Source organism: Bradyrhizobium sp. CIR18 (genome assembly GCF_014198295.1).
Classification (GTDB): Bacteria; Pseudomonadota; Alphaproteobacteria; order Rhizobiales; family Xanthobacteraceae; genus Bradyrhizobium.
Window position 1 is genome coordinate 57,672 of sequence record NZ_JACIHF010000020.1, and the last position, 56,166, is coordinate 113,837.

Below are 56,166 nucleotides of genomic sequence, written 5' to 3' on the forward strand. Positions count from 1 at the left end.
CCGCCGCCCTTGTAGGGGATGTAGGTGAACTTCGCGTCGATTGCCTTCTCGATGCCGACCGTAATGATCTGGTCTTCCTGCTTCGAGCCGGTGCCGCCCATCTTGAACGAGCCGCTTGGTGCCTTCTTCGCGGCGTCGACATAATCCTTGACGCTGGTGTACGGCTTTTCGGCATTCACCCAGAGCACGAATTCATCCAGCGCCAGCATCGCGACCGGAGTCAAATCCTTCCAGTTGAACGGAATCCCCGTCGCCAGCGGCGTCGTGAACAAGTTCGAGAGCGTGATGATGATCTTGTGCGGATTGCCCGACGACGTCTTCACGTCGAGAAAGCCTTCGCCGCCTGCACCGCCGGCCTTGTTGATGACGACCAGCGGCTGCTTCATGAGATTATGCTTGGTGACGATGCCCTGGATGGTTCGTGCCATCTGATCGGCGCCGCCGCCGGTGCCCGCGGGCACGATGAACTCGACCGGACGAACCGGCTCCCAAGCCGCAAAACTTGCGGTGCTGCCTGCGCACGACATCGCCATTGCCGCCAAAGCGACATTCAGAACGAATGACTTCATCTCGTTTCACTCCCTGTCGAAACGCGGCCGTTCTTTGCCGGCTCGCGTCAGCCCATCCGGATTCACACGCTTGGGGTCACCTTTGCGGTCGATCTCCCATTGCAGCCTCACCAACCAGAAGTTTATGAGCGGGGACAAGGCGCGACATCCGCTCCTTTGGGCTAAGGCTCCGCCATGATTGGCAAACGTGCCATGTCCTTGGCCGTTCCTGTCCCGCGCTCTGCATCCCCATCTAGCACCTTGGTCGTGCAATCGTTTTTGGTTGTCGAATGGTATGCGAGATACCAGCTGGCTCACAATTGGACAGCTGGCCAGATCGGCGGACCAATCGTCGCAGTTGTGTTCGCGGGCGAAGCGGGACGAAAAGAAAATGGCCCCGACGAGGGGGCCATTATCAAACGTAGCGCCTGCGATTGCCGGCCGCGCGCCGTTTCGGCTGCGCGAGAAAGGCCTTTCTTACAGGCCGAAACGCGGCAGGTCGCCGTTGTGGTTCGAGATCGCGGCGCTCGCCATCAGGAAACGATCGACCGCAGCCATAAAGCGGCTGAACAGCGAGGAGGAGGGGGCGAAAGCGACGGAAGCGGTCTTGGACATTGGAATTCCCTTTCTTGAGACGATCAGTCTTGGCGTCTCGTCTGGGGATGAAACTATGTATACCAGATGCCACTGTCTATGCGCTTGTTTGCATAGCAGCATACAAAGTCCCGCATTGCAGCATAATGCCGGGTTAATCCGGCCGGTTCGGGCTTAAAAGGCCCACCAAAAGAGGCTTTTCCGTCTTAGACGCCATCTTCGGACGCCGAAAGCACACCGATCAGAGGCAAATTCATACGATTGAAGCGGAAAACGGTGCCCTCCGGCGCGAACCTGACGCGAGCCTCAATGGCCGAGGGCTTTGCAGGGCAAGGGCTTTCTTGGCGGGGCAAGGCTTGGCAGGGCAGGTCAAAGTCGCTAGTGGTCTGCCCCCTTCCAATCATCTGTCAGAGTGGTTCATGTCGAGCGCCTCGCCCGCCGTCTCGATCGGCATCGATTTTGGGACCAGCAATACGGTCGTCGCCCTTGCCGCGGACGACCGCCGGGTCGAGGCCATCCGCTTCGACCACGGCGGACAGCGCCATAGCGTCTATGTATCGGCTTTGTGCTTCTGGGAGGACCGGCCGGGCGCCGGTGCCCAGGCCGAAGGCGGCCCCTGGGCGATCGAGCAATTCCTCGAAGGACGCCACGTCTACCGCTTCCTGCAATCGTTCAAGACGTTTGCGGCGAGCAGCAGCTTCAACACCACGCAAGTGTTCCGGCAGCGCTTCAAGTTCGAGGATATTCTGGCGGCGTTCCTGCGGACGTTGGCGCGCCATGGCGGCGACAGGTTCGGCTTCGAGACCTCGACCATCACGGTCGGCCGCCCGGTGCGCTTCGCCGGCGGCAATCCCGATGAAGAGCTGGCGATGCAGCGCTACCGCGCCGCGTTCGAGCGCCTGGGCGCCGGCCATGCGCGCTACGTCTACGAGCCCGTGGGCGCGGCGTTCTCCTTTGCCCGAAGGCTGGAGCGCGATGCCACCGTGCTGGTGGCGGATTTTGGCGGCGGCACCAGCGATTTCTCCGTGATGCGCTTCTCGCGCGCGGGCGGCAGCCTTCGCGCCGAGCCACTCGGCCACGCCGGCGTCGGCATCGCCGGCGACACGTTCGATTACCGGATCGTCGACCACGTCGTCTCGCCGCGGCTCGGCAAGGGCTCCAGCTTCCGCTCCTTCGACAAGGTGCTGCCGATCCCCAGCGGCCATTACACCAACCTCGCGCGCTGGCATCAACTGGCGATGATGAAGAGCAACGGCGATCTGCGCGAGCTCAGAGAGCTTGCGCGCACCGCGCTGAAGCCGAAACTGCTCGAGGATTTCATCACCATCGTCGATCTCGACCTCGGCTTTTCGCTGTACCGTGCAGTGTCAAATGCCAAGGTCGCGCTGTCGGCCCAAGACGAGGTGGATTTCCGCTTCAAGGGCGGCGGCGTCGACATCGGCGCGGCCATCACGCGGAAGAATTTCGAATCCTGGATTGCCGACGACATCGCCCGGCTCGGGGCCACCGTCGACAAGGTGCTGGCCGAAGCCGGCATCACCGCGCGCGAGATCGAGAAGGTGTTCTTGACCGGCGGCACGTCCTTCGTACCGGCGGTCCGAAAACTGTTCGCCGAGCGGTTCGGCAACGAACGGCTGATGTCGGGCGACCAGTTCGAGTCGATCGCCTATGGGCTCGCCTTGATCGGACACAGCCCCAACCCGGACCGCTGGACTGCCGGCGGCGGGCTCGAGGCGAAGGCGGGGGCTTAACGATTCTCCGTCATTGCGAGCGCAGCAAAGCAATCCAGAATCCCTCCGCGGAAAGTCTCTGGATTGTCGCTACGCTCGCAATGACGGCGTGGGTAGAACGGCGCATCGGCTCGACCAGTGCCGTAGGGTGGGCAAAGCGAAGCGTGCCCACGCGTCTGTCGCCGTATCGGAAAGAGCGTGGGCACGGCGCAGTTGCGCCTTTGCCCACCCTACGGCACCAACGCCGTCGCTACTGATTGATCTCCGGCTCGACGAGCTTCGCCAGATTGCGCAGCGATTCCTGCCACCCGAGATAGCAGGCCTCCGGCGGGATCACGTCGGGGATGCCGGCCTGCGTGATGTCGATCTCGGTGCCAACCGAGACCTTCTTCAGGATCACGGTGACCTGAATTTCGCCGGGCAGGTTGGGATCGTCGAACCTGTCGGTGTAGCGGAGACGTTCGCCGGGCACGAGCTCGACATATTCGCCGCCGAACGAATGGCTGTTGCCCGTCGTGAAATTCCGGAACGACATCTTGAACGTGCCGCCGACCTTGGGCTCGAAATGATGCACGGTGCAGGTGAAGCCGTTCGGCGGCAGCCATTTCGCCATCGCATCGGCCTCCAGGAAAGCGCGATAGACTTTTTGCGGGCTGGTGGCGAGAACGCGGTGCAGGCGGATCGTGCTGGGCATGGTTGTTATCCTCAGTGATTGATGGGCCCGAGATTGGCGTCTATGGCCCATTCATGTCACGAGGACGACCGGGAAGGCGCCGATCCGACATGGCATCTCGTTTTTTTGTCGACGGTCCTTCTGGCCGGGTTGCTAGGTCGCTGCGACATCCTGTGGCGTCATCGTGAATGCCAGCCTGTAGCGGCCGATCGTCGCATTGTTCTGTGCGCCGAGATCGCCAAGCTTTCCTGGCGAAAGCGGGCTGGCGATCACAGCCTCAACCACATCGGCATCGTAGCCTGAGAGCAGCACGATCCAGTCGGCAGCGCCGTCCTTGCCGCGGATCTGTTGTTCAGTCGTGGGCGCGCTGGTGCGAGGCGTGTCGGTGAAGAGGAGGTGGGCGCCTGTCAGCCCCGGCTGCAGCGCCAATGCGCTGAGCGTTTCCGACAGGCGCGTCTGCAATTGCGCATCCCGTCCGGCTTCCGGCGACAGCCTGATGGTGGCAAGCGAGGTCGCCACACCTCCGCCAAAGCTCGCGACGATCCGGCTTTGGCTGCGGACCATGCCGAGATGATGCGGCATCATCCTGGTCGACCACGGCGTTGGCGCGTTGAGCCGGTCGAGATATCCCTTCGACGTGAGGACCTCGTATTGTTCGAGCTCGTAGAGCACGAAGAAACCTTCGGCGTCCGTCGTGCTGGTCCAGCGCGACCCGCGCCGGAAGCCGGGAATGCTCATCCGCTCCTGGAAGTGTTCATGCGAATGCCAGTCGCCGAACTCGGTGCGCTGCTCGGGGCGAACGCTCCACCACATCGCGACGGCGGCCTTGCCCAGTAGTGACATGGTGACCTCCCATCCTGAGCAGCAAGATCAGCCCGAATGTCTACGCCTCGTCAACGGAAGCCACGATTCCGCTGCCGTTCCTCGTTCAGACCTAATCCGTTTCGCCAGAGGGAGGCTCCGCGTAGTCGCCTCAAACCTGGGACTGTTCCGCCGAGGTCCCTGGTGCAATTAAGCTTGGCCAAGCCTTGCAAGTGGGGATGGTGGGGTATACCCTGAATTCGTTCGTTCAGCCGCTGTGCCTTGTTGAATGCGCCCGCGGGCTCCTTTTCCATAGACATCGACGAATTGAATTGGTTCTGCGTGAGCGTCACGCGGAATGTGCGCTTGCGCGCTTTGGAGAAGAAAATGACGACAGGTACCGTGAAGTGGTTCAACGGCCAGAAGGGCTTTGGATTCATTCAGCCCGACGACGGCGGCAACGATGTGTTCGTTCACATCAGCGCGGTCGAGCGGGCTGGTCTTGCGGGTCTCGCTGAAGGCCAAAAGGTCAACTTCGAGGCCAAGACCGACAAGATGCGGGGCAAAGTCAGCGCTGAGAATCTCTCGCTGGCTTGAGCTCGCTAAAGCATGATCCGGAAAACTGCGCAGCGGTTTTCCGAAGGGATCATGCTTAGACAACAATCTAGAAGCGCGATGACGGTTCATCGTGATCGCATCGCGCTTTGGTACCGTTTCACGGATGTACTGAAACGGTTACGCTGCCCGCTCGATCGTAAGGATTGAGCGGGTTTTGTCTATTCGGAGCAGGGTGAAGGATGAGCGCCAGGAAATCGGCAGAACCGTCACCCGAAGGCATCGCGCGTTCCAACCGCCAGCGCCTGGCGGCCGAGGAAGGAGCACGCGCGATGGCGGATGCCGAAAAGCAGGCGGTGGACGTTCGCAAGAACATGGCAAGGCTTCGCGAACTGCGCGAAGCCAAGGAAGCGGCCGATGCAACTCTTCGCGCATCGTTACCGGCACCAACCCCGACGAAGCGCAAGAAGAAGCCGCCGCAATAGTCGACTTCAGCAGCGCCGCCGACGAAATCTGGAGAGGACCGGTCACATGCCGAAGAGTGCGGGTCGTGCCTAGAGCCAAGTCGGACGGCGGTGGCACAATCACCTTTTTCCTGGCGCTTGGCGCAGGCCGGCAGATGTGCCGGCTCGCGACCACGTTCCAAACGCAGAAACAGGCTTTCAGCTATCTTCAGAAGCACCGCACCGAGTTCGAGCGCATCGCGCGAACCCGGCTGGCGTCCGGGGAACTCGAAGACGGCATCGTCGTTCTCTCGATGCTCTAGGTGGCTATCCGGCGCCGATTTCGGCGGCTTTCAACCGGCCGGATGTCAGATCGTAACCAGCGACGGGGCGCTTCCTATTCGGGCAAGCCTTTTTCGAGCAGCTCTTTCGACTTTGCCTCGCGGGCCAATCGCTCTGCTTTGAGCCGCTCGCGGTTCTCGTTGAGGGAGTGCTGGTGCTTCGCATAGTCAGTCATGGGCTTCTGCGTCTTGACAGGCTTGAACGCCTTGTTGGCTTCACGCCTGGCCCGATCAGAGGATTGATCTCTCAACATTTCGACCTCACTTCGATCAATGGGCGTGGCCCGCGAGCGCCGAACGCGACGCCACCCGCTTGCGAGCGGATTAGTCACCCTCTGAACGGGAGGGTGGACAATCCTTCAGTGTTGGGCGGTTTGGCGCGAGGTTTGGTCACTCGCCGTGGAGGCGGCACGTTCGCACTTCTGAGAGCATGCCGGTCGAAGGAGTAACGGCCGGCGCGTGGTTCAGTTCCTTCGGTCCGAAACAAAAAGGCCGCCGAAACCGGCGGCCTTTCGTCGTTCACTGATAGGTCCGCTTACTCCGCGGCCTGCTTCTGCGGCGGGTCGAGCGCGCCGGACTTGTGGATGTCGGCGACCTGGTGGTCGCTGAAGCCGAGCACGGAGCGCAGGATCTCGTCGGTGTGCTCGCCGAGCAGCGGGGAGCGCTCGACGTCGCTCGGGCTATCCGACAGCTTGATCGGGTTGCCGACCGAAATGTACTTGCCGCGGGTGGGGTGGTCGACTTCGACCAAGGTACCGGTGGCGCGCAGCGACTGGTCCTCGATGATCTCCTTCATCGACAGGATCGGGCCGCAGGGGATGTCGTCCTTGTTGAGGATTTCCATCGCCTCGAACTTGGTCTTGGTCATCGTCCACTGCTCGATGCGCGCAAAAATCTCGTTGAGGCGCGACAGCCGGGCCGGCGGCTTGGCGTAGTCGGGATGGGTCTTCCAGCCGGGTTCGCCGATCACGTCGCAGATCTTCTCCCAGACCGGCGCCTGGGTGATGAAATAGAGGTAGGCGTTGGGATCGGTCTCCCAGCCTTTGCACTTGACGATGCGGCCGGGCTGGCCGCCGCCGGAATCATTGCCGGCGCGCGGCACGGCGTCGCCGAACGGAATGCCTTCGCCGTACTGGCTGTATTCCTTCAGCGGGCCATGGGCGAGGCGCTGCTGGTCGCGCAGCTTGACGCGGGCGAGGTTGAGCACGCCGTCCTGCATCGCAGCCGTAACCTTCTGGCCCTTGCCGGTGACGGTGCGCTGGTAGAGCGCGGTGACGATGCCGAGCGCGAGGTGGAGGCCGGTGCCGCTGTCGCCGATCTGCGCGCCGGTGACGAGCGGAAGACCGTCGCGGAAGCCGGTGGTGGAAGCGGCGCCGCCGGTGCACTGCGCGACGTTCTCATAGACCTTGCAGTCTTCGTACGGTCCGGGGCCGAAGCCCTTGATCGAGGCGACGATCATCTTCGGGTTGATGGCCTGGATCTTCTCCCAGGGGAAGCCCATGCGGTCGAGCACGCCGGGGCCGAAGTTTTCCACCAGCACGTCGCACTTCTTGATCAGCTCGGTGAGGACTTCCTTGCCCTTGGGGTTCTTGGTGTCGAGCGTGATCGAGCGCTTGTTGTGGTTGAGCATGGTGAAATACAGGCTGTCCACGTTCGGGATGTCCTGCAGCTGGCCGCGGGTGATGTCACCCACGCCCGGACGTTCCACCTTGATCACGTCGGCGCCGAACCAGGCGAGCAGCTGCGTGCAGGTCGGTCCTGATTGAACGTGGGTGAAGTCGAGAATGCGAACGCCCGTAAGCGCTTTGGTCATCGTGTTGCTCCGTACTCTGTGTCTGCCCCCGCCAACCGCAGGGAATTAAGGGTTGAGGGGTGGACTTACTTCTTCTTCTGCAGAACGCTCTGCGGATTGAGATTGCCGATGCGGCCGCTCTCCGAGCCCGCGGCCGGATCGATCACCGCGTTGATGAGCGTCGGCTTGCCGGACTTCATGGCCTCGTTGACGGCTCGCTTGAGCTCGTCCGGCGAGGTGGCATTCACGCCGACGCCGCCGAAGGCTTCCATCATCTTGTCGTAGCGCGCGCCCTTGACGAATACCGTCGTTGCCGGATCGGCGTTGGCGCCGTTGACGTCGGTGCCGCGATAGATGCCGTCATTGTTGAAGATCACGACGCAGATCGGAAGGTTGTAGCGGCAGATGGTCTCGACCTCCATGCCGGAGAAGCCGAAGGCCGAGTCGCCTTCCACTGCGAGCACGGGGTGACCGGTCTCGAGCGCGGCCGCGATCGCCTGGCCCATGCCGATGCCCATCACGCCCCAGGTGCCGACGTCGAGACGCTTGCGCGGCCGGTACATGTCGATCACGCCGCGGGCGAGATCGAGCGTGTTGGCGCCTTCGTTGACGAGGATCGCCTCGGGGTACTCCTTGATGACGTTCTTCAGCACGCCGAGCGCGCCGTGATAGTCCATCGGCGATTTGTTGTTCATGAGCTTCGGCGCCATCTTGGCGACGTTCTCTTCGCGCTTGGACGAGATCGCCTTGGTCCATTCGGCGGGCGGGGCGGTCCAGCCCGTACCCATCGCCTGATTGAAGGCAGAGACGACCGAGCCGATGTCGCCGACCACGGGCGCGACGATCTCGACGTTGGAGTCCATTTCCTTCGGCTCGATGTCGACCTGGATGAACTTCTTGGGCGCTTCGCCCCAGCTCTTGCCCTTGCCGTGCGAGAGCAGCCAGTTCAGCCGCGCGCCGATCAGCATGACGACGTCGGATTCCTTCAGCACGGTCGAGCGGGCCGCACCGGCGCATTGCGGATGGGTGTCGGGCAGGAGGCCCTTGGCCATGCTCATCGGCAGGAAGGGCACGCCGCTCTTCTCGACGAAGGATTTGATCTCTTCGTCGGCCTGCGCGTAGGCCGCGCCCTTGCCGAGGATGATGAGCGGACGCTTGGCGCCCTTCAGCACGTCGAGCGCACGCTTGACCGAAGCGGGCGAGGGGATCTGCGCGGGCGCAGCGTCGATCACCTTGACCAGCGACTTCTGGCCGGCATCGGCGCTCATCACCTGGCCGAACAGCTTGGCCGGCAGGTCGAGATAGACGCCGCCCGGACGGCCCGAGACCGCAGCGCGGATGGCGCGGGCGAGGCCGATGCCGATGTCCTGGGCGTGCAGCACGCGATAGGCCGCCTTGCACAGCGGCTTTGCGATCGCGAGCTGGTCCATCTCTTCGTAGTCGCCCTGCTGCAGGTCGACAATCTCGCGCTCGGAAGAGCCCGAGACCAGGATCATCGGGTAGCAGTTGGTGGTGGCGTGGGCGAGCGCGGTGAGACCGTTGAGGAAGCCGGGCGCGGAGACCGTGAGGCAGACGCCGGGCTTCTTGGTGAGGTAGCCGGCGATGCCTGCGGCGTAACCGGCGTTCTGCTCGTGGCGGAACGAGATCACGCGGATGCCCTCGGCCTGCGCCATGCGGCCCAAATCCGTGATCGGGATGCCCGGCACATTATAGATGGTGTTGATGCCGTTCAGCTTGAGCGCGTCGATGACGAGATGGAAGCCATCCGTCAGCTCCTGCTCGGTGCCCGGTGCCTCGGACTTGGTCGCGGTATTCAGCATGGGCCTTGTCTCCCTGGTCTCAGATAGCGGGGCGAATTGTTCGCCCTTCTGGTGAACGTTGCTTGGTTACGTGAACAGTTCCTGGCCGTGCGCTTCGACGTAAGCGGCAAGGCCGAGAGTGTGGTCGCGGGCGCGCTTCTCGGCGAGCTCGGTGTCGCGTGCCTCCAGTGCTTCGATCATGCCGAGATGCTCGGGCAGCGAGGTCGCGGTGCGGTCCTTGCGTCCGATGGTCAGCTGGCGATAACCGCGCACGTGCAGCAGCAGGTCGTTGGTGAGATCGACCAGCACCGGAGATTCCGACAGCGAGATCAGCGCCTGGTGGAAGGCGATGTTGGCGCGCGAATATTCCTCGACGTGATCCTCGGGCAGGCGGTCCTTGCCGAAGTCCTTGAAGTAGTCGCGCAGCGCCGTGATGTCCTTCTTGCGCGCAGTGGTGGTGATGAGGCGCGCGGCCATGCTCTCCAGCGCCGCCCAGGCGCGGATCATGTCGACGATCTCGCTCTTGGTCCTGCGCACCACCATGATGCCGCGGCGCGGCACCGTCTTCACGAAGCCGTCCTGCTCGAGCATCGCGATGGCTTCGCGGATCGGGGTGCGGCTGACACCCAGACGTTCGGACAGCGCGCGCTCGTCGAGCATCACCGGCTCGGGCGTCGAATAGATGTCCATCCTGAGGATGGCTTCCTTCAAGGCGTCATACGCCTTGTTCTTGAAGCTGCTCTCCGGGGCAATACGAACGATTGCGATATCTGCCTCGGCCATGTTCGGCAACGCCTTGGTTGGTTTCCGCAGTGACACGACGAATCTCCTCCAGTGGGAGTCGTCTTTTACAGGATTATTAACGGGAAAGTTTTTGGCATACCACATGCCAGAATGTCAAGCTGGCTATTTTTTGCGGCGTTCCAAGCAATGCTGCAGCTTGACAAGTTGGCTTCTGGCATACCAAATGCCATCGCCAGCCATTTTTGATCCACGGCGGCGGAGTAGTCTGGCTTATGCCGCTCCGTTCCGCGGAATGGAACAGAGCGCGGCGAATGGCAAGCATCACGGGCAGCCGCAAAACCACGCGCGCGCTTTGAAAAGAACGAACTGAGGTCAAGGGAGAAGCCACATGTCCAATTCCAAAGAAGCCGTCCGCAAGGTGCTTGACCAGGTCAAGGCGGACAACCGCACCAGCCTGACGGCCCCGGAAGGCAAGCTGGTCTGCGACGCCTATGGCATTCCGGTGCCGAAGGAGGGCGTGGCGAAGTCGGCGGGCGAGGCCGGCAAGATGGCCTCGTCGATGGGCTTCCCGGTCGTGATGAAGATCGTCTCGCCGGACATTCTCCACAAGACCGAAGCCGGCGGCGTCATCGTCGGCCTCAAGACCGCCGAAGATGCCGAGAAGGCCTATGAGACCATTCTCGGCAACGCCAGGAAGTACAAGGCCGATGCCAAGATCGACGGCGTCCAGGTGCAGCAGATGCTGGCTGGCGGCACCGAGGTCATCGTCGGCTCGATCACCGACGGCTCGTTCGGCAAACTCGTCGCCTTCGGCCTCGGCGGCGTCCTGGTCGAGGTGCTCAAGGACATCACCTTCCGCCTCGCGCCCGCGACCAGGGAAGACGCGCTCTCGATGCTCGACGGCATCCAGGCACATGAGATCCTGAAAGGCGTGCGCGGCGGCGAGCCGGTGAACCGCAACGCCCTTGCCGATGTCATCGTCAAGGTCTCGCAGCTCGTCACCGATTTCCCTGAGATCGTCGAGCTCGACCTCAATCCGGTGTTCGCGACGGCGAAGGGCGCGACCGCCGCCGACGTGCGCATCGTCGTCGACTTCGCCTATGTGCCGAAGCCGAAGCCGCGCCCGACCGAAGAGATTGTCGCGGCGATGAGCCGCATCATGCAGCCCAAGGCAGTCGCCGTGGTCGGCGCCTCCGCCGAGGACGGCAAGATCGGCAACTCCGTGATGAAGAACCTCATCAACGGCGGCTACAAGGGCGACATCTATCCGATCCACCCCAAGGCCGCCGAGATCCTCGGCTACAAGGCCTATAAGAGCGTCAAGGACGTGCCTGGCGTGATCGACACGGCGGTGTTCGCGATCCCCGCGAAGTTCGTCGCGGCGGCGCTCACCGAATGCGGCGAGAAGAAAATCCCGGGCGCGGTGCTGATTCCGTCGGGCTTTGCGGAGGCCGGTGCGCCCGAGCTGCAGGCCGAGATTGTCGAGGTCGGCAAGAAGTACGACATCCGCCTGATGGGGCCGAACATCTACGGCTTCTACTATACGCCGGCCAATCTCTGCGCGACCTTCTGCACGGCCTACGACGTCAAGGGCCACGCGGCGCTGTCGTCGCAATCGGGCGGCATCGGCATGGCCATCATCGGCTTCTCGCGCTCGGCCAAGATGGGCGTCTCGGCCATCGTCGGCCTCGGCAACAAGTCCGATATCGACGAGGACGATCTGCTCGCCTTCTTCGAGCAGGATCCGAACACCAATCTGATCGCGCAGCACTGCGAAGACCTCAAGGACGGCCGCGCCTTCGCGGAAGCCGCCAAGCGCGTCTCCAAGAAGAAGCCTGTCGTCGTGCTCAAGGCCGGTCGTACCTCGGCTGGTGCCAAGGCGGCCTCGTCGCACACCGGCGCGCTCGCCGGTAACGACAAGATCTACGAGGACGTCCTGGCGCAGTCCGGCGTGATCCGCGCTCGTAGCTTGCGGCAACTGCTCGAATTCGCCCGCGGCGTGCCGGTGCTGCCGACGCCGAAGGGCGAGAACGTGCTGATCATCACCGGTGCGGGCGGCTCGGGCGTGCTACTGTCGGACTCCTGCGTCGACAACGGACTGTCGCTGATGTCGATGCCGGCGGATCTGGATGCGGCCTTCCGCAAGTTCATCCCGCCGTTCGGGGCTGCCGGAAATCCTGTGGATATCACCGGCGGCGAGCCGCCGATCACCTATGTCAACACGGTGAAGCTCGGCCTCTCTGATGAGCGCATCCATTCGCTGATCCTCGGCTACTGGCACACCATCGTCACGCCGCCGATGGTGTTCGCCCGCAACATGGTCGAGGTGAAGAAGGAGATGGAGGCGAAAGGCTTCGTGAAGCCGATCGTCGCCTCGCTCGCCGGCGACGTCGAGGTCGAGGAAGCCGCCGAATATCTCTACCAGAACGGCATTCCGGCCTACGCCTACTCGACCGAGCTGCCGGTCGAGGTCCTCGGCGCCAAGTACAAATGGGCGCGCGGGGCAGGGCTGCTCTGAGTATGACGACCTTCGCCTCTCCCCGCACGCGGGGAGAGGCCGGAATTTGCGCAGCAAATTCCGGGTGAGGGGGACTCTCCGCGAGTCTGACTGCTGCCGTCCTTGCGGAGGCTCCCCCTCACCCTGACCCTCTCAGAGCGAGCGGAGCTCGTCTCGGCCCCGCAAGCGGGGAGAGGGGAAGAAGAACGAATGCAGGTCGCGATGAGCAAGAACGTGATCCGGCGCAAATCGCTCGAGCCTCGATCGGCATCGGAGGCCGATAACGACACGCGCGACGGCGGCGTGCAGTCCGTCGATCGCGCGCTGTCGATCCTGGAAACGCTGGCCGAGGACGACGAAGGCTATCGCCTCAGCGATCTGGCGGTGCGCACCGGCCTGTCGGCTTCCACGGTGCACCGCCTGCTGGCGACGCTGGAAAGCCGCCGCTTCGTGCAGTTCGACCGCGCCGAATCCAAATGGCACGTCGGCTCGCGCGCCTTCACGGTCGGCGCGAGCTTCGCGCGGCGGCGTAATTTCTCCACGCAGGCGATTCCCTACTTGCGCAAGCTGCGTGATCTCACCCGCGAGACCGCCAATCTCGCCGTGGTCGACGATGAGTTCATCATCGTGCTGACCCGCATGGAAAGCCGCGAGATCATGCGCTCGCTGACCCAGGTCGGCGGCCGCGTTCCCATGGTGACGTCGGGCGTCGGCAAGGCCGTGCTCGCAACCTATTCCGATGAGGACGTCGGCGCCGTCATCCGCCATCACGGCATGCCCCGGCTGACCGAGAAATCGATCGTGCGGCCGAGCGACCTGTTCAAGGAGCTCGAAAAAATCCGCAAGCAAGGTTTTGCGCTCGACGATGAGGAGGCCTGCATGGGGCTGCGCTGTATTGCCGCAGTGGTCTACAACGACTGCGCCGAGCCGCTCGCGGCGATTTCCGTCTCCGGCATGACCAGCCGCCTGACCGACGACAGGCTGCCGGAGATCGGCCAAATCGTGCGCGAGGTCGCCGGCGAGCTGACCGTCGCGCTCGGCGGGGTGATGCCGATACCGCGCTAATTGGGGAACCCGGGCGCTGTCGCTGGACAGCATCGGCCGTTTTGGCTGATATGCGACCAAACGACACAATGCGGCAAACGTCCGCATGAGCCTGGAGAGCGTCCTTATGTTCCAATTTTCCGCGCGCCTTGCCGGCGCAGCCGTCGCGCTGACCCTTGCGGCAGCGACGCCGTCCCTTGCCCAGCAGCTCGAGCTCAAGCTGATGGCGCCGGCGGCCCCGGGCGGCGGCTGGGACCAGACCGCGCGCTCGATGCAGCAGGCGCTGGTGGCTGCGGGCGTCGCGCGCAGCGTGCAGGTCACCAACGTTCCCGGCGCCGGCGGCAGCGTCGGCATCGCCCAGTTCGTCAATGGTGCCAAGGGCGACGGCAACCAGCTGATGGTCAACGGCTTCGTCATGGTGGGCGCGCTCGCCATGAACAAGTCGCCGGTGACGCTCGAGCAGGTGACGCCGATCGCGCGCCTCACCGAGGAAATCCAGGTAATCGTGGTTCCCGCGAATTCGCCGATCGAGACCGCGCAGGATCTGGCCGCCGCGGTGAAGGCCGATATTGCCAAGGTGACTTTCGCCGGGGGCTCGGCCGGCGGCGTCGACCATGTGATGGCGGCGTTGTTCGCCGGCGCGGTCGGTGCCGACGCCAAGAAGATCAACTACATCCCGTTCTCCGGCGGCGGCGAGTCGCTGGCTGCGATCCTCGGCGGCAAGGTCACCGCGGGCATTTCGGGCCTCAGCGAATATGAAGGGCAGATCAAGTCCGGCAAGCTGCGCGCGATCGGCGTGACCTCGGAGAAGCGCATCGGAGGTAGCGACATCCCGACCTTCAAGGAACAGGGCATCGACCTCGTGATCGCCAACTGGCGCTCGGTGGTGGCGCCTCCCGGCATCACGCCGGAGCAGCGCAAGACCTTGAGCGATGCGGTCGAGAAGATGGTGAAGTCGGACGCCTGGAAGGAAATCCTCAAGCAGAAGGGCTGGGAAGACGCCTATCTCGGCGGTGACGCCTTCGCCGATTTCCTGAAGAAGGAAACCGTGCGCGTCACCGACGTGCTGAAATCGGTCGGTCTGGTCAAGTCATGACCTCGGGCGATCCGGCCCAGCCGCCGCGGCGCGTCGATCGCGCCGGCATCGTCATCGCTGCACTGCTCGCAGGTCTCGCTGCGGTGCTGGTCTTCGACGCCCGCGGCCTGTCATCCACCGCGATGTACGGCATGGGGCCCGAGGCGATGCCGGTCGTAGTCGCCAGCGGCCTCGCGCTGCTCGCGATCGGCAATTTCATCGACGCGCTGCGCGGCAATTTGCCGGCGCGCGAGAGCGCCGATCCGGTGCCCGTGGTTCTGATCCTCATCGGCCTTGCGCTGCTGATCGCCATCATCGGCTTTGGCGGCGGCTTCATCCTGGCAACGTCGGCGCTGTTCGTGACGACGTCGGCCGCCTTCGGCCGCCGCGCCATCCTGGTAGATTCCATCATCGCCCTCGTGATGTCGACCCTGATCTATCTCGCGTTCGACCGGCTGCTCACGCTCAGCCTTCCGACCGGCCCGCTGGAGCGACTGCTGTGATGGACACTTTTGCCGCGCTGGCCCACGGCATGGCGGTCGCCGTTCAGCCGATGAACCTGCTTTACGCGCTGATCGGTGTGTTCCTCGGCACTGCCGTGGGCGTGCTGCCCGGCATCGGCCCCGCCCTGACGGTCGCGCTGTTGCTGCCGGTCACCTATAAGCTCGACCCCGGCGGTTCGCTGATCATGTTCGCCGGCATCTATTATGGCGGCATGTATGGCGGCTCGACCACCGCGATCCTGATCAACACGCCCGGCGAGAGCGCCTCGATGGCGACTGCGCTCGAAGGCAACAAGATGGCCAAGGCCGGCCGCGGCGGGCCAGCGCTTGCGACATCCGCGATCGGCTCCTTCGTCGCCGGAACCATCGCCACCATTGGGCTCGCCTTCCTCGCGCCGTGGCTGGTCGATTTCGCAGTGCGCTTCGGCCCTGAGGACTATTTCGCGCTGATGTGCGTCGCCTTCGTCACGGTGTCGGCGACCTTCGGCGATTCCCCGGTTCGCGGCCTGACCAGCCTGTTCATCGGTCTGACGCTCGGTCTCGTCGGCATCGACAAGCTGACGGGGCAGGCGCGGCTTGCGTTCGGCGTTCCTGAACTGCTCGACGGCGTCGAGGTGACGACGCTGGCTGTCGGCCTGTTCGCGGTGGGCGAGGCGCTCTACGTCGCATCGCGCCGCCACCACAGCGAGGAGAAGCTCGAGCCGGTGCGCGGTTCGCTGTGGATGACCAGGGAAGACTGGAAGCGGTCGTGGAAGCCGTGGCTGCGCGGCACGATGTTCGGCTTTCCGATCGGCGCGCTGCCGGCGGGCGGCGCGGAGATCCCGACCTTCCTGTCCTATTCGACAGAGAAGCGGCTGACGAAGCATCCCGAAGAATTCGGCAAGGGCGCGATCGAAGGCGTCGCAGGACCGGAGGCCGCCAACAACGCCTCCGCCGCCGGCACGCTGGTGCCGCTGCTGACGCTCGGGCTGCCGACCTCGGCGACGGCGGCGATGATGCTGGCGGGCTTCCAGCAATACGGCCTCAACCCGGGACCGCTGCTGTTTGCCGAGCGGCCTGACCTGGTGTGGGGCCTGATCGCCAGTCTGTTCATTGCCAATTGCATGCTGCTGGTGCTGAACCTGCCGCTGGTCGGCCTCTGGGTGCGGCTGCTCGCAATCCCGCAACCGTGGCTCTATGCCGGCATCCTCGTGTTCGCGACCATGGGCACCATCGCCGCAAAGCCGTCGGTGGTCGAATTGTCGATGCTGGCCGGCTTCGGCGTGCTCGGCTTCCTGATGCGCCGGTTCGATTTTCCAATCGCGCCCGTCGTCGTCGGCCTGATCCTGGGCCCGATCGCCGAGAGCCAGTTGCGCAGGGCGCTCGCGATCAGTCTCGGCGATCCCATGACGCTGCTGCAGAGCCCGATCTCGGCGACGCTGCTGGCGCTGGCCCTGATCGCGCTGCTGGCGCCGTTTGTGCTGAAGGGGCTGGGCCGGTTCAAAGCGACCGAAGATTAGTCATCCCGGCGCACGCGTCTTTTGATGCCGCGTCCATCCGTAGGGACATGCCCCATGCCGTCAGAACTTCGCTCGCCCCGTCTCGCCGTCCTGATCGATGCCGATAATGCGTCGGCGAAAATCGCGGACGGACTGTTCGAGGAGATCGCCAAGATCGGCGAGGCCAGCGTTCGCCGCATCTACGGCGACTTCTCCAATGCGCGGTCGAAGGGATGGGCCGACATTCTGTCCAAACACGCCATCATCCCGCAGCAGCAATTTGCCTATACGACGGGAAAGAATGCATCAGACATCACGCTGGTCATCGACGCCATGGACCTGCTTCACAGCGGCCGGTTCGACGGCTTTTGCCTGGTGTCATCGGACAGCGATTTCACCCGGCTTGCCGCCCGCATCCGGGAGCAGGGCATCGATGTTTTTGGGTTTGGCGAGCAGAAGACACCCGAAAGCTTCAGGCAGGCCTGCCGCAGATTCGTCTATACGGAGAACCTGCTCGCCGGCACTGCGACCACCCAGGACGCATCCTCACGCTCAGCGCCGCTTCAGCCGCCCGATGCCGCCACGCCCATCATCAAGAAGGTCATCACCCAGATGGAGAGCGAGGACGGCTGGGTCGCGCTCGGTGAAGTCGGACGGCAGCTCGCCAATCTCGCTTCCGATTTTGATCCGAGGACCTACGGCTTCCGCAAGCTGAGCGACCTCGTGCGGAAGACGAATTCGTTCGAGATCGATGAGCCGAAGGGCCGGTCGATGCGGATTCGGGTCAAGCCCATTGCTGCACCGCCGGCAAGAACGCGGAACCCGCGCCGGTCTGCCAGGTCGGGGGCAGGCGGCGCGGCGCCTAAGGCGTAAGCAGGGCGTGCCGTCATATTTGCACTTGCCCGGTTTGGTGCAGGGCGTAACCATCGCCGGGCCGTAACGCCGCGCGAGGGTCCCGATGCCCAAACTCACCCGCTTCACCGTCGCCCCGCTGCATGCGATGACCCGGCGCCTGGCCGACGTCGCTTCTGCGCGCCTCGCGCCAGATCTGGTCATTACCGGAGCGCGGGTGCTCTCGACCTATTCGGAACGCATTCATCCCGGTCGGGAGATCTGGATCACCGGCGGGCGCATCGCGGCGGTGAAGCCATCAGGTGCGGCGAAGAAAGTCTGGCCCAGCGTGCCGCTCTACGATGCCGCTGGCGGCATCGTCGCGCCGGGCTTGGTCGATCCGCACATCCACATCGAATCCTCGATGGTGACGGCCTGCGCCTATGCCGAGGCCGCGCTGCTCAACGGCACCACCACGATCTTCTGCGACAGCCACGAGATCGGCAATGTCATGGACGTCGCCGGCGTCGAGGCGATGCTGGAGGACGCGCGCGAGGCGCCGCTCTCGATCTTTTTGACGGTGCCGAGCACGGTGCCGGCAACGTCGGCCGAATTGGAAACGGCGGGCGGCGACCTCACGCCGGACAAGATCGCCGGCCTGTTCGACCGCTGGCCCGAAGCCGTGGGGCTTGGTGAGAAGATGGATTTCGTGCCGGTCACGATGGGCGACGAGCGCAGCCATGCCATCCTTGCGGCCGCCTTGAAGCGGGGACGTCCGGTGTCCGGCCACGTCTACGGCCGCGAATTCGTCGCGGCCTATGCGGCGTCAGGCGTCACCGACACCCATGAGGCGATCGAGCGCGACATCGCCGACGATCTGCTCGACGCCGGCGTCTGGGTGTTCCTGCGTGGTGGCCCCCCGACGACGCCGTGGCATTCGCTGCCGCAGGCAATCCGCACGATTACCGAGCTTGGCGCCTCGCACAAGCGCGCGGCCGTCTGCACCGACGACCGCGACGCCGACGATCTCCTGATGTTCGGTCTCGACTGGGTGGTGCGCGAAGCCGTGAAGGCCGGGATGTCACCGGAGCAGGCCTGGTCGATGGGCTCGCTGCATGGCGCGACGCGCTTCGGCATGGATGGCGACATCGGTGGCCTCGGCGGCGGCCGCCGCGCCGACCTCGTGCTGATGGACGACCAGCTCAAGCCACAATGCACCTGGTATGGCGGCGAGCTCGTGGTCGAGAACCGCAAGATCACCGGGCTGCTCGATCAGGCGCTGTCGCACCGCTATCAATATCCAAAGGCGGCTTACGCGACGGTGAAGCTGCCGAAGAAGGTCAAGCTGACGCCGGATCTCCCGGCGAAGACCTGCACCGTCAATGCCATCAAGACGGCGCTGCCGGGCATCACGCTGATCCATGACAAAGTCGCGATCGAACCCGCCAAAGACTGGCCGTCCTTGTTCGCGCGCTACGGCCTCTGCTTCGTCACGGTCATCGAGCGCCACGGCAAGTCGTCCGGCAACGTCGCTTATGGACTGCTGAAGGACTTTGGCCTCAAGCGCGGCGCGGTCGCCTCCAGCGTCGGACACGACAGCCACAACATCATTGTCGCCGGCACCAACGAGCCCGATATGCAAGTCGCGATCGCGGCCATCAAGGACCTGCAGGGCGGCGTCTGCGTCGTCGCCGATGGCAAGGTAAGGGCGCTGGTTCCGCTACCGATCGCGGGGCTGCTCTCGGACAAGCGCGTCACGGAGGTGGCCGAAGAGGTCAAGGCGTTGAAGAAGGAATGGGCCGAGGCCGGCTGCACCATTCCCTACATGGGCTTCAATTTGATTCCCCTATCGGTCATTCCGGAAATTCGCATCACCGACAAGGGCCTCGTGCTGGTGCCGCAGATGGAACTGGCGCCGCTGTTCGAGTGATCCGCTTTCACGCGACTCTCGATCTAACCGTTTGAGACGCCCAAGATTTTTCCGCGGTTGCCACATCGTGGAAAATAAAATCGATCTCGTTGAGATCGCATCACGCGCACCCGATGATCTCGCTCGCTGACTTGAACCGAGCGAGGTCCGATATGGCGAAGATGCGAGCTATCGATGCTGCCGTGCGAATTCTGGAAAAGGAAGGCATCTCCACCGCCTTCGGCGTTCCCGGGGCCGCGATCAATCCGCTTTACTCGGCGCTGAAGAAGCGCGGCTCGATCCACCACATTCTGGCGCGGCATGTCGAGGGCGCCTCGCACATGGCCGAGGGCTATACGCGGGCGAAGGCCGGCAATATCGGGGTCTGCATCGGAACCTCGGGGCCGGCCGGCACCGACATGATCACCGGGCTTTATTCCGCGATCGCCGATTCCATTCCGATCCTCTGCATCACCGGGCAGGCGCCGCGGGCACGGCTCTACAAGGAAGATTTTCAGGCCGTCGACATCGAGTCGATCGCAAAGCCCGTGACGAAATGGGCCGTCACCGTGCGGGAGCCGGCGCTGGTGCCGCGCGTGTTCAGCCAGGCGTTTCATGTCATGCGCTCGGGCCGGCCGGGGCCGGTGCTGATCGACATGCCACTCGACGTGCAGCTGGCCGAGATCGAGTTCGACGATGAGACCTATGAGCCGCTGCCGGTCTACAAGCCCACCGCGACGCGCAAGCAGGTCGAGAAGGCGCTGGAGATGCTCAACGCCGCCGAGCGGCCGCTGATCGTTGCGGGCGGCGGCATCATCAATGCCGATGCTTCCGACCTCCTGGTCGAATTCGCCGAGATCGCCAACGTGCCTGTTGTACCGACGCTGATGGGGTGGGGCGCGATCCCCGACGATCACGTGCTGATGGCCGGTATGGTCGGCCTTCAGACCAGCCACCGCTACGGTAACGCCACCATGCTCGAATCCGACTTCGTGCTCGGCATAGGAAACCGCTGGGCCAACCGTCACACCGGTTCGGTCGAGACTTACACCAAGGGCCGCAAATTCGTTCACGTCGACATCGAGCCGACCCAGATCGGGCGCGTGTTCAATCCGGATCTCGGCATCGTCTCGGACGCCAAGGCCGCGCTCGAGCTGTTCGTCAGCGTCGCCAGGGAGTGGCGCCGGTCGGGCAAGCTGCGCGAGCGCCAGGCGTGGCCCGCGGCCTGCCGCGATCGCAAGAAGACGATGCTGCGCAAGAGCCACTTCGACAATGTCCCGATCAAGCCGCAGCGCGTCTATGAGGAGATGACCAAGGCCTTTGGTCGCGACACCTGCTACGTCACCGTGATCGGCCTGTCGCAGATCGCCGGCGCCCAGTTCCTCGGCGTCTACAAGCCGCGCAACTGGATCAATGCCGGGCAGGCGGGGCCGCTCGGCTGGACACTGCCCGCCGCGCTCGGCGTGCGTGCGGCGTGCCCGGATCGCGATATCGTCGCGCTCTCCGGCGACTACGACTTCCAGTTCCTGATCGAGGAGCTCGCCGTCGGGGCGCAGTTCAATCTGCCCTACATCCACGTCGTCGTGAACAATTCTTATCTCGGCTTGATCCGCCAGGCCCAGCGCGGCTTCGAGATGGACTATCACGTCCAGCTCTCTTTCGAGAACATCAACGCGCCCGAGATCGGCGTCTACGGCGTCGACCACGTCGCGGTCGCCGAAGGCCTCGGCTGCAAGGCGATCCGCGTCACCGATCCGAGGGACGCGCAGGCCGCGTTCGCGACCGCGCGCGAATTGATGGCCAAGCACCGCGTGCCCGTGGTGGTCGAGTTCATCCTCGAACGCGTCACCAACATCGCGATGGGAACGGAGATCGACAACATCGTCGAGTTCGAGGAGGTGCTGGACCTGCCGCTCGACGAGGTCGAGCGGGCGCGCCCAGGCGTGCTGCAGCCGGCGGAATAGGGAAGGACCTCATCATGCCGAAATTCGCCGCCAACCTCACCATGCTCTTCAACGAGATGCCGTTCCTCGACCGCTTCGCAGCGGCGAAGGCGGCGGGCTTTTCCGGGGTCGAGTATCTCTTCCCCTATGATTTCGACAAGGCGCAGCTGCGCGAGCAGCTGGAAGCCCATGGTCTGACGCAGGTGCTGCACAATCTGCCGGCCGGAAATTGGGCAGGGGGCGAGCGCGGCATTGCGATCCTGCCCGATCGCACCGCTGAATTCCGCGACGGCGTGTTTCGCGCCATCGACTATGCTAAGGCGCTCGATTGCGAGCAGCTCAATTGCCTCGTGGGTATTGCACCTGTGAATGCCGATCCGCGCGAGCTGAACGAGACGCTGGTGGGAAATTTGCGCTTTGCGGCCTCGACGCTGGCGCGCGAGAACATCAAGCTCCTGGTCGAGCCGATCAACACGCTCGACATTCCCGGCTTCTTCCTCAACGGCACCGAGCAGGCGATACAGCTGATCTCCGAGGTGCGGTCGAACAACCTGTTCGTCCAGTACGACATCTATCACATGCAGATCATGGAGGGCGATCTCGCCCGCACCATGCAGGAATATCTGCCTGAGATCGCGCACATCCAGCTCGCCGACAATCCGGGCCGCCACGAGCCCGGCACCGGCGAGATCAACTATCCCTTCCTGTTCCGCCATCTCGACGCGATCGGCTATCGCGGCTGGATCGGCTGCGAATACAAGCCGCGCACCACGACGCTGGAAGGGCTGTCCTGGCACGCCGCGCAGACCTTTGAGACCTGAGAACGCACCCACAGCGACGGTGCGCTCCCTCTCTCGCTTGCGGGGGAGGGCTGGGGTGGGGGTATCTCCGCGAAAAGATTCGATCGAGATGCGCTGAAAGTAAGCGGATAGAGCCCCCACCCGGCGCTACGCGCCGACCTCCCCCGCAAGCGGGAGAGGTGCACCGAGCTTGTGGATCGACTTGGCCTAAATCTGGAGGAATGAGACATGACCAACATCGGCTTCATCGGACTTGGCACCATGGGACGGCCGATGGCCGGCCATCTCCTTAGCGCTGGCCATCGTGTTCTCCTGCACGATGTTGCGCCGGTTGCGGCTGAGCTGATCTCCGCGGGCGGCATCGCCTGCAAGTCGGCCAAGGAGGTCGCGGAGGGCGCGGATGCCGTCATCATCATGGTGCCGGATACGCCGCATGTCGAAGCGGTGCTGTTCGGCAAGGATGGTGTTGCGAGCGGTATCTCGAAAGGCAAGATCGTCGTCGACATGAGCTCGATCTCGCCGCTGGCGACGAAGGAGTTCGCCAAGAAGATCGAGGCGCTCGGGGCGGACTATCTTGACGCGCCGGTGTCGGGCGGGGAGGTCGGCGCCAAGGCGGCGAGTCTCACCATCATGGTTGGCGGGCCGGAGCGGGCCTTTGGCACCATGAAGCCGGTGTTCGACAAGATGGGCAAGAACGTCACTCACGTCGGCGCCAATGGCGATGGGCAGACGACGAAGGTTGCCAACCAGATCATCGTCGCGCTGACGATCGAGGCGGTGAGCGAGGCGCTGTTATTTGCATCCAAAGCCGGGGCCGATCCGGCCCTGGTGCGCAAGGCGCTGATGGGCGGCTTTGCCTCCTCGCGCATCCTCGAAGTGCACGGCGAGCGCATGGTGAAGCGCAATTTCGATCCTGGTTTCCGCATCGAGCTGCACCAGAAGGATCTCAATCTCGCGCTCGAGGGCGCGCGCTCGCTTGGCCTGTCGTTGCCGAGCACGGCGGTGGCGCAGCAATTGTTCTCGGCCTGCACCGCGCATGGCGGAAAGGGCTGGGATCATTCCGCGATGGTGCGGGCACTGGAACTGATGGCAGGCCACGAGATCGCGGCAGCCTGAACTGTTACGCGGTAACAGTCTCCAGTTTTGAAGCCTCTTCGGCACTGGGGAACCGGAACAATGCTCCGGCCCCGCGGTTGAAGGCGCAGGACAATCACTGGAGACAAAACAACATGAAAACCCGTCTTGCGATTACGTTGGCTGCAGCGTCGCTGCTGGCGTCGAGCGCAGCCTTTGCTCAGTCGACGACCGAACAAGGCGCCAGGGACGGCGCGCGTGCTGGTGGCGACATTGGCGGACCGATCGGCGCGATGGTTGGCGGCACAGTTGGTGCGGCCGTTGGCGCCGGCCTCGAGATTCCGAATGCGGTGCTGGGCGGAATCCCGCGGAGTGACTCCGTCGTGGTCGAGGAGCGCGTCGTGGTGGGCGAGCCGCTGCCGCCGACCGTGGTGCTCCGCCCCGTGCCGAACTACACCGAGTATCGCTATGCGGTCGTGAACGATCGCCGCGTGATCGTCGAACCGCGCACGCGTCGCGTCGTCAAGATCATCGACTGATCCAGGCCGACCACAGGCGTGGAGAGAAAAGGGCCCTGCGGAGTTCTACTCCGCGGGGCTTTCGCTTGCTGCAGAGGGGCTTGCGAGAAAGCGTGTCACAACCCAATCGGTGATCGCCGCGAGCGCAAAGCCAAGGCAGGCCGTCAGCGCGTCGACCAGAAAATCCGCCAGCCGGGCGTGGCGTCCGGGTGCCCAAAATTGCATCAGTTCGAGCACGCCAATCAGGACGACTGCGGCCCCCGCGCCCAGCAGGCGCCGCCGCGGATAGGCAAGGCCGAAGGCCAGCCCCACCAGGATGAATGCGAGAGCGTGTTCGCCGTCCTGGCCGAGGTCGGAATGGGGCCGCAGGCCAGGGGGACCGAGGGTGGCGAAAGTAACGGCGGCCGCGAGCAGCCAGGCAAAGGAACGGATCAAAATGGACATCCGGTTCGCTTAGCACAGATTGGCAGCGGGCCGGTACAGTCCCTCCATCAGATCGCTGTGTAGTTAATGACAAAAAGTTAAAGCGGCTCGCGCACGCCGAGCCCGTGCATGAAGCGCTCCCGGATTTGTACGGGATCGCGCCTTGTGGTGCCGACGCCCGGCTTGTCGTCGATGCGGACCGCGATCAGGCTCGGCTCGGCGGCGGACATCGCCGCATCGACCAGGCGCTCGAAATCCTCCTCGTCCGCAGCCCAGGCGCTATTCGCAAGGCCGGAGCCTGCTGCGATGGCAACGATATCCGCGACGCTGGCCGCGGGTGTCGGCTGTGCGCCGGTAATCTGATAGATGCCGTTGTCCATCACGATCATGATGAGGTTCTTCGGCTTCAACGTCGCGATCGTCGAGAGCGCGCCGAGCTGCATCAACAGCGAGCCATCGCCTTCGAGCGCGAAGACGCGGCGGTCGGGCTGCGCCAGCGCCACGCCGAGCGCGATCGGGAAGGCGAGTCCCATGCTGCCCAGCATGTAGAAATTCTGCGGGCGATGCCCGGCGGCCCAGAGGTCGAAATTGGTGTTGCCGATGCCGCCGATCACGGCTTCCTCGTGCTTGAGCTTTGCGATCAGGCGCGAGGTCACATCGAACCGGTTCATCACCTTGGTATTGCCAGTGTTCATGGTGGCGCTCACTTGTCGAAAACCTTGCCGCCGGTGAGCAGCGGGTTGAGGATCAGGGCCACCGGCGCCTGTGTCGTGACGGCCTGCTTGATCGAACGGTCGGCGATGAATTCGAGCTCGTCGAGCCGGGTGATGGTGTGGTGCTCCAGCGCCAGCGAATCCAGCATCGGACGCATGGTGCGGCAGACCAGCGACTGGCCGTAGTTGAACTCGCCGAGCGTGCCGCGCTCGGACACGAACATGATCAGCGGGATCTGGTAGGGCACCGCGAGCGAGGCGAGCACATTGGCGAGGGTGGCGAAGCCAGAGGTCTGCATCAGCACCGCGCCGCGCCGCCCACCCATCCAGGCGCCCGAGACGATGCCGACGGCTTCCTCCTCGCGGGCAGTGGCGAAGGTGGTGAAGAAAGGATCGGCGTGCAGGTTCTTGATCAGGGGCGTCAGCACCCGGTCGGGCACGTAGGGAATGAGGCTGATCTCGTTGCGCTTCAGGGTTTGCAGGACGATGCCGTGCCAGCTCTGGTCACCGGACGCCTGTCCCTGCGTCTGCTGTTCCGCAATCGCCATTGCGTTCTCCCTTGGCGTATTTTCTTGGGCCGCGCATGCTTCTTGGTTCTGGCCGTCGCGGCGATCGGTCGAACTTGACGGAGCAGGCGGGATTGTCAACATGTCCGGGCCGCACCGTGATCTGCGCTGGACGGCCTGCCGCGGTCGGCGCCGCCATGTCATAAGCGGCGACAACGAGAAAACGGGAGGGGGCACGGACGGGCGCGCATCGCGCCGACCTTGCGGATTTCCCTGGAGAGCCGGAAGGGTCCTGATGTCCGTCAACAGCAAGCGCGTCTTCTACTCCAATTATTTGGCCAATCCGATCTATGTCGACATCCTGAAGGCGCGGCCCGACGTTCGGCTCGACCGCATCGAGAACGGGAGTCCCGAAGATGTCTACGCGCCGATCCTGAATGCGGCGCACGTTTACCAGATCGGCGCCGCCCGGGACGAGCTCGCCCCGCATTTCCACGTCGATGCCACCTTCCTGAGGCGGACGCCGAACCTGCTGCTGGTCTCCAGCAATGGCGCGGGCTTCGACCCTGTCGACGTCGAGGCCTGCACGGATGCGGGCGTGCTGGTCGTCAACCAGTCCGGCGGCAATGCCCATTCGGTTGCCGAGCACGCGCTGGCGATGATGCTGACCTTGTCCAAGCGCATCATCCAGTCCGACCGCCGCCTGCGCCGCGAGCGCGACGTCAACCGCAATGATCTGGTCGGCAACGAGGTCGAGCACAAGACCGTCGGCATCATCGGCCTCGGCAATGTCGGCCGCCGCATCGCCGCGCTTTGCAAGGGCCTGCTCGGCATGAAGGTGCTGGCCTACGACCCGTATTTGTCGGCCGAAGTGATGGCCGAACGGGGCGGCGAGAAGGTCGAGCTCGACGAGCTGTTGCGCCGCGCCGATTTCGTTTCGATCTCTTGTCCGCTCGACAAGAGCAGCCGCAACATGATCAGCACGCGCGAGTTCGGGCTGATGCAGCCGCATGCGTATTTCATCACCACGGCGCGCGGCTTCATCCATGACGAGGATGCGCTGCTCCAGGCCCTGCGCGACAAGCGCATCGCCGGTGCCGGCCTCGACGTCTGGTCCAAGGAGCCGCCACCGCCCGAGCATCCGCTGCTCCAGTTCGACAACGTGCTGGCGAGCCCGCACACCGCGGGAGTGACCATCGAAGCGCGCCAGAACATGGGGCGGATCGCGGCCGAGCAGGTGCTGGACACGCTCGACGGCAAGCGCCCGCCGCGCATCATCAATCCCGAGGTCTGGCCGCGTTATGCGGAGCGCTTCAAGCAGGCTTTTGGCGTGACGCCGGGGTAGGGCGCGAAGGCTCGGCGCGCTCCGATCATTGGTTACCACGACGGAAAGGCAAAGCGCCGCATCTTATCGAGCGGGTAAGTGAACGCGTATCACTTGTCCTGTAGTTGAAAGTCCATGAGCATATTTTCGATTGCGACATCCGGACTTTCGGCGGCGAGTTTGCGCGTGAACGTGGCCGCGAGCAACATCGCGAATGTTCAAACGACCGGCCCGCTGCCGGGGTCGGGCGGGTCGAGCCCGTCGGCCGTTACAGGCAGTCCGGGCATTGCTCCGACGTTTCCTGCGGCTTACGTGCCATTGCGCGTCGACCAGGTCGACCAAACGCCGGGCGGCACGATCGCGAAGGTGTCGACGGTATCGCCGAGCTATACCGCGCAATCCGACCCAAGCGCTTCCTTCGCAAACCAGGATGGGCTGGTCGCAGCGCCGAATGTCGATATCGCCAGCGAATTCGTTCAACTGGCGGCCGCCAAGTACAGCTTCATTGCCAATGCGAAAGTCATTCAGGCTTACGCGGAAACGACAGAGTCGCTTCTCGACATCACCACATGAGGGCGGACTGCCGCCTGGATGGGCGGCGGGAACCTTGCCGGTCCTTGATCCGCGTCAAAATCTCCTTCCCCGGTCCGGCTTAAATGGGATTAGAGTGCGGCCGGGGCAGCAGGGAGGTCCCATGTCAACCTATGTCGTCAAGTTCATGAAAGATGTGCTCGGCGAGTACGGCCGGCAGAGCGAGATTTGCCAGGGTACGCTGGAAATCGACGCCTCCGACGAGGACGAGGCCAGGGAGCGGGCGAAGGCCAGGTTCTGCAAGGACCAGGCCCTGCATCACTGGTCGCTGCATGCCGACCGCATCCATGTGAGAGCGGCCGACTTTCCGTCCTGAGGTCTACCGGCCCGGCGCCACGACGGGTGGGGGCGCCGTGGTCCCCGCGCCGAGCGATCGCTGCACCATGACGGTGTCGGACCAGCGGCCGTGGCGATAGGCCACGCCGCAAAGCAGGCCGGCGCGCGCGAAGCCGAACTTCTCGTGCAGCGCCAGCGAGGGCGCGTTGTCGGCGTCGATATAGCCGATCATCTGGCGGAAGCCGGCCGCCGCACAAGCATCGATCAACTCGTGCAGCAGCAGCCGTCCGACCCCGCGGCCGAGCTGCTCGTGGTGGACGTAGATCGAGTGCTTGGCCGTGTAGCGATAGGCCGGGCGCTTGCGGAACAGCACCGCATAGGCATAGCCGACCACCTCGCCGCGAAACGTCGCGACCAGATGCGGCAGGCGGGTCTGCTTGAGGTTCTTGCGCCGGTCGCGCAGATCGTCCGGCTCGGGCGCACCGGTTCCCTCGATGTCGCGCGTCACGCCGCTGCGGACGTGATGGCGGTAGATCGCCAGCATCGCCTCGACATCGCTGTCGCGTGACGGCCTGACCAGGACGGCTTCGTCGCTCGCGCGCGCAGCTGTTTCGTTCATTCGCACCTACTCGGCAACGACGTAAGTATAGAGCCCGATGCGCCCCTGGGCATCGATCTCCTTGTAGACGCCCTGGATCTCGACGTCGAAGCCCGGAAACGTGTTGAAACAGGTTTCGAACATCTTGAGATAATCGACCATGGGCTTGGCCCGTTCCGTCAGCCGCTCGCCGGGCACGATGGTGGCGATGCCGGGCGGATAGACCACGAAGGGCGTGGTCGCGATGCGGCCCGCGATGGCCTCGATCGGCAAATAGTCGACATCGTTCTTGAACAGATAGCGCGCGGCATCGCGGGGCGACATCGCGATCTCAGGCATGTGCTCAGGCATGAACTGCCGGGCCTGAAGCGCGCTGACGTCGGCGGTGCGGAAGAAACGGTGCATCTCGCCGCAGAGGTCGCGTAAGCGCACACCGGCATAGCGCGCCTGCCGACGCTGATAGAACTCCGGGATGACGTCGGCCAGCAGCGCGTTGTCATCGTGGAGCTTCTTGAAGGCGACAAGGCCCGAGATCAGCGTGCCGGCCTTGCTCGCCTCGACGCCGGGGGTCAGCAGGAAGAGCAGGGAGTTGAGGTCGTTCTTCTCGGGGACGATGCGGTTCTCGCGCAGATATTGCGCCACGACGGGGGCGGGGATGCCGTGCTCGGCATAGGCGCCTGAGCGGTCGAAGCCGGGGGTGAGCAGCGTCAGCTTGTTCGGATCTGTCATGGCAAACCCCTCGGCCATGCCGGGGAAGCCGTGCCAGTTGGTATCGGGCGAGAGCTGCCACAGCGCGGCGTTGGTGGCGAGCTCATCGGTCGAGAGGGTTTCCCAGGCGACGTTGTGGACGGCGCCCGGGCGGCCGACATCGGGAATGGCGACGCGGTCGGGAACGAAGGGCTCGAAGAACCAGCGCCGATCGGCGTTCTGCTCCTTCTCTTCGAACTCCCTGCGCATCGCGCGGATCTTCTTGCGCAGCTCGATGCCGAGGCGGATCGTGTCGTCCCACAGCACTTCGCCGGAGCGGCCCTTCATCATCTGCGCGCCGACGTCGAGCGAGGCAAACAGCGGATAGAAGGGTGACGTGGAGGCGTGCTGCATGAAGCTTTCGTTGAAACGGCGGTGCTCGACGCGTCGCTTCTGGCCGCGGATGTGGCGGTCCTTGATGTGGATCTGGGAGGCCTGCGAGAAGCTGGCCAGCTGCTTGTGGGTCGATTGCGTCGCGATGATGCCCGGTGCTTCCGGCGGAAGGTTCGCCAGCCCCATGGCGAAACGGCCGGCATAGAGCGGGTGGAATTTCATGAAGCCGGCCCAGGCCTCGTCGAACAGGATGTACTCGCAGAGATGGCCGATGCGCTTCAGGATCATCTCGGCGCTGTGGATCGTCCCATCATAGGTGCACTGTTCGACGACGGCGACGCGGAACGGCCGCTCCTTGCGCCAGGCCTCCTTGTCCGTGACCAGCGGGTGATTGCGGATCGCCTCGCGCAAGGTCTTCTCGTCCAGCACGTCCCAGCGCATCGGGCCGATCAGGCCCCAGGCGTTGCGGATGGTCGGCACGTAAACCGGGACGCCGCCGTTGATCATCAGGGCGCCGTGATGGGCAGCCTTGTGGTTGTTGCGGTCGAACAGCACGAGGTCGCCGTCGGTGACGAGGGCGCCGAGCGCGACCTTGTTCGAGGTCGAGGTGCCGTTGAGCACGAAATAGGTCTTCTCCGCGCCAAAAATCTGCGCGGCTTCCTTTTGCGCCTTCAGCGCCGGCCCCTCGTGGGTGAGGAGGTCGCCGAGATCGAGCACGGAATTGTCGAGGTCGTCGCGGAACACGGATTCGCCGAGATGCTCGACGAAGACCCGGCCGATCGGGCTGCGGTTGTAGAATACGCCGCCATTGTGCCCCGGGCAGGTCCAGAGCTGGTTGCCTTCCTCGGCATAGTCGACCAGGGCACCGAAGAACGGCGTCTTCAGCGTTTCGGCATATTGCTTGAGCCGGCTGATCAGATTCTTGGCGATGAAGGTCGGCGTCTCCTCGGACAGGAAGACATAGCCGTCGATGAAATCGAGCACCTCGACCGGCAGGTCCTCGAAGCGCTTGCGCCGGATCAGGAGGATGATCGGGAAATCGAGGCCGCGGCGGCGCATCAAATTGATCAGCGCCGAGGTCTTGCCCTCCAGGCCCTTCTTGCCCCAGTCCACCACCATGCAGCCGATCGCGGCGTCGGTCTGCACCGCCATCTCGGCATCCTCGAGCTTGCGCGCCCGGACCACCTCGAAGCCGGAGCGCTGGATCTCCTCGATGATCTGGTTGAAGCGGACGCCTTCGAGATCGTCGGCGTCGAACACTGGTGCGGCGAACAGGAAGTTGAAGCGCTTGAAATAGTCCATGTCGGGTCCTGAATGTGCCAGAGACACAGCTCATCGACACATTCGATGACAGCTGGATGACACTGACCCGATCCAGGCATGGCTCGGATGACAAGGCAGGTCAGCCGAGCAGCTTGTCCAGCGTGATCGGGAAGTGCCGGACACGCTTGCCGGTGGCATGATAGACGGCGTTCGCGATTGCCGCAGGCACGCCCACGATGCCGATCTCGCCGAGACCCTTGACGCCGAGCTTGTTGATTCGGTCGTCCGGCTCGTCGACGAAGATGACGTCGATGTCGTGAATATCGGCATTCACCGGGATGTGGTACTCGGCGATGTTCGCGTTCATGATGCGGCCGAAGCGGTGGTCCATGACCGTCTCCTCGTGCAGCGCCATTCCGATCCCCCAGACCACGCTGCCCATGATCTGGCTGCGGCCTGTCTTGGTATTCAGGATCCGCCCGGCCGCGACGGCGCTCACGACTCGCGTGACCCGAATGACGCCGAGTTCCTCGTCGACCTTCACCTCGGCGAAGACAGCCGAATGCGTGTTGCGGGCGTGCGACTTGTCCTCCGCGAACTGGTTGAGCTTCTGCTTCTCGATCCGCTCGAGCTTGCCGTGACGCATCACATCGGCGATCGAGACAGCGCGGCTCTTGTCGCCGGCCTTGGAAATCGTGCCGTCAACAAGAACCATTTCCGATGCATTGAGGCCGCCAAGTGGCGAGTCAGGTATCGCCTTGGCCAGACGCGCGAGCTCCTGGCGAATGTCCTCGGCCGCTCCCAAGACCGCATGTGCGCTCGAAGCGGCCATCCAGGAGCCGCCCTCGACGGGCGCTTGGGGCAGGGTTGAATCGGCAAGCTTCACGTCGATATTCCCGATCGGCAGCCCGAGGGCGTCGGCCGCGACCTGCGCCATGATGGTGTAGGTGCCGGTGCCGATATCGGACGCGGCGCAGGATACCTCGGCGTGGCCGTTGGCGGTCAGCACGATGCGCACGGCGACCGGCATCTGCAGCGCCTCCCACACCCCTGTCGCCATGCCCCAGCCGACCAGGTCCTTGCCATCGCGCATCGCACGCGGCGCGGGATTGCGGCGGGCCCAGCCGAAGGCTTCCGCGCCACGGGCGTAACATTCGCGCAGCTGCTTGCTGGTGAAGGGCAGGTCTTCGCTCTGGTCGCGATCCGAGTAGCACTTCAGGCGCAGCTCGATCGGATCGAGCTTGAGTGCGACGGCCAAGCTCGTCCATGGCGCATTCGAGTGCGCAGACGCCCGTTGCCGCGCCCGGCGCACGCATGTCGCAGGGGGTGGGGACGTCCAGGTGGACGAGCTTGTGGGAGAGGCGACTGTTGGGGCTCTTGTAGAGCTGCTGCGCCCAGCCGGTGTCATTGCGTGAGAAATCCTCGTAGCGCGAGGTGACGGCAATGGCTTCGTGCGTGACCGCATCGAGCGTGCCGTCCGACTTTGCGCCGAGCGCGACGCGCTCGATGGTCATCGGCCGGTAGCCGAGCCCATACATCTGCTGCCGCGTCAATACGACACGAACGGATCGCTTCAGCGCGAGGGCGGCAAGCGTTGCCAGCACCACCTGGTGCTGCGGCCGCAGGCCGGAGCCGAAGGCGCCGCCGACATAGGGCGAGACCACGCGGATGTCCTCCGGCTTCATGTCGAACACGCCGCAGAGATATTTATGGACGTTCTGGACGCCCTGCGTCTTGTCGTAGACCGTGAGGCTGCCGCTGCCGTCCCAGACCGCTGTCGTCGCATAGAGCTCCATCGGGTTGTGGTGCTCGGTCGGGAGGACGTAGTCGGCCTCATGGCGAACCGCTGCCCCAGCCAGCGCCGCTGCGGCGTCGCCGCGCGGCTTGTGCGGCTGGTCCACCTTGGCGGATGTGCCGCGTTCGGTTTCGAGATCGGTCGCAAACGCCTCCTGCTCGTATTCGACACGCACGCGCGTTGCCGCGAATTTGGCAGTTTCCCAGTCCTCCGCGATGACGAGCGCGATTGGCTGACCGTTGAACTTGACCCTGTCGTCGTAAAGCGGGCGGAAGGGTGAACCCTTCTCCGGCGCCACCTCGTCCTTCCAGGCCTCATCCTTGTCGGCGAGGGCCACGCGATGCGTATGCGTGAGCACGTCGACCACGCCCCTCACCTTCAGCGCGTCGCTGGTGTCGAGCCGAGCGATGCGCCCGCGCGGAACCGTGGCATCGACGATGAAGCCATGGAGGAGGCCGTCTGCCGCGAATTCGCCGGCATATTTGGCGGCGCCAGTGACTTTGGCCCGGCCATCGACGCGGGACGTTGGTGTTCCGACATAGCCGTTCATCGGTCCCTCACGCGATCTTCTTGTGAGCTTGTGACTGTGGTGTGCCGCTTGCGGCCTGCATCAGCGTACGCACGACGGCCCGGCGTGCGAGTTCGAGCTTGAAGCCGTTGTGCGAACCAGCGACCGCTCCCTGCAGCAGCAGATCGGCAGCGCGTCCAAAATGATCCGGCGTTGCCGCCTGGCCGCGCAACGCCGCTTCAGCTTCGAGCCTGCGCCACGGCTTGTGAGCCACACCGCCGAGTGCCAGGCGCGCTTCGCTGATTGCGTTGCCCTCCAGTTCGAGCGCAGCCGCGACCGAGACCAAGGCAAAGGCGTACGACAGCCGGTCACGGATCTTCAGATAGCTGTAGTTCCGGGCAAAGCCGCGCGGCGGCAGCCCGATCGCGGTGATGATCTCGCCGGTGCTGAGATTGGTATCGACGTGAGGTTTGTCGCCTGGAAGCCGATGGAAATCTGTCAGCGCGATGGTGCGCTCACCGGTGGGGCCTGCGATGTGCACCAGCGCGCCGAGCGCGGCCAGCGCCACGCTCATGTCGGATGGGTTGGTCGCGATGCAGGAATTGCTGGCGCCTAGGATCGCGTGGTTGCGGTTGAGACCGTCGATCGCCGAGCAGCCGCTGCCGGGCTCTCGCTTGTTACAAGGGGTGGTCGTATCATAGAAATAGGCGCAACGCGTTCGCTGCATCAGATTGCCGCCGACCGAAGCCATGTTGCGCAATTGCGCGGAGGCGCCGGCGAGGATGGCGCTGGCGAGCAGGGGATAGCGCTGTTCGATCAACGGATGGTAAGCAAGGTCCGAATTCGGCACCAGGGCGCCGATGCGCAGCCCCTGATCGGGTGTCTCCTCGACGTTGCGGAGCGGCAGGCGGGAGATGTCGATCAGCCGCGAGGGGCGTTCGACGTTCTCCTTCATCAGGTCGATCAGATTGGTCCCGCCGGCAATCAGTTTTGCGCCAGGATCGGCGGCCAGAAGGCGGATCGCGTCGGCGACATCGTTGGCGCGGGAATACTGAAAATTATTCATGACCGGCTCATCGCCTGCTCGATCGCAGCCACGATGTTGGGATATGCGCCGCAGCGACAAAGATTTCCGCTCATCAACTCCCGGATCTCGTCGGCATCGCGCGCCCGACCTTCGGCCAACAAGCCCGCGGCAGAGCAAATCTGTCCCGGCGTGCAATAGCCGCACTGGAAGGCATCGTGGTCGATGAAGGCCTGTTGCAGGGGATGCAACGTGCCGTCCCTGGCCAAGCCTTCGATCGTCGTGATCTCGGCGCCATCCTTCATGACCGCGAGGGTCAGGCAGGAATTGACCCGTCTTCCGTCGACCAGCAGGGTGCAAGCGCCGCATTGGCCGTGATCGCAGCCTTTCTTGGTGCCGGTCAACTCCAAGCGGTCACGCAGCGCATCGAGAAGCGTGGTCCACGGCACGACCTGAAGCGCGCGCCTTTCGCCATTGACGACGAGGTTGATCAGAATGCGCTCGGGGATCGTAGTGTCGGCCATATCCTAATTCCTTGCGGAAAGGCCGAGCTGGACAAATAGTGGAAGTGACGCAAGAATGCGCTGCCGCCGCTGGCCGATAGCGCCCAACGGATGACGCGTTGCTTGGTTCCAGACCGATTCCCCCGACCGGATAGACGAGGTCAGCGCTTCACTTCGCCGAATACCACCGTCGGCACCGCGCGGTTGACGATTTCGCGCAGGGCAAAGCTCGATTGCACGCGCGCGACGCGCGGCAGGCGGGACAGCTCGGTGCGGTGGATGCGCTCGAAATCCTGGATGTCGCGGGCAAGCACGATCAGGATGTAGTCGTCGGTTCCCGACATCAGGAAGCAGCGCACGACGGAAGGGCATTTCACCACCTCCGCCTCGAACGCCTTCAACGCGTCGTCGCTCTGGCTTTCCAGCGCGATGCGCACCAACACGGTGATGGTGAGGCCGAACTGGGCGAGATCGAGTGCGGCCTGGTAGGCCTGGATGTAGCCCTCGTCCTCCAGAGCCTTCTGCCGCCGGGCCAGCGCCGTGCTGGAGAGCCCGACCTTGTTGGCAAGCTCGGTGTGGCTGGCACGCGCATTGGTCGTGAGTTCCGCGAGGATCGCGAGGTCTTTCCGGTCGAGGGCCAATGTTTCGTTTCCAGCGTGAAAGGGCAGCTTGGCGCCGGAAACCGGCGCGCGCCTGCCGAAACTAGCGGATATTTGCACGAAACCAAACCGGTCCCGTCGCTACGATGAGGAACAGAATCAAGGCGTCGGCAAAGGAGCCCGGAAGATGCGCGTCGGTGTGCCCAAGGAGATCAAGGTGCAGGAATATCGCGTCGGGCTCACCCCGGGCGCCGTCCGTGAATATGTCGCGGCCGGGCACCAGGTCACGGTCGAGACCGGCGCCGGCGGCGGCATCGGCGCATCCGACGAGGTGTATCGGCGGGCAGGGGCCACCATTGCCGAGAGCGCCCGCGACATCTTTGCCAAGTCCGACATGATCGTGAAGGTAAAGGAGCCGCAGAAGAGCGAATGGGCCCAGCTCCGGGACGGCCAGATCCTGTTCACTTATCTTCATCTTGCGCCGGATCCGGAGCAGGCCAAGGGCCTGCTTGCCTCCGGCTGCACCGCGATCGCCTATGAAACCGTCACGGACGCGAACGGTCACCTCCCGCTGCTCGCCCCGATGAGCGAAGTCGCCGGCCGACTCGCCATCGAGGCCGCCGGCGCCGCGCTCAAGCGCTCGGCCGGCGGCCGCGGCCTGTTGCTGGGCGGCGTGCCCGGCGTGCAGCCGGCGCGCGTCGTCGTGCTCGGCGGCGGCGTGGTCGGAACGCAGGCGGCGCGCATGGCCGCAGGCCTCGGTGCCGAAGTCACCGTGATCGACCGCTCGATCCCGCGCTTGCGCCAACTGGACGATCTTTTTGCCGGACGCGTGCGTACCCGCTTCTCGACCATCGAATCGGTCGAGGACGAGGTCTTCACCGCCGACGTCGTGATCGGTGCGGTGCTGGTGCCGGGCGCCAGCGCCCCCAAGCTGGTCACGCGCGCGATGCTGAAGTCGATGCGGCCGGGTGCGGTGCTGGTCGATGTGGCGATCGACCAGGGCGGCTGCTTCGAGACTTCGCACGCGACCTCGCATACCGACCCGACCTATGAGGTGGACGGCGTCGTGCACTATTGCGTTGCCAATATGCCGGGCGCGGTGCCGGTGACGTCGAGCCAGGCGCTGAACAATGCGACACTGCCGTTCGGCCTGATGCTCGCGAACAAGGGCTTTGCCGCGGTGCTGGAAAACCCGCATTTGCGAAATGGGCTGAACGTCCATCGCGGGCGCATCACCAACAAGGCGGTGGCGGAGAGCCTCGGGCTGGAGTTTGCTCCGGTGGAGAGTGGGCTGGCGGCTTAGCGGCGCGGCGTACGCGGATGTCTCACCCTTTCCCACAAGGGGAGAGGGTGCACCGGTTCTGCCGAGCGATCAACGTTCACGCCTTCGTCAGCCTGTACTGCCGCAGATCGGGATCATGGGTCATGCGCCAATAGTCCACGAACCGCCACGGCATCGCCGAAAACACCCGACCACTCGAATTGCGATAGTAGGTGCTCATGCCAGGGTGCGTCCAGATCATCGCTTCGTGCTCGACATCGACCTTACGGACGTAGTCGTCGAGCACGTCCTGGCGGACGTCGATGGCAGCGACGTCGTGCTCGATCATTTCGGCGAGGCAGGCGGCGATGTAGCGGCTCTGGCATTCCGACTGGAAGATGACGCTGCCGCCATGCGCCGGGCCGGAGTTGGGGCCGAGCATGCAGAAGAAGTTGGGGAAATCGGGCACGGTGAGGCCGAGGAACGCGGTCGGATTGTCGTTGGCCCAGGCTTGGCGCAAATCCTTGCCGTTGCGGCCGCTGATGTTGAGGCGGGCGGCCATTTCCGTCACCTTGAAACCGGTTGCGACCACGATGATGTCGGCAGGGCGGTGATTGCCATCGGCGGTTACGATGCCGCGCTGGTCGAAATGATCGATTGCGTCGGTGACGAGCTCCACGTTCGGCCGCGTCAACGTCTTGAACCAGTTGTTGTCGAGCAGGATGCGCTTGCCGTAGGGCGGATAGGTCGGCACGCATTTCTCGATCAGGTCCGGCCGGCCCTGCAATTCCGACAGGATGAAATCGGTCAGCTCCTGGCGGTGCCGGTCGTTGCCCTTGTTGACGGCACGCTCGGGATGCGGCCAGGCCGGGTCCTTGCGCAGGAAAGGCAAGAGGCCGTCGCCATAGCGCCAGAACATGTTAAAGCGGTACCATTGCACGTAGAAAGGCAGATGCGCCAACAGCCAGCGCGCACCCTCGCTGATCGGATCGGCATAGCCCTTCACCGGCCGCGCCCATTGCGCGCTGCGCTGATAGACGGTGACCGAGGCGACGCGGCCGGCGATCGACGGCACCAGCTGCATCGACGTCGCGCCGGTGCCGATCACGGCGACATGCTTGCCGTCGATGTTGATGTCATCGGACCACAGCGCCGAATGCAGGATCGTTCCCGTGAACTTGTCCTCGCCCTCGAAGTGTGCACGGGAGGGATCGTTGAGCTGGCCGATGGCCGAGACCAGCGCGGTGGATTCGAAGGTCTCTTCGCCGCTCTCGGTCTTGAGCGTCGAGATCCAGCGCCTTTTGCCTTCGTCCCAGCGCGACGAGGTCAGCTCGGTTTTGATGCGCAGGTGCTCGCGGATGCCGTATTCGTCGGCGACCTTCTGAAGATAGCCGAGCAGTTCCTCGCGCTGGCAGAAGTAGCGGGTCCATGCATTCCCGGAGCCGAAGGAATAAGAATAGGAATGGTTCGGCGTATCGACGCCGCAGCCGGGATAGCGGTTGATCCACCAGGTGCCGCCAAGCTCGGCGTTCTTCTCGACGATGGTGTAGGGAATGCCGAGATGACCGAGCGCCACGCCGAGCGCAATGGCGCAGACGCCGGCACCGACGATCAGCACGTGCTGCTCCGCGAGCTTGTCGCTCGATGGCTGCTTGGTCCAACGCGCCTCGCGCGCAACAAACCCCATCTCCTCGCGCATCAGCGGGGCGTATTCCGGCGCGACATTCTCGCCGAGGCAGCCGCGCATCATCTTCAGCAGCAGCTCGTCGCCGGGATCAGTGATGACGGGCTTCGGCGTGCCATTGGCGAAGAGCTTCACCACCGCGGCGCGGATTTCGTCCTGGATTTCCTTGGGCACGCCTGCCTCGGGATCGGGAATGAGGCGGATGTCGCGCTTGGGCAAGTACGGCGCAGCGAGCCATTTCTCGTCGCCGGTCATATGCACCAGCACCATCAGGAGGCAGCGGATGTCGCCTTCTGCGATGGTCGAGGCAAGGTCGAGCGGCCTGTGCGGAGATTCGATGTTCATGGCGTGTCCTGGTCTCCGGAGCCGGTGAAGAGGCCGCGCGTCATTAGCTTGCGATAAGCGGAGATGACGTGCTCGGGCACAGCGGTGACGCCGCCGGCCGAGTAGGAGTAGCGGCGGCTGAGATAGCCGCGCGCACCCATCAGCATGTGGACGATCGCCTCGAACTCCTCGTCGCTGAAATCCGCGATGGCGCCGGCAAGGCGCGCACGGCGGAGGATGCGGACATAGGCGACCGAGATGTTGTCGAGATGTTTCTGGTAACCGATGGGTGCGAAGAATTCGGCCTCGTTGAGGATGCGCAAAAATTCCGGCACCTCGCGGATGAAGTCGAAGAAGGCGGCGAAACGCTCGATCTCCTGCCGCGCCGCATCCGCCGTGCCGGTGCGTACGCGGATGAACTCGACCATGTCGAGGCCGATCTTGGGCAGCAGCTGGTCGAGCAGCTCCTGGCGGTTCTCGAAATGATTGTAGAAGGTGCCCTGCGCGACGCCGGCCTGTTCGGTGATGCGGGCGACGGAGGCTTCGGCATAGCCATGCTTGCCGACGACCTTGGTGGCGGCCTCGAAGATCTTCTGCTTGGTCCAGGCGTTGCGCTCGATGCGGTTGAGCTTTGTGACTTTCGCGGTGGCTGGGCCTTGCGTCATGCCACGGTCTCCAGTTCGGCGCGCAGCACGCGCTTGAGAATTTTTCCAGATGGATTGCGCGGGAGGCTGTCGCGGATGATCAGCTCTTTCGGCACCTTGAAGCTCGCGAGCCGCGCGCGGCAATGCTCGGTGAGGGCAGGGAGCTCGAGCCTGGCGCCCTCGGTCAGCACGACGATCGCGACCGGCCGTTCACCCCAGCGTGCGTCGCGCAGGCCGATCACCGCGACCTCGCGCACCCCAGGCAATTCATAGATGACGCGCTCGACCTCGGAGGAGGCGATGTTCTCGCCGCCGGAGATGATCATGTCCTTCTTGCGGTCGGTCAGATACAGGAAGCCATCCTCATCGAGATAACCGACGTCGCCGCTGCGGAACCAGTCGCCGAAGAAGGCGGACGCCGTCTTGTCCGGATCCTTCCAGTAGCCGCGCGTGATCTTCGGTCCGCGCAGGCAGATCTCGCCGTTAACGTTCGCCGGCACGGCCTTGCCGTCCTCGTCGCGGATCTCGATCTCGACATGGGCAATCGCACGCCCGGTCGAGCCGATCTTCTCGATCTCGCGGCCGGCCTCCATGAAGGTGTCGCCGCCGACGGTTTCGGTGAGGCCATAGGCATCGATATAGCGCGCGTTGCGGAAATATTCGGCGAAGGCGCGGATGCGCAGCTCCGGCGTTTTCTCGCCGCCGCCGATGGCCCATTGCAGGCTGGAGACGTCGTAGCGCTCGCGCGTCGGGCAGGTGAGCATCGCGCTGGTCATCACAGGTGCGAACCAGGCTGCGTTGAGCTTGTCCTCGGCGATCGCTGCAAGCGCCGTCTCCGGCTCGAAATTGCGTTCGATGCGAATGAAGCCGCCGTGCCAGAGCACCGCGAGGCCGGGAAGGTCGAGCGCGCCGACGTGATAGAGTGGGCCGACGACGAGAAGGCGGGTCTCGGCGCTGAGGCCGAGCGCGATCGTCTGGTCGGCGGACTTCCAGTAGAAATTATCGTAAGACAGCATCACGCCCTTGGGGCGGTCGGTCGTGCCCGAGGTATACATCAGCCGCATCAGGTCCGATGGTGCGCGGACATGCATCGGCGCGGGCAGCGCATCGCCAGCAAGACGCGCAAGGCTCTGCTGCGCGGCCTCGTCGAGCACGACAACCTCTTTGCCCGCGGCATTCGCAGCCAATTCCTCGTCGACGATCAGAAGCCGTGCGCCGGCATTGCCGGTGATGTAGCCGACCTCGTCGCGGGAGAGGCGGAAGTTGATCGGCAAGAACACCGCGCCGAGATGGCTGGTGGCGAAGACGAGCTCCAGGAAAGCCGCACTGTTCTTCATCAGCACGGTCACGACATCGCCGGCGCCGATGCCCTGCGCGGCCAGCCAGCCCGCCACCGTTCGGACACGCGCATCGAACGCCGCGTAGGAAATCTCCTCGCCGCGATATTTCAGCGCGGGCCGGTCCGGCGTGCGCCGGGCATGAAAGGCGATGAAACTCGAAAGATTGATCATTTGCGGACTTTTGGGCCGTTTGTCGGCCGCACTTCCTCCTACAATGAATTCTGACTCGTAATTCATCTTCGGCTTGACGTCACCCCCCACCCTCTGAAATCCTCCGGAATACGGAGACGACACGATCTCCGACAGGGATTTGAAACGCCGACCCGACAGAGGGAGGGAAAAATGACGAGGACCCGCACGCCGGGCATCAGCCGCCGTTCAACGCTGGCGCTGATGGGCGCCGGTGCGATGAGTGTTGCCGCGCCTTGGGTGGCGCGTGCGCAAGCCAAGACCATCAAGATCGGTATGCCGACGATCCTGTCGGGCCGCGTGGCCCAGCTCGGCACGTCCTCGCGCAATGCGGTGATGCTCGAGGTCGAGAAGGTCAACGTCGCCGGCGGCCTGGCCGGCCGGCAGATCGAGATGGTGATCCGCGATTCCAAGGGCCAGCCGCAGGAAGCCGCCCGCGTCGCGCGCGAGCTCGTGAATACCGATGGCTGTGAGCTGCTGATCGACGCCGAAGCCTCGTCTGGCGCCTTCGCGGTGCATGAGGTTGCACGCGATCTCGGCGTGTTCTGCATCCACACCAATTCGGAAACTTCGTCGCTGACTGCGGACCCGAAGCAGCACATTCCCAATGCCTTCCGCACTGCGCGACAGGGCGTGCACGATTCCATCATCGGCGGCAGCTATGCCGCGGCGATCGCCAAGACCAAGGGTCTGAAGAAATGGGCGACCTGCTCGCCCGATTATGCTTATGGCCGCGACACAACGGCGGAGTTCACGCTGTACCTGAAGCGCTTCGCGCCCGAGGTCGAGATCATCAGCGAGTCCTGGCCCAAGCTGTTCCAGCCCGACTACACCGAGGTGGTGACGAAGATCCTTCAGGCCAAACCCCAGGCGCTTTATTCCTGCCTGTGGGGCGGCGATCTCACCTCCTATATCGATCAGGCCAACATCTACGCGATGTTCGGCCAGTTGGAGGTGTTCGCGGTCAACATGGCCGACTACACCGCGCTCACTGTCGTGAAGAACCTGCCCAAGGGCATCCACTCCGGCAACCGCTACATTAAGACCTTCCCGACCACGCCGGAGAATGCCGCCTGGGGCGACGCCTACAAGGCGAAGTACAACGAATATCCGACCAACTGGTCGTGGGAGAACGCCACCGCCATCATGCTGATGGCGGAAGCCGCGAAGAAGGCGAACTCCGCCGACGGCAAGAAGATCGCGGAGGCGTTGAAGGGCCTCACCATCAAGTGCCCGTTCGGTGCCGACGGCACCGTGACGATGCGCGGCGACGACCACACCCTGGTCGGCTACGCCATCGGCTGGGGCACCACGATCCCGCAGGAGCCATATGTGCCGGAGGTCAAGGCGGGCGACTGGAAGACGATCTTCGAGCTGGAGGCCGAGTGGAAGAAGAGCAAGGGCTACACCTGATCTGATGTGCGGCGGAGACGGGCGACCGTCTTCGCCGTTTCGTTTGATTTTTCGCGCCGTGTCAGGCGCCCGATAATGAAAGTGCTCTCGTGGATTTCGACGCGCTTGCCGGCTGCCTCTCCAGTTCCGCCTGCCTGGTGACGCAAACCACCAGCGGCCTCATCATCGGCATGCTGCTGTTTCTCGTGGCGGTCGGGCTGACGCTGATCTTCGGCGTGCTCAAGGTGGTCAATTTCAGCCACGGCGCCTTCTACATGTTTGGCGCCTATTTCGCGATGACCGCCTATCAGCTCACCGGCAGTTTCGCGCTGGCGATGCTGGCGGGCGCTGCCGGCACCGCTATTCTCGGCCTGATCTTCGAGCGCGTCTTCATGAGCCGCGTCTATGGCGCCGACGTCTTGATGCAGCTCCTGGTCTGCTACGCCTTCGTGCTGATTTTCGACGATGTCGTGCGCCTGATCTGGGGGCCGGAATTCAAGTCGATGGGCATGCCGTCCGCGTTCCAGGTGATGCCGCTGTTCATCGCCGGAGGCGTGGTGCCGCCTTATTACCTGCTGCTGATCGGCGTCGCGCTTGTCGCGGCCATTGTGCTCGGCATCGGGCTGTCGCGCAGCCGGATCGGCAAGGTGATCCGCGCCGCCGCGCAGAATCCCGGCATGGTGTCCGCGCTCGGCATCAACACCGGCTTGATCTATGGCGGCGTGTTCGCGCTCGGCGGCATGCTGGCGGGGCTCGCGGGTGCACTCGCCGCACCGGTGCGTTCGCTGACGCCCGGCATGGGATTTTCGGTGCTGATCGAATCCTTCATCGTCACCGTGATCGGCGGCATGGGCTCGATCCTGGGCGCCCTGATCGGCGCGCTGCTGCTCGGCCTGATCCGCTCGTTCGGCTCGCTCGGCTTTCCCCTGTTCACCGAAGGCCTGATGTATCTGTTCATGGTGATCGTGCTGGTCTCGAAACCCACCGGCCTGTTCGGCAAGGAGGCGGCATGACCGAGCTGGAGGCCGGACGTGCGCAAGGGCTGGCACCCGTGCGCGGTGGCTCGGTGCTGCAACGTTATCGCGACGTCCTGATCGCGCTGGTCGCCTTTGCCGTGCTGGCGAGCCTACCGCTGTTGACGGGCAGCAAGGCGCTGCTCGATTTCGTCATCCGCTGCTCCGCCTACGGGCTGTTCGCGACCTCGCTCAACCTACTGGTCGGCTACACCGGCCTGACCTCGTTCGGCCATGGCATGTTCTTCGGCCTTGGCGCTTACAGTTTCGGCCTGATCATGCAGAAGCTCGGGGTGCCCATTCCGGTCGCCTTCGTGGCGACGCTGGCGATCACGGCGCTCGTTGCGGCTGTCATCGGCGCCATCTGCGTGCGGCTGAAGGAGATCTATTTCGCCTTCGTCACGCTCGCCTTCCAGATGCTGATCCACTCGTCCATCCTGTCCTGGGCTTCCTTCACCGGCGGCGACCAAGGCCTGCGCGGCGGCATTCCGCGACCGGTCTTTCTCGGCATTGATCTCGCCAACCACGTCCATCTCTACATCACCAGTTGCGCGCTGTTGATCCTCGGACTGCTCGGGATGCGCCAGATCGCGCAATCGCCGTTCGGCTACACGTTGCGGATGATCCGCGACAATGCCGCGCGCGCGAGCTTTCTCGGTATCGACGTCTGGCGCGCCAAGCTCACCGTGTTCGTGCTGGCAGCGCTGTTCGCGGCGATGGGCGGCATGGTGATGGCGCTGTTCGTCTCCGGGGCCTATCCGGAATTCGCCTATTGGACCATCTCGGGTGAGGGCATCTTCATCAACACGCTCGGCGGTGTCTCAACCTTCCTCGGGCCGATGGTCGGCACCGTGCTCTTGCTGCTGCTCAACGACACCGTGACGCGGTTCACCGAGTACCATGGCATCGTGCTCGGCGTTGTCATCCTGTTCTTCGCGCTGGGCCTGCGCAAAGGCCTGCTGGATTTCGTCGCGGAATGGTTTTCGCAGCGGCGCGACGCAGGCGAGGGCCGCTAGCGATGCTGGAGATCCGCAACCTCGCAAAGTCCTTTGGCGGCGTGAAGGCAACCAACGACGTCTCGTTGGATTTCCCCGACGGCTCGCTCACCGCGGTGATTGGTCCGAACGGCGCCGGCAAGAGCACCTTCTTCAATCTGATCACCGGCGCGTTGAAGCCTGACACCGGCCAGGTGCTGCTCGACGGAGTCGATCTCGCCGGCCGCTCGCCGCCGGAGATCGTCCGGCACGGCATCGGCCGCGCCTTCCAGGTTGCGAGCATCTTCAAGTCGCTGACGGTGCAGGAAACAATGCTCGCTGCGGTCAGTGCCGACCAGCGCAGCTCGGCGGTGCTGCACAAGCGCTTTCCGTTGGCGGAGACGCGCGACCGCGCCGAGCACGTGATGGAGCTGCTCGGCCTTGCGGGCAAACGCCATCGCACCGCCGCGACACTGTCGCATGGCGATCAGAAGCTGCTCGATATTGCCCTTGCGCTGGTGCTCGAACCAAAAGTGCTGCTGCTGGACGAGCCGACCGCCGGAATGGGCCCCGAAGAGCGCTGGCGCATGATCGACAAGGTGCGCGAGCTCTGGGAGACCCAGAAGATCACCGTCGTCTTCATCGAGCACGACATGGACATCGTGTTCAAGATCGCGCCCAAAATCGTCGTGCTCTGCTATGGCCGCATTCTTGCGACCGGCACGCCCGAGGAGATCCGCAACAACAGCGCCGTGATCGAGGCCTATCTTGGCACCGAGCATGCGGGAGCGACCGCATGAGTTCTGTCGTCATCGAAGTCGTCGATCTCGACGTCTATTACGGCACCAGCCAGATCCTGTTCGGCGTCGGCCTCTCGGTGCGGCAGGGCGAGACCATGGCGCTGCTGGGCCGCAACGGCGCCGGCAAGTCCACGACCATGAAGGCGATCATGGGGCTGGCGCCGCCGCGGCGCGGCAGGGTGAGCCTCCGCGGCTCGGTGATCTCCGGCTGGAAGCCGCACCATATCGCGCGTGCCGGCCTCGGCTTCGTGCCGGAGGACCGCCAGATCTTTCCGGAGCATACCGTCGAGGACAATCTCGTGATCGGAAAGAAGAAGGGGCCGGAGGGCCAGGACGAATGGCCGATCAAGCGCATCTATGAGGTGTTCCCGCTGCTGGAGCCGCTGCGCCATCGCATTGGAGGGCGTCTTTCGGGCGGCGAGCAGCAGATGCTGGCCATCGCGCGCACGCTGATGGGCAATCCGGCGCTGTTGCTGCTGGACGAGCCGAGCGAGGGGCTCGCGCCGATCATCGTGCAGCGGATCGGCGAGCTGTTGCGGCAGCTTCGAAGCATCGGATCGACCGTGCTGATCGCCGAGCAGAACATGCATTTCTGCCTGGGGCTCGCGAGCCACGCCACGATCATCGACAAGGGCCAGATCGTCTACGCCGCCGGAATCGACGAGCTGAAAGCCAATGAGGCGATCCGCCGGCGTTATCTGGCCCTTTGAGCCGGGCGGGCGGTGCCCGAATAGGCCCGAAGAAGAAAATGGTTGTCCGGGGTCATTCCGGCGGAAGGAGTTTCCCCGCGGGGGACCAAAAAAGCCAATCGCTTCCATTGCTGTTTGGGGTCGAAAAGACGACATTTCAGCCACGAATTGATGGATTGGCCTGCTATGGAACGCACTGGATTTGAGCCCTTCGGCGAGCAATTGGTGTCCGCAACGGATGCCCAGCCGAAGTCGCGCGCGTCAAAGCTCCTGTTGCGGGTGGGCACCGGCCTGTTCTGGTCGCTCGTGGCCGGAATTGTGCTCGCGCGTGCAGCGTTCTTCGAACCCGGCGTCTACGACGGGTTCAGCCGTGTGGCCTCGCTCGCCAAGAGCCTGATCTTCTGAGGCCGTTTATTCCGGGTTGAGGACAGAACTTCCCTCGGCCCTGATATGTCGAAAACTTATTCCCCATTGAGCTGGCGCTGCGTATAAATCTTTCTCCCCTGGGAGAGATTTGTGTCGCAGAATCAAGCATCCAGCCCGGCCGATGCCAAGCCGGCCACCGCCGCGAGCCGTATTTTCGCGCTGATTCCAGGCATCCTCCTCTGTATCGCCGTCGCCGGTGTCTCGGCCCTGCTAGAAAGGGCTGAGCTCGGGGTGTTCGAGCATCCCTACGTCGAGGCGCTGGTGATGGCGATCCTGCTCGGGATGGCCCTGCGCAGCTTCTGGAAACCCGCGCCGCGCTGGCAGGCCGGCATCGCCTTCAGCGCGAAACAGCTGCTCGAAGTCGCGGTCATGCTGCTGGGCGCCTCGATCAGCTTCGCCGCCATCGCGGCTTCCGGCGTCGCGCTGCTGGCGTCGATCGCAGCCGTCGTGGTGATTGCACTCTGCGTGTCCTTTGGCATCAGCCGGATGCTGGGCCTGTCGACGCGGCTGTCGATCCTGATCGCCTGCGGCAACTCGATCTGCGGCAATTCGGCGATCGCCGCCGTGGCGCCGATTATCGGCGCCAACAATGACGAGATCGCATCCTCGATCTCCTTCACCGCGATCCTTGGCGTGATGATGGTGCTCGGCCTGCCGCTGCTGATTCCGCTGTTGCAATTGTCTGCCACGCAATACGGCATCCTCGCCGGCCTCACGGTCTATGCGGTGCCGCAGGTGCTGGCCGCGACGGTCCCGGCCGGGCTCGTCTCGACGCAGATCGGCACGCTCGTGAAGCTGATGCGTGTGCTGATGCTCGGGCCGGTCGTCGTCGGCCTGTCGCTGGTTGCCTCGCGCTGGCAGAGCGATGCCAAGAAGACCAGCGTCGGCTTCTTCCGCCTCGTGCCCTGGTTCATCCTCGGCTTTCTGGCGCTGGCGACCTTGCGTTCCCTCGAGATCGTGCCGGGGACGGTGGTTGGGCCGGTGACCAAGATCACGAGTTTTCTCACTGTGGTGTCGATGGCGGCCCTCGGACTCGGCGTCGACGTGCGCGTGCTCGCCAATGTCGGCGGGCGGGTGACGGCCGCGGTGACGCTGTCGCTGATGCTGCTGCTCGGAATCAGCATCGCACTGGTGCATTGGTTCAAGTGAAGGGCGCGCTCTCTGGACTTCCCCCGCCAGACGTTTATTGCTCTTCGCCAATATGATCGGCTGTGGCTGATCCGAGAAACAGTGAGGGCGCGGCCATGACGATATTGACGGTGAAAGACCTTCTCCCCGAGGACGGAACACGCGGCACACTCGCCGGCCGCGTCTGGCTGCCGCAGGCGAACGGTCCGGCCGTGGTCGCCGTCCGTGGCGATGGCGTGTTCGACGTCACCGCAAGATTTCCGACCATCAGCGCGCTCTGCGAAGAGGACAACCCAGCCAAGGCGCTGAGCCTGACCAAGGGCGAGCGCATCGGCGATCTCGACGCCATCGTGGCCAACACGGCGCCGGACCAGCGCGATCGCCAAAAGCCGTGGCTGCTTGCGCCCGTGGACCTGCAGACGCTGAAAGCTGCTGGCGTGACTTTCGCCATCTCGATGCTGGAGCGCGTGATTGAGGAGCGGGCGAAGGGCAATCCCGCCTCGGCCGAAGCGATCCGCAAGGAGGTGACGCGGCTGATCGGCGACGATTTGTCAAAGCTCAAGCCGGGCTCCGACCAGGCGATGCATCTGAAGCAGGTGCTGATCGATCAGAACGCCTGGAGCCAATATCTCGAGGTTGGCATCGGTCCCGATGCCGAAGTCTTCACCAAGGCGCCGACCATGTCCTCGGTCGGGACCGGCATGGATGCCGGCCTGCATCCGAAATCGACCTGGAACAACCCGGAGCCGGAGCTCGTGCTGTTCGTGTCGAGCCGCGGCAAGATCGTCGGCGGCGCACTCGGCAACGACGTGAATCTGCGCGACTTCGAAGGACGCTCCGCGCTGCTGCTGTCGAAGGCCAAGGACAACAACGCCTCCTGCGCGATCGGACCGCTGCTGCGCCTGTTCGACGACAGCTTTACGCTCGACGATGCGCGCAAGCTCGACATCAGCCTGAACGTGAAGGGAGCGGACGGCTTCATTCTCGACGGCCATTCCTCGATCAGCAAGATCAGCCGTGATCCGACCGATCTGGTCGAGCAGACCATCGGCAAGGTGCATCAATACCCTGATGGCTTCGTGCTGTTCCTCGGCACGATGTTCGCGCCAGTCAAGGATCGCGATGCGCCGGGGCAGGGGTTCACCCACAAGCGCGACGACATCGTCACGATCGCAGCGCCGCAACTCGGCAAGCTCGTCAACCGGATGCGCACCAGCGACGAGTGCGAGCCCTGGACCTTCGGCATCGGTGCGCTGATGAAGAACCTGGCGCAGCGGAAGCTGATTTAGCGCTTCACGTCTCGCAGCTGACCTCCTAAGCGAACGTCTATGGGGCCGTCATGCCCGGGCTTGTCCCGGGCATCGACGTTCTTCGTCATGCGAGATGAGGCGTGGATGGCCCGGACAAGCCCGGCCATGACGGTGTCCGCGGGTGGATCCAACCACAAACTTCCTTCATCTTCCCGTTGCATCGGTGGAACAAAATCGCGCTTGGCGTGTCTTAGAACCGCTTGCCGCCGCTCGGGCGCGTTTTCCTTCAAATAGTCAAATAATATGACTAGTCGGAACCCTTCTTCCGTGAAATAGTCCCTCCCGCCGCCTCAAAGGCCGGCCTGCGGGTGCCATGCTACCAATCGGCGCCCCGGATAACATCTTGGGAGACTCGCCTGATGATCCTCAAAGCCCTCTTTGCGGCCAGCGCCACGGCCGCCTTGCTGCTCGCGCTGCCGGCGAATGCCGCCGAGCTCACCATCGGCTTCTCGCAGATCGGATCGGAATCCGGCTGGCGCGCCGCCGAGACGTCGGTCTCCAAGCAGGAGGCCGCCAAGCGCAAAGTCAATCTCAAGATCGCCGACGCGCAGCAGAAGCAGGAGAACCAGATCAAGGCGATCCGCTCCTTCATCGCGCAGAACGTCGATGCGATCTTCCTCGCGCCCGTGGTCTCGACCGGCTGGGACTCGGTGCTGAAGGAGGCCAAGGAAGCCAAGATCCCGGTCGTGCTGCTCGACCGCGACATCGATCCCTCCGGCAAGGAGCTCTATCTCACCGCCGTAACCTCGGACAGCGTGCATGAGGGCGAGGTCGCCGGCGACTGGCTGGCCAAGACGGTCGGCGCCAAGGCCTGCAACATCGTCGAGCTGCAGGGCACGGTCGGCGCCAGCGTCGCCACCAACCGCAAGAAAGGCTTCGACACCGCCATCGCCAAGCACGCGAACCTGAAGGTGGTGCGCAGCCAGACCGGCGACTTCACCCGCGCCAAGGGCAAGGAGGTAATGGAAAGCTTCATCAAGGCCGAAGGCGGCGGCAAGAACATCTGCGCGGTCTACGCCCACAACGACGACATGATGGTGGGCGCGATTCAGGCGATGAAGGAAGCCGGCCTCAAGCCTGGCAAGGACATCCTCACCGTTTCGATCGACGCGGTCCCCGATATCTTCAAGGCGATGGTTGCCGGCGAAGCGAACGCCACGGTGGAGTTGACGCCGAACATGGCGGGCCCGGCGCTCGATGCCGTCGCAGCCTTCAAGGGCAAGGGCACGGTTCCGCCGAAGTGGATCCAGACCGAGTCCAAGCTCTATACCGCCGCCGACGATCCGCAGAAGATCTACGACAGCAAGAAGGGCCTCGGTTATTGAGGGGGGCTCCGCGCCGGACCGCCTCCAGTGGTCCGGCGATCCCCCTTCGAAACCGCTGCACGAACGGCTAGGCTGGGTGTCCGCTTCAATGGCGGGCACCCGTGGGAGTGAATTTGCCATGCAGAACAGCCCCGATCCTGCTCTGCCCCTTCTTGAGGTGCGCGGGATCAGCAAAAGCTTTGGCGCTGTGCGCGCGCTGCAGGAGGTCGACTTCACGCTGCGCGCCGGCGAGATCCATGCGCTGCTCGGCGAGAACGGCGCCGGCAAGTCCACGCTGATCAAGGTCGTCACCGGCGTATTCCCGCGTGATGCCGGCATCGTCAGGATCGGCGGTGAAGAGGTCGCGCCGCGCTCGGCCAAGGCAGCGCTGGCAGCGGGCATTGCCACCGTCTACCAGGAAGTCAACCTGCTGCCGAACCTGTCGGTGGCGCAGAACCTGTTCCTCGATCGCCAGCCGATGCGCTTCGGCATCGTGCGCGAGGGCGAGATGCGCCGCCGCGCCAAGGCGCTGCTTGCGGAGTTTGGCCTCGACATCGACGTTGCCGCGCCGCTCAGCAGCTATTCGGTCGCTGTGCAGCACGTCACCGCGATCGCCCGCGCCGTCGATCTCTCCGCGCGCGTGCTGATCCTGGACGAGCCCACCGCAAGCCTCGACCGCCACGAGGTCGAGATCCTGTTCGGCATCATGCGCCAGCTTGCCAAGCGCGGCATCGGCATCGTCTTCGTCAGTCATTTTCTCGATCAGGTCTATGAGATCTCCGATCGCATCACGGTGCTGCGTAACGGCCGCCTCGTTGGGGAGCGCGAGACCGCCTCGCTGCCCCGGCTCGAGCTGATCCGGCTGATGCTCGGCCGCGAATTGGCCGAAACCACCGGCGCGCGCGCATCAGTGGGCGAGCACAAGGTGCGCGAGGTCTGCGCGAGTTTCGAGAATTACGGCAAGGCCGGCTATGTCGCGCCGTTCAATCTCGAGCTGCGCCATGGCGAGGTCGTCGGTCTCGCCGGCCTCCTCGGCTCGGGCCGGACCGAGACGGCGCGGCTGGTGTTCGGCGCCGAGCGCGCCGATGGCGGGAAGGCGAGGGTGGAGGGTGCGCCGGTGCGGCTGCAGTCGCCCCGCGACGGCGTCCGCCACGGCTTTGGCTATTGCCCGGAGGAGCGCAAGACCGACGGCATCGTCGCCGAGCTCACCGTGCGCGAGAACATCGTGCTCGCGCTCCAGGCCAAGCGCGGCCTGCATCGGCCGCTGTCGCGCCGCGAGCAGGACGAGCTCGCGCGCCGCTACGTCAAGATCCTCGACATCCGCCCGCCCGATCCGGAGCGCCCCGTGGGCCTGCTCTCCGGCGGCAACCAGCAAAAGGTGTTGCTGGCGCGTTGGCTCGCGACCTCGCCGCGGCTTCTCGTGCTGGACGAGCCGACCCGCGGCATCGATGTCGGCGCGCATGCCGAAATCATCCGCCTGATCCGCGAGCTCTGCGACGACGGGCTTTCGCTGCTCGTGATCTCCTCCGAGCTCGACGAGATCGTGACCTATTCGGACCGCGTCGTCGTGCTGCGCGACCGCGCCCATATCGAGGAGCTCGCGGGCGAGGCGATCGACGTCGGCAACATTCTCGCCGCCATTGCCGCCGATAGCGTCGCTGTTGCGCTTGAGGCCCACACATGACAGCGCTGCTGCCGCGCCGCGGCCTTGCCCAGATCCTGGCGCTGATCGTCATCCTCGCGCTCGATCGCGTGGTGTCGCCGCAATTCTTCGACCTGCGCCTGCAGGACGGCCGGCTGTTCGGCAGCCTGATCGACGTGCTCAACCGCGGCACGCCGGTGGCGCTGCTCTCGCTCGGCATGGTGCTGGTGATCGCGACGCGTGGCATCGATCTCTCGGTCGGCGCCGTCATGGCGATCTGCGGCGCGATCGCAGCGAGCCTCGCCGACACTCACAGTCTGGCCGTCGTGCTGGCGGCAGCACTCGGCGCGGGCTTGATTTGCGGCCTGTGGAACGGCTTCCTCGTCGCGGTGCTCGGCATGCAGCCGATCGTGGCGACGTTGATTTTGATGGTGGCGGGACGCGGCATCGCCCAGCTCATCACCGAGGGACGCATCGTGACGTTCTCCTCGCCGGATCTGGTCTGGCTCGGAAATGGCTCGGTGCTCGGACTGCCGGTGCCGGTGGTGATTGCCTTGGGCATGCTCATCCTGACCGGCGCGGTGGTGCGGGGCTCCGCGCTCGGCCTCCTGATCGAGGCGACCGGCGGCAATGCGCGCGCGAGCGAGCTTGCCGGTGTCGGCACCCGTGCGATGATCCTGTCGGTCTATGTCTGGTGCGGCGTCTGCGCCGCGCTGGCCGGCGTGATCGCGGCGGCCGACATCATGGGAGCGGACGCGAACAATGCCGGCCTCTGGCTCGAGCTCGATGCCATTCTGGCCGTGGTGATCGGCGGCACCTCGTTGTTCGGCGGCCGCTTCAGCCTCTTGCTGGCCGTCCTCGGTGCGCTGATTATCCAGACCATGAACACCGGCATCCTTTTGTCCGGCTATCCGCCGGAGTTCAACCTGCTGGTCAAGGCGGTGGTGGTGCTCACGGTGCTGTTGCTGCAATCGCCCAAGTTGACCGGATTTGCCGGCATCGCCGCGCGGCTGCGGAGGACGAAAGCATGAGAGGTCTGCCGCCTGCCCTCATCACGGCGATCGTGCTGGTCGCGGGCTTCGCCGCCTGCGCGGTGCAGTTTCCCAACATCGCCTCGACCCGCGTCGTCGGCAATCTCCTCACCGACAACGCTTTCCTCGGCATCGTCGCGGCCGGCATGACCTTCGTCATCATCTCCGGCGGCATCGATCTCTCGGTCGGCTCCGTGATCGGCTTCACCACCGTCTTTGTTGCGCTCGCGATCGAGCGCTGGGGCATGCCGCCGCTGGTTGCTTTCGTCGTCGTCATCGCACTCTCGGCGGCCTTCGGTGCGGCGATGGGCGCGGTGATCCATGTCTTTGATTTGCCACCCTTCATCGTGACGCTCGCCGGCATGTTCCTGGCGCGCGGAGCGAGCTTTCTGCTCTCCACCGAATCCATACCGATCACCGCGCCGATCTATTCCACCGTGTCGGACTTCGCCTTGCGATTGCCGGGTGGCGGGCGGTTGACGGCGATTGCGATCATCATGCTCGCGATCGTGATCGGCGGAGCCTTGCTGCTGCATCTCACCCGGTTCGGCGCCAATGTCTATGCGCTCGGCGGCAGCCGGACGACAGCGAGCCTGATGGGGGTTGCGGTCGGCAAGATGACGGTGAAGATCTATATGCTGTCGGGCCTGCTCGCAGGCATCGCCGGCATCGTCTTCTCGTTCTACACCAGCGCTGGCTATTCGCTTTCCGCCGTCGGCGTCGAGCTCGACACCATCGCGGCCGTCGTGATCGGCGGCACGCTGCTCACGGGCGGGCAGGGCTCGGTGATCGGTACTTTCCTCGGCGTGCTGATCCAGGGTCTGATCCAGACCTACATCAATTTCGACGGCACGCTGTCGAGTTGGTGGACCAAGATCGCGACCGGCATGTTGCTGTTCGCCTTCATTGCTTTGCAGCAGGGACTGGTCGCGCTCGCGCGCCGGCCGCTGGCGAAGAGCGCAGGAGCCGCCACATGACATCGCGCATCGTCGTCATCCCGACGCGGCGGGCTCACTCCAACCATGCGGAGGTCGCCCGCTCGATCGGCGTCGACATCATCGCCGGCCGCTACGCGGAAGGGACGCGCCTGCCTGGTGATGCCGAGATGATCGCGATGTTCGGCGTGTCGCGGCCGGTGCTGCGGGAGAGCGTGAAGACCCTGGTCGCCAAGGGCCTGCTGACCACCAAGGCGCGCGTCGGCACCGTCGTACGCGAACGCGCCGCCTGGAACATGTTCGACGCCGACGTGCTGGCCTGGCATCTGGACGCCGGTATCGACAAGCGTTTCCTCAATGACCTCGCCGAGATCCGTCTCGCGGTCGAGCCGCGCGCGGCCATGCTGGCGGCCAAGCAGCGGTCGGAGGAGGATCTGGCCGAACTTCGGCGCAGCATGGAGCGCATGCGGCTCGAAGCGTCCGATTCGGTCGGCTTTGCCGATGCCGACCTCGCACTTCACGTCGCCGTGGCGCGCGCCTCCGGCAACCTGTTCATGCGCTCGATCGGCCACGTCATCGAGGCCGCGCTTCGCGCCTCGTTCCTGCTGAGCGCGCCGGTCGAATTGGAAGACCGCGACACGGTGTTGCTCTGGCACCAGAAGATCGTCGATGCGATTGCGGCCGGCGATGCGGAGGCCGCCTCTGAGGCGATGATTTTCGTCATTCACAACGGCATGCATCGCCATGAGGGCACGGTCATCGAGACCGCACCGGCCTCCGTGGAATCTGGAGAGGGATCGTGACGGAACTCCGCATTGCCATCGTCGGCTTCGGCAAGATCGCGCGTGACCAGCATGTCGGCGCAATCGCCGCCGTGCCGGGCGCGGGGCTGGCGGCGATTGCCAGCCGTAACGCCTCGCTGCCGGGACTGCCGCATTTCGCCACCATCGAGGAGCTGCTGGAAAAGGGACCGCCGATCGATGCGGTCTCGCTCTGCACGCCGCCGCAGGTGCGTCGCGCGCAGGCTGCCGCGGCGCTCGCCGCCGGCAAGCATGTCATGCTGGAGAAGCCGCCGGGTATCGGTGTCGCCGAGCTCGATCCGCTGATCGCGATGGCGGCGGAGGCAAAGCGAACGCTGTTTGCGACCTGGCATTCACGCCATGCGCCGGCGGTCGAGCCTGCGCGGCAATGGCTCACTGAGCGTCGCATCAAGTCGGTGCACATCAGCTGGAAGGAAGATGTCCGCGTCTGGCATCCCGGGCAGGGCTGGATCTGGGAGCCGGGCGGCCTCGGCGTGTTCGACCCCGGCATCAACGCGCTGTCGATCCTGACCAGGATCCTGCCGAAACCCGTGTTCGTCACCGCGGCTGAGCTGGCGTTTCCCGCCAATTGCCAGGCACCGATTGCGGCGAACCTGACGCTGACCGACATCGATGGCCTTGCTGTCACCGCCGAGTTCGATTTCCGCCAGACCGGACCGCAGAGCTGGGATATCGTCGTCGAAACGGACCAGGGCCGGATGACTTTGTCCAGCGGTGGCGCGCGGATGGAGGTCGACGGCAAGGTGCTTGCCGAGGCGCCCGATGAGGAATATCGCGGACTCTACCGGCGCTTCGTCGAGCTCGCGGCGACCGGCGCAAGCGACGTCGATCTGACGCCGCTTCGCCTCGTCGCCGACGCCTTCCTGCTCGGCAGGCGCACCGTGGTCGAACCGTTTGTGGATTAGACATGGCCGCATCAAAAATCACAAAAGACATCTTCGGAACACTGCCTGACGGCCGCGAAGTCGAGCGCATCGTGCTGCGCGGCGAGGACGGCTTCGAGGCGCGCATCATCACCCACGGCGCGGTGATCCAGGCGCTGATTGCGCCGGATGCGAAGGGCGGTCACGACGATGTCGTGCTCGGCCATGATGCGTTCGCCGGCTATCTCGCGGAGCGAAAGTTCCTTGGGGCCACCGTCGGCCGCTACGCCAACCGCATTGCCAACGGACAGTTCTCGCTCGACGGTGAAACGGTGCAGCTCCCGGTTAACAACGGCCCGAACGCGCTGCACGGCGGCCTCGATGGATTTGACCGCAAGCTCTGGCAGATTGCGGAGATCGACGACGGCGCCGAGCCCGCGGTGACACTCACCTACACGAGCCCGCACGGCGAGGAGAATTATCCCGGCCAGCTCGATGTCCGCCTGACCTATCGCGTCACCGGCCCGACCGAATTGTCGTTGAGCATGGAGGCGCGGACCGACCGTCCCACCATCGTCAACCTCACCAACCACAGCTTCTTCAATCTGGAAGGCGCAACGTCAGGTACGCCCATTCTCGATCACAGGCTGACGGTCGCCGCCGAGCATTTCCTCGCCATCGACCCCACCGCCATTCCGCTGCCTGGACCGCCGCGCGCGGTGGCGGGAACGCCGTTCGACTTCCGCGAGCCTCGGCAAGTTGGCGAGCGCATCCGGCAGAGCGATGAGCAATTGCGCAACGGCAGGGGTTACGACCACACCTACTGCCTTGCGCGCGAAGGCAAGCTTGCGCTCGCGGCGCGGCTGGAGGCATCGCGCGCGGGGCGCGTCATGGAGCTGTTCACCAACCAACCCGGCCTGCAAGTCTATTCCGGCAACTATCTCGACGGCACGATTTCGGGGAAGGGCGGCAAGCTGATCCGGCAATCGGATGCCATGTGCCTGGAGCCGCACATCTGGCCTGACGCGCCGAACCGGCCGGATTTCCCGAGCCCACGCCTCGATCCCGGCGGAGTTTATCGGCATCACACAGTCTATCGCTTCGGTGTGAGGGCGTCATGATGGAACAGGTGCCGACATCAGTTCTCTCGGACGATCCCTGTCATCTCGGCGAGGGCCCGACCTATGACGTGACCACAGACACCGCCTGGTGGTTCGACATTCGCGAGGGACGGCTGTTCGAGGCGCAACTCGACAGCGGCAGCATCCGCGTCCACGCGCTTGGCCGGATGGCGAGCGCGCTCGGGCGCATCGATGCCGAGCGCCAGCTGATCGTCGCCGAGGACGGTCTCTATATCCGCACGCTCGCCGATGGCGCGATGACGCTGTTCTGTCCGCTCGAGGCGGACAATCCTGCCACGCGCTCCAATGATTGCCGTGTGCACCAGTCCGGCACGTTCTGGATCGGCACCATGGGCAAGAAGGCCGAGCCGAAGGCGGGG

General features: G+C 64.4%; 54 protein-coding genes and 1 pseudogene (2 of these 55 running past the window's edge). 35 read left to right on the top strand and 20 right to left on the bottom strand.

Translation table 11 applies throughout. The annotated features are described in order from the left end of the window. Both GGD65_RS36005 and GGD65_RS36010 read right to left on the bottom strand, forming a co-directional pair. Positions 1–569 carry the 5' portion of a tripartite tricarboxylate transporter substrate binding protein gene (locus tag GGD65_RS36005; RefSeq protein WP_183238282.1) on the bottom strand. Its footprint begins 436 nt before the window's first position, so the window shows 569 of its 1,005 coding nt (coding positions 1–569); the start codon lies at positions 567–569; its stop codon lies beyond the left edge, outside the window. Positions 570–1,025: 456 nt separating this feature from the next. Further along, positions 1,026–1,163 (bottom strand): hypothetical protein, encoded by a 138-nt coding sequence (locus GGD65_RS36010; protein WP_018315855.1) that lies wholly within the window; start codon positions 1,161–1,163, stop codon positions 1,026–1,028. Between the two features lie 398 nt (positions 1,164–1,561). On the opposite strand from GGD65_RS36010, the gene GGD65_RS36015 reads away from it, so the two are divergent. Further along, complete coding sequence (locus GGD65_RS36015) at positions 1,562–2,893, top strand: Hsp70 family protein (protein ID WP_183238283.1); 1,332 nt, start codon at positions 1,562–1,564, stop codon at positions 2,891–2,893. Positions 2,894–3,122: 229 nt separating this feature from the next. Here GGD65_RS36015 and GGD65_RS36020 read toward each other — a convergent pair whose 3' ends face one another. Together GGD65_RS36020 and GGD65_RS36025 are read right to left on the bottom strand one after the other, a co-directional pair. Further along, a complete protein-coding gene (locus tag GGD65_RS36020) occupies positions 3,123–3,566 on the bottom strand; it encodes an SRPBCC family protein (RefSeq protein ID WP_091953031.1) in 444 nt (147 codons plus the stop codon). A 132-nt stretch (positions 3,567–3,698) separates the two neighbouring features. Then, positions 3,699–4,388: a hypothetical protein gene (locus tag GGD65_RS36025; RefSeq protein ID WP_183238285.1), complete on the bottom strand. Its 690-nt coding sequence runs from the start codon at positions 4,386–4,388 to the stop codon at positions 3,699–3,701. Between the two features lie 345 nt (positions 4,389–4,733). Here GGD65_RS36025 and GGD65_RS36030 point away from each other — a divergent pair, with 345 nt between their 5' ends. The 3 genes from GGD65_RS36030 to GGD65_RS36040 all read left to right on the top strand — a co-directional run bounded on the left by GGD65_RS36030 (position 4,734) and on the right by GGD65_RS36040 (position 5,667). Beyond that, positions 4,734–4,943, top strand: coding sequence for a cold-shock protein (locus GGD65_RS36030; RefSeq protein WP_026201564.1), 210 nt, complete (start codon positions 4,734–4,736; stop codon positions 4,941–4,943). Between the two features lie 200 nt (positions 4,944–5,143). Beyond that, a complete protein-coding gene (locus GGD65_RS36035; protein WP_018315860.1) occupies positions 5,144–5,386 on the top strand; it encodes a hypothetical protein in 243 nt (80 codons plus the stop codon). A 56-nt stretch (positions 5,387–5,442) separates the two neighbouring features. After that, on the top strand, positions 5,443–5,667 hold the full coding sequence (locus GGD65_RS36040; protein ID WP_018315861.1) for a hypothetical protein: 225 nt from the start codon (positions 5,443–5,445) through the stop codon (positions 5,665–5,667). Positions 5,668–5,741: 74 nt separating this feature from the next. Here the strand turns inward: GGD65_RS36040 and GGD65_RS36045 are convergent, their stop codons facing one another. The 4 genes from GGD65_RS36045 to GGD65_RS36060 form a co-directional block, all read right to left on the bottom strand. Further along, entirely contained in the window at positions 5,742–5,939 is a 198-nt protein-coding gene (locus GGD65_RS36045) for a hypothetical protein (protein WP_018315862.1), read from the bottom strand. A 281-nt stretch (positions 5,940–6,220) separates the two neighbouring features. Beyond that, positions 6,221–7,498, bottom strand: coding sequence for a formyl-CoA transferase (gene frc / locus GGD65_RS36050; RefSeq protein WP_018315863.1), 1,278 nt, complete (start codon positions 7,496–7,498; stop codon positions 6,221–6,223). 65 nt (positions 7,499–7,563) lie between these two features. Continuing rightward, positions 7,564–9,297, bottom strand: coding sequence for an oxalyl-CoA decarboxylase (gene oxc / locus GGD65_RS36055; protein ID WP_183238286.1), 1,734 nt, complete (start codon positions 9,295–9,297; stop codon positions 7,564–7,566). Between the two features lie 66 nt (positions 9,298–9,363). Next, the gene (locus GGD65_RS36060) at positions 9,364–10,059 is read right to left on the bottom strand and encodes a GntR family transcriptional regulator (protein WP_161966556.1); all 696 of its coding nucleotides are present in this window, start codon (positions 10,057–10,059) and stop codon (positions 9,364–9,366) included. 349 nt (positions 10,060–10,408) lie between these two features. Between GGD65_RS36060 and GGD65_RS36065 the strand changes: the two genes are divergently transcribed. The 11 genes from GGD65_RS36065 to GGD65_RS36115 all read left to right on the top strand — a co-directional run bounded on the left by GGD65_RS36065 (position 10,409) and on the right by GGD65_RS36115 (position 23,713). Next, on the top strand, positions 10,409–12,538 hold the full coding sequence (locus tag GGD65_RS36065) for an acetate--CoA ligase family protein (RefSeq protein ID WP_183238288.1): 2,130 nt from the start codon (positions 10,409–10,411) through the stop codon (positions 12,536–12,538). Positions 12,539–12,739: 201 nt separating this feature from the next. Further along, entirely contained in the window at positions 12,740–13,582 is an 843-nt protein-coding gene (locus tag GGD65_RS36070) for an IclR family transcriptional regulator (RefSeq protein WP_177237117.1), read from the top strand. 106 nt (positions 13,583–13,688) lie between these two features. Further along, the gene (locus GGD65_RS36075; RefSeq protein WP_183238289.1) at positions 13,689–14,657 is read left to right on the top strand and encodes a tripartite tricarboxylate transporter substrate binding protein; all 969 of its coding nucleotides are present in this window, start codon (positions 13,689–13,691) and stop codon (positions 14,655–14,657) included. Then, positions 14,654–15,139 carry a tripartite tricarboxylate transporter TctB family protein gene (locus GGD65_RS36080; RefSeq protein WP_179737472.1) on the top strand — a complete coding sequence of 162 codons (486 nt, stop codon included), beginning with the start codon at positions 14,654–14,656 and terminating at the stop codon, positions 15,137–15,139. The genes GGD65_RS36075 and GGD65_RS36080 overlap by 4 nt, the downstream gene beginning before the upstream one ends. Then, entirely contained in the window at positions 15,139–16,638 is a 1,500-nt protein-coding gene (locus tag GGD65_RS36085) for a tripartite tricarboxylate transporter permease (RefSeq protein ID WP_183238291.1), read from the top strand. Before GGD65_RS36080 ends, GGD65_RS36085 begins: the two co-directional genes overlap by 1 nt. 54 nt (positions 16,639–16,692) lie before the next feature. Then, positions 16,693–17,490 (top strand): NYN domain-containing protein, encoded by a 798-nt coding sequence (locus GGD65_RS36090; RefSeq protein WP_179737474.1) that lies wholly within the window; start codon positions 16,693–16,695, stop codon positions 17,488–17,490. Positions 17,491–17,575: 85 nt separating this feature from the next. After that, entirely contained in the window at positions 17,576–19,378 is a 1,803-nt protein-coding gene (locus GGD65_RS36095; protein WP_183238293.1) for an adenine deaminase, read from the top strand. A gap of 152 nt (positions 19,379–19,530) precedes the next feature. Next, complete coding sequence (gene gcl / locus GGD65_RS36100) at positions 19,531–21,321, top strand: glyoxylate carboligase (protein ID WP_183238294.1); 1,791 nt, start codon at positions 19,531–19,533, stop codon at positions 21,319–21,321. A gap of 14 nt (positions 21,322–21,335) precedes the next feature. Beyond that, positions 21,336–22,121 carry a hydroxypyruvate isomerase gene (hyi, locus tag GGD65_RS36105; protein ID WP_018315874.1) on the top strand — a complete coding sequence of 262 codons (786 nt, stop codon included), beginning with the start codon at positions 21,336–21,338 and terminating at the stop codon, positions 22,119–22,121. Between the two features lie 207 nt (positions 22,122–22,328). Further along, positions 22,329–23,216, top strand: a complete 888-nt coding sequence (locus GGD65_RS36110) for a 2-hydroxy-3-oxopropionate reductase (RefSeq protein ID WP_183238295.1) — start codon at positions 22,329–22,331, stop codon at positions 23,214–23,216. Positions 23,217–23,329: 113 nt separating this feature from the next. Further along, positions 23,330–23,713, top strand: coding sequence for a DUF1236 domain-containing protein (locus GGD65_RS36115; RefSeq protein ID WP_018315876.1), 384 nt, complete (start codon positions 23,330–23,332; stop codon positions 23,711–23,713). A 45-nt stretch (positions 23,714–23,758) separates the two neighbouring features. Here GGD65_RS36115 and GGD65_RS36120 read toward each other — a convergent pair whose 3' ends face one another. The 3 genes from GGD65_RS36120 to GGD65_RS36130 all read right to left on the bottom strand — a co-directional run bounded on the left by GGD65_RS36120 (position 23,759) and on the right by GGD65_RS36130 (position 25,376). Continuing rightward, the gene (locus GGD65_RS36120) at positions 23,759–24,136 is read right to left on the bottom strand and encodes a VanZ family protein (protein ID WP_183238296.1); all 378 of its coding nucleotides are present in this window, start codon (positions 24,134–24,136) and stop codon (positions 23,759–23,761) included. A 77-nt stretch (positions 24,137–24,213) separates the two neighbouring features. Beyond that, positions 24,214–24,810, bottom strand: a complete 597-nt coding sequence (locus GGD65_RS36125) for a thiamine pyrophosphate-dependent enzyme (protein WP_177237101.1) — start codon at positions 24,808–24,810, stop codon at positions 24,214–24,216. A gap of 8 nt (positions 24,811–24,818) precedes the next feature. After that, positions 24,819–25,376, bottom strand: coding sequence for a thiamine pyrophosphate-binding protein (locus tag GGD65_RS36130; protein WP_183238298.1), 558 nt, complete (start codon positions 25,374–25,376; stop codon positions 24,819–24,821). A gap of 253 nt (positions 25,377–25,629) precedes the next feature. On the opposite strand from GGD65_RS36130, the gene GGD65_RS36135 reads away from it, so the two are divergent. The 3 genes from GGD65_RS36135 (at position 25,630) to GGD65_RS36145 (ending at position 27,565) form a co-directional block, all read left to right on the top strand. After that, the gene (locus tag GGD65_RS36135; RefSeq protein ID WP_183238299.1) at positions 25,630–26,679 is read left to right on the top strand and encodes a hydroxyacid dehydrogenase; all 1,050 of its coding nucleotides are present in this window, start codon (positions 25,630–25,632) and stop codon (positions 26,677–26,679) included. Between the two features lie 114 nt (positions 26,680–26,793). Beyond that, positions 26,794–27,231 carry a flagellar basal body rod protein FlgC gene (locus GGD65_RS36140; RefSeq protein WP_183238300.1) on the top strand — a complete coding sequence of 146 codons (438 nt, stop codon included), beginning with the start codon at positions 26,794–26,796 and terminating at the stop codon, positions 27,229–27,231. Between the two features lie 121 nt (positions 27,232–27,352). Continuing rightward, entirely contained in the window at positions 27,353–27,565 is a 213-nt protein-coding gene (locus GGD65_RS36145) for a hypothetical protein (protein WP_018315882.1), read from the top strand. 3 nt (positions 27,566–27,568) lie between these two features. Here GGD65_RS36145 and GGD65_RS36150 read toward each other — a convergent pair whose 3' ends face one another. The 6 genes and pseudogenes from GGD65_RS36150 to GGD65_RS36175 form a co-directional block, all read right to left on the bottom strand. After that, a complete protein-coding gene (locus GGD65_RS36150; RefSeq protein ID WP_183238302.1) occupies positions 27,569–28,144 on the bottom strand; it encodes a GNAT family N-acetyltransferase in 576 nt (191 codons plus the stop codon). Between the two features lie 6 nt (positions 28,145–28,150). After that, positions 28,151–30,505 (bottom strand): Orn/Lys/Arg decarboxylase N-terminal domain-containing protein, encoded by a 2,355-nt coding sequence (locus GGD65_RS36155; RefSeq protein WP_183238303.1) that lies wholly within the window; start codon positions 30,503–30,505, stop codon positions 28,151–28,153. Between the two features lie 100 nt (positions 30,506–30,605). Next, positions 30,606–32,811 (bottom strand): annotated as a pseudogene (locus GGD65_RS36160) (xanthine dehydrogenase family protein molybdopterin-binding subunit). A gap of 7 nt (positions 32,812–32,818) precedes the next feature. Then, entirely contained in the window at positions 32,819–33,835 is a 1,017-nt protein-coding gene (locus GGD65_RS36165) for a xanthine dehydrogenase family protein subunit M (protein ID WP_018315886.1), read from the bottom strand. Beyond that, positions 33,832–34,317, bottom strand: coding sequence for a (2Fe-2S)-binding protein (locus tag GGD65_RS36170; RefSeq protein ID WP_018315887.1), 486 nt, complete (start codon positions 34,315–34,317; stop codon positions 33,832–33,834). The genes GGD65_RS36165 and GGD65_RS36170 overlap by 4 nt, the downstream gene beginning before the upstream one ends. 140 nt (positions 34,318–34,457) lie before the next feature. Beyond that, positions 34,458–34,937, bottom strand: coding sequence for an Lrp/AsnC family transcriptional regulator (locus GGD65_RS36175; RefSeq protein ID WP_026201569.1), 480 nt, complete (start codon positions 34,935–34,937; stop codon positions 34,458–34,460). Between the two features lie 145 nt (positions 34,938–35,082). On the opposite strand from GGD65_RS36175, the gene ald reads away from it, so the two are divergent. Beyond that, positions 35,083–36,198 carry an alanine dehydrogenase gene (gene ald, locus GGD65_RS36180; protein WP_183238304.1) on the top strand — a complete coding sequence of 372 codons (1,116 nt, stop codon included), beginning with the start codon at positions 35,083–35,085 and terminating at the stop codon, positions 36,196–36,198. Between the two features lie 76 nt (positions 36,199–36,274). Here the strand turns inward: ald and GGD65_RS36185 are convergent, their stop codons facing one another. Genes GGD65_RS36185 through GGD65_RS36195 form a run of 3 tightly spaced genes read right to left on the bottom strand, consistent with a single transcriptional unit; the run spans position 36,275 to position 40,319 of the window. Further along, positions 36,275–38,185, bottom strand: coding sequence for an NAD(P)/FAD-dependent oxidoreductase (locus GGD65_RS36185; protein WP_183238305.1), 1,911 nt, complete (start codon positions 38,183–38,185; stop codon positions 36,275–36,277). Further along, positions 38,182–38,829, bottom strand: coding sequence for a TetR/AcrR family transcriptional regulator (locus GGD65_RS36190; RefSeq protein WP_018315891.1), 648 nt, complete (start codon positions 38,827–38,829; stop codon positions 38,182–38,184). The genes GGD65_RS36185 and GGD65_RS36190 overlap by 4 nt, the downstream gene beginning before the upstream one ends. Next, positions 38,826–40,319, bottom strand: coding sequence for an AMP-binding protein (locus tag GGD65_RS36195; protein ID WP_183238306.1), 1,494 nt, complete (start codon positions 40,317–40,319; stop codon positions 38,826–38,828). The genes GGD65_RS36190 and GGD65_RS36195 overlap by 4 nt, the downstream gene beginning before the upstream one ends. Before the next feature lie 171 nt (positions 40,320–40,490). Here GGD65_RS36195 and GGD65_RS36200 point away from each other — a divergent pair, with 171 nt between their 5' ends. From GGD65_RS36200 to GGD65_RS36275, 16 genes are all read left to right on the top strand, one after another. Next, positions 40,491–41,750 carry an ABC transporter substrate-binding protein gene (locus tag GGD65_RS36200; protein ID WP_183238307.1) on the top strand — a complete coding sequence of 420 codons (1,260 nt, stop codon included), beginning with the start codon at positions 40,491–40,493 and terminating at the stop codon, positions 41,748–41,750. An 89-nt stretch (positions 41,751–41,839) separates the two neighbouring features. Beyond that, positions 41,840–42,742 carry a branched-chain amino acid ABC transporter permease gene (locus tag GGD65_RS36205; RefSeq protein WP_018315894.1) on the top strand — a complete coding sequence of 301 codons (903 nt, stop codon included), beginning with the start codon at positions 41,840–41,842 and terminating at the stop codon, positions 42,740–42,742. After that, a complete protein-coding gene (locus GGD65_RS36210) occupies positions 42,739–43,758 on the top strand; it encodes a branched-chain amino acid ABC transporter permease (protein WP_183238308.1) in 1,020 nt (339 codons plus the stop codon). The genes GGD65_RS36205 and GGD65_RS36210 overlap by 4 nt, the downstream gene beginning before the upstream one ends. 2 nt (positions 43,759–43,760) lie before the next feature. Then, the gene (locus GGD65_RS36215) at positions 43,761–44,516 is read left to right on the top strand and encodes an ABC transporter ATP-binding protein (protein WP_018315896.1); all 756 of its coding nucleotides are present in this window, start codon (positions 43,761–43,763) and stop codon (positions 44,514–44,516) included. Next, positions 44,513–45,226 (top strand): ABC transporter ATP-binding protein, encoded by a 714-nt coding sequence (locus GGD65_RS36220; RefSeq protein ID WP_183238309.1) that lies wholly within the window; start codon positions 44,513–44,515, stop codon positions 45,224–45,226. The genes GGD65_RS36215 and GGD65_RS36220 overlap by 4 nt, the downstream gene beginning before the upstream one ends. Positions 45,227–45,391: 165 nt before the next feature. Next, the gene (locus tag GGD65_RS36225; RefSeq protein WP_018315898.1) at positions 45,392–45,610 is read left to right on the top strand and encodes a hypothetical protein; all 219 of its coding nucleotides are present in this window, start codon (positions 45,392–45,394) and stop codon (positions 45,608–45,610) included. A 111-nt stretch (positions 45,611–45,721) separates the two neighbouring features. Beyond that, positions 45,722–46,780, top strand: coding sequence for a putative sulfate exporter family transporter (locus GGD65_RS36230; RefSeq protein WP_183230967.1), 1,059 nt, complete (start codon positions 45,722–45,724; stop codon positions 46,778–46,780). A gap of 95 nt (positions 46,781–46,875) precedes the next feature. Beyond that, positions 46,876–48,048, top strand: a complete 1,173-nt coding sequence (locus GGD65_RS36235) for a fumarylacetoacetate hydrolase family protein (RefSeq protein WP_183238310.1) — start codon at positions 46,876–46,878, stop codon at positions 48,046–48,048. Between the two features lie 380 nt (positions 48,049–48,428). Then, on the top strand, positions 48,429–49,394 hold the full coding sequence (gene ytfQ, locus GGD65_RS36240) for a galactofuranose ABC transporter, galactofuranose-binding protein YtfQ (protein WP_018315902.1): 966 nt from the start codon (positions 48,429–48,431) through the stop codon (positions 49,392–49,394). 118 nt (positions 49,395–49,512) lie between these two features. Then, positions 49,513–51,057 carry a sugar ABC transporter ATP-binding protein gene (locus tag GGD65_RS36245; protein WP_183238311.1) on the top strand — a complete coding sequence of 515 codons (1,545 nt, stop codon included), beginning with the start codon at positions 49,513–49,515 and terminating at the stop codon, positions 51,055–51,057. Then, complete coding sequence (locus GGD65_RS36250) at positions 51,054–52,046, top strand: ABC transporter permease (protein ID WP_183238312.1); 993 nt, start codon at positions 51,054–51,056, stop codon at positions 52,044–52,046. The genes GGD65_RS36245 and GGD65_RS36250 overlap by 4 nt, the downstream gene beginning before the upstream one ends. Then, complete coding sequence (gene yjfF, locus GGD65_RS36255; RefSeq protein WP_183238313.1) at positions 52,043–53,023, top strand: galactofuranose ABC transporter, permease protein YjfF; 981 nt, start codon at positions 52,043–52,045, stop codon at positions 53,021–53,023. Before GGD65_RS36250 ends, yjfF begins: the two co-directional genes overlap by 4 nt. After that, complete coding sequence (locus GGD65_RS36260; protein ID WP_018315906.1) at positions 53,020–53,784, top strand: FadR/GntR family transcriptional regulator; 765 nt, start codon at positions 53,020–53,022, stop codon at positions 53,782–53,784. The genes yjfF and GGD65_RS36260 overlap by 4 nt, the downstream gene beginning before the upstream one ends. Next, positions 53,781–54,707 carry a Gfo/Idh/MocA family protein gene (locus tag GGD65_RS36265; protein WP_018315907.1) on the top strand — a complete coding sequence of 309 codons (927 nt, stop codon included), beginning with the start codon at positions 53,781–53,783 and terminating at the stop codon, positions 54,705–54,707. The genes GGD65_RS36260 and GGD65_RS36265 overlap by 4 nt, the downstream gene beginning before the upstream one ends. A gap of 2 nt (positions 54,708–54,709) precedes the next feature. Further along, the gene (locus GGD65_RS36270; RefSeq protein WP_183238314.1) at positions 54,710–55,786 is read left to right on the top strand and encodes an aldose epimerase family protein; all 1,077 of its coding nucleotides are present in this window, start codon (positions 54,710–54,712) and stop codon (positions 55,784–55,786) included. Then, positions 55,786–56,166: the 5' end (the start) of an SMP-30/gluconolactonase/LRE family protein gene (locus GGD65_RS36275; protein WP_183238317.1), read on the top strand. It continues 498 nt past the right edge of the window; only the first 381 of its 879 coding nucleotides appear in the window; it begins with the start codon at positions 55,786–55,788; the stop codon falls past the right edge of the window. The genes GGD65_RS36270 and GGD65_RS36275 overlap by 1 nt, the downstream gene beginning before the upstream one ends.

Excerpts from the sequence above, each read along its gene's own strand:
- GGD65_RS36170 (WP_018315887.1), bottom strand. The coding sequence starts at position 34,317 with ATGGCCGACACTACGATCCCCGAGCGCATTCTGATCAACCTCGTCGTC.
- GGD65_RS36245 (WP_183238311.1), top strand. The coding sequence starts at position 49,513 with ATGCAGAACAGCCCCGATCCTGCTCTGCCCCTTCTTGAGGTGCGCGGG.
- GGD65_RS36150 (WP_183238302.1), bottom strand. The coding sequence starts at position 28,144 with ATGAACGAAACAGCTGCGCGCGCGAGCGACGAAGCCGTCCTGGTCAGG.
- GGD65_RS36250 (WP_183238312.1), top strand. The coding sequence starts at position 51,054 with ATGACAGCGCTGCTGCCGCGCCGCGGCCTTGCCCAGATCCTGGCGCTG.
- GGD65_RS36145 (WP_018315882.1), top strand. The coding sequence starts at position 27,353 with ATGTCAACCTATGTCGTCAAGTTCATGAAAGATGTGCTCGGCGAGTAC.
- GGD65_RS36020 (WP_091953031.1), bottom strand. The coding sequence starts at position 3,566 with ATGCCCAGCACGATCCGCCTGCACCGCGTTCTCGCCACCAGCCCGCAA.
- GGD65_RS36070 (WP_177237117.1), top strand. The coding sequence starts at position 12,740 with ATGAGCAAGAACGTGATCCGGCGCAAATCGCTCGAGCCTCGATCGGCA.
- GGD65_RS36015 (WP_183238283.1), top strand. The coding sequence starts at position 1,562 with ATGTCGAGCGCCTCGCCCGCCGTCTCGATCGGCATCGATTTTGGGACC.
- GGD65_RS36115 (WP_018315876.1), top strand. The coding sequence starts at position 23,330 with ATGAAAACCCGTCTTGCGATTACGTTGGCTGCAGCGTCGCTGCTGGCG.
- yjfF (WP_183238313.1), top strand. The coding sequence starts at position 52,043 with ATGAGAGGTCTGCCGCCTGCCCTCATCACGGCGATCGTGCTGGTCGCG.
- GGD65_RS36095 (WP_183238293.1), top strand. The coding sequence starts at position 17,576 with ATGCCCAAACTCACCCGCTTCACCGTCGCCCCGCTGCATGCGATGACC.
- GGD65_RS36235 (WP_183238310.1), top strand. The coding sequence starts at position 46,876 with ATGACGATATTGACGGTGAAAGACCTTCTCCCCGAGGACGGAACACGC.
- GGD65_RS36125 (WP_177237101.1), bottom strand. The coding sequence starts at position 24,810 with ATGAACACTGGCAATACCAAGGTGATGAACCGGTTCGATGTGACCTCG.
- GGD65_RS36065 (WP_183238288.1), top strand. The coding sequence starts at position 10,409 with ATGTCCAATTCCAAAGAAGCCGTCCGCAAGGTGCTTGACCAGGTCAAG.
- GGD65_RS36220 (WP_183238309.1), top strand. The coding sequence starts at position 44,513 with ATGAGTTCTGTCGTCATCGAAGTCGTCGATCTCGACGTCTATTACGGC.
- GGD65_RS36190 (WP_018315891.1), bottom strand. The coding sequence starts at position 38,829 with ATGACGCAAGGCCCAGCCACCGCGAAAGTCACAAAGCTCAACCGCATC.
- GGD65_RS36135 (WP_183238299.1), top strand. The coding sequence starts at position 25,630 with ATGTCCGTCAACAGCAAGCGCGTCTTCTACTCCAATTATTTGGCCAAT.
- GGD65_RS36045 (WP_018315862.1), bottom strand. The coding sequence starts at position 5,939 with ATGTTGAGAGATCAATCCTCTGATCGGGCCAGGCGTGAAGCCAACAAG.
- GGD65_RS36200 (WP_183238307.1), top strand. The coding sequence starts at position 40,491 with ATGACGAGGACCCGCACGCCGGGCATCAGCCGCCGTTCAACGCTGGCG.
- GGD65_RS36075 (WP_183238289.1), top strand. The coding sequence starts at position 13,689 with ATGTTCCAATTTTCCGCGCGCCTTGCCGGCGCAGCCGTCGCGCTGACC.
- oxc (WP_183238286.1), bottom strand. The coding sequence starts at position 9,297 with ATGCTGAATACCGCGACCAAGTCCGAGGCACCGGGCACCGAGCAGGAG.
- GGD65_RS36090 (WP_179737474.1), top strand. The coding sequence starts at position 16,693 with ATGCCGTCAGAACTTCGCTCGCCCCGTCTCGCCGTCCTGATCGATGCC.
- GGD65_RS36155 (WP_183238303.1), bottom strand. The coding sequence starts at position 30,505 with ATGGACTATTTCAAGCGCTTCAACTTCCTGTTCGCCGCACCAGTGTTC.
- GGD65_RS36130 (WP_183238298.1), bottom strand. The coding sequence starts at position 25,376 with ATGGCGATTGCGGAACAGCAGACGCAGGGACAGGCGTCCGGTGACCAG.
- GGD65_RS36030 (WP_026201564.1), top strand. The coding sequence starts at position 4,734 with ATGACGACAGGTACCGTGAAGTGGTTCAACGGCCAGAAGGGCTTTGGA.
- GGD65_RS36165 (WP_018315886.1), bottom strand. The coding sequence starts at position 33,835 with ATGAATAATTTTCAGTATTCCCGCGCCAACGATGTCGCCGACGCGATC.
- GGD65_RS36225 (WP_018315898.1), top strand. The coding sequence starts at position 45,392 with ATGGAACGCACTGGATTTGAGCCCTTCGGCGAGCAATTGGTGTCCGCA.
- hyi (WP_018315874.1), top strand. The coding sequence starts at position 21,336 with ATGCCGAAATTCGCCGCCAACCTCACCATGCTCTTCAACGAGATGCCG.
- ald (WP_183238304.1), top strand. The coding sequence starts at position 35,083 with ATGCGCGTCGGTGTGCCCAAGGAGATCAAGGTGCAGGAATATCGCGTC.
- GGD65_RS36120 (WP_183238296.1), bottom strand. The coding sequence starts at position 24,136 with ATGTCCATTTTGATCCGTTCCTTTGCCTGGCTGCTCGCGGCCGCCGTT.
- GGD65_RS36085 (WP_183238291.1), top strand. The coding sequence starts at position 15,139 with ATGGACACTTTTGCCGCGCTGGCCCACGGCATGGCGGTCGCCGTTCAG.
- GGD65_RS36210 (WP_183238308.1), top strand. The coding sequence starts at position 42,739 with ATGACCGAGCTGGAGGCCGGACGTGCGCAAGGGCTGGCACCCGTGCGC.
- GGD65_RS36080 (WP_179737472.1), top strand. The coding sequence starts at position 14,654 with ATGACCTCGGGCGATCCGGCCCAGCCGCCGCGGCGCGTCGATCGCGCC.
- GGD65_RS36270 (WP_183238314.1), top strand. The coding sequence starts at position 54,710 with ATGGCCGCATCAAAAATCACAAAAGACATCTTCGGAACACTGCCTGAC.
- ytfQ (WP_018315902.1), top strand. The coding sequence starts at position 48,429 with ATGATCCTCAAAGCCCTCTTTGCGGCCAGCGCCACGGCCGCCTTGCTG.
- GGD65_RS36010 (WP_018315855.1), bottom strand. The coding sequence starts at position 1,163 with ATGTCCAAGACCGCTTCCGTCGCTTTCGCCCCCTCCTCCTCGCTGTTC.
- GGD65_RS36140 (WP_183238300.1), top strand. The coding sequence starts at position 26,794 with ATGAGCATATTTTCGATTGCGACATCCGGACTTTCGGCGGCGAGTTTG.
- gcl (WP_183238294.1), top strand. The coding sequence starts at position 19,531 with ATGGCGAAGATGCGAGCTATCGATGCTGCCGTGCGAATTCTGGAAAAG.
- GGD65_RS36185 (WP_183238305.1), bottom strand. The coding sequence starts at position 38,185 with ATGAACATCGAATCTCCGCACAGGCCGCTCGACCTTGCCTCGACCATC.
- GGD65_RS36215 (WP_018315896.1), top strand. The coding sequence starts at position 43,761 with ATGCTGGAGATCCGCAACCTCGCAAAGTCCTTTGGCGGCGTGAAGGCA.
- GGD65_RS36195 (WP_183238306.1), bottom strand. The coding sequence starts at position 40,319 with ATGATCAATCTTTCGAGTTTCATCGCCTTTCATGCCCGGCGCACGCCG.
- GGD65_RS36060 (WP_161966556.1), bottom strand. The coding sequence starts at position 10,059 with ATGGCCGAGGCAGATATCGCAATCGTTCGTATTGCCCCGGAGAGCAGC.
- GGD65_RS36035 (WP_018315860.1), top strand. The coding sequence starts at position 5,144 with ATGAGCGCCAGGAAATCGGCAGAACCGTCACCCGAAGGCATCGCGCGT.
- GGD65_RS36260 (WP_018315906.1), top strand. The coding sequence starts at position 53,020 with ATGACATCGCGCATCGTCGTCATCCCGACGCGGCGGGCTCACTCCAAC.
- GGD65_RS36110 (WP_183238295.1), top strand. The coding sequence starts at position 22,329 with ATGACCAACATCGGCTTCATCGGACTTGGCACCATGGGACGGCCGATG.
- GGD65_RS36025 (WP_183238285.1), bottom strand. The coding sequence starts at position 4,388 with ATGTCACTACTGGGCAAGGCCGCCGTCGCGATGTGGTGGAGCGTTCGC.
- frc (WP_018315863.1), bottom strand. The coding sequence starts at position 7,498 with ATGACCAAAGCGCTTACGGGCGTTCGCATTCTCGACTTCACCCACGTT.